Origin of the sequence: Streptomyces olivochromogenes (assembly GCF_001514115.1) — a bacterium.
Taxonomy (GTDB): domain Bacteria; phylum Actinomycetota; class Actinomycetes; order Streptomycetales; family Streptomycetaceae; genus Streptomyces; species Streptomyces olivochromogenes.
Genome location: NZ_KQ948486.1, coordinates 1 through 54,937, shown reverse-complemented (window position 1 = coordinate 54,937; position 54,937 = coordinate 1). Strand labels below are relative to the sequence as shown.

Sequence of the window (54,937 nt, the reverse complement as noted above, 5' to 3'; positions counted from 1 at the left end):
GGTCGGCCATCCAGGACTCCGGGGCCTGGACGACATCTTACGGTCGGATGCCCTGGAGCACCTTCGCCAGGCGGCGGGCCTGTACGGCTGGGGGGACGGCTCGGCTGCGCCACTTCCCGACTTCCCGCTGAAACGCGGCAGCGCGGCAGCGACACGCCCACACGTGTAGGCCACACGGGTGACGCACGTCGCCGATGAAGGCCGACGACACCCACACACCCGCCCGGGGCGACCTCGTCGCAGAAGGCGTGGTGGGCAGCACGGACAGCCTGGACGCGGGCAGACAGGCTCCTTCCACCACGACCCTGAGCGGAGCCGCGCGGTCGGCATGACCGCACCACTCGGCCGCGCGTCACCCGTCGGCCGCCACGGCATCTCCGGCAGACGCCGGTCAGGTTGGCCACGGTGGCTCGCGCGGCCAGCTGCTGTGCAGCCGCGGGCCATAAGCGGCGGTCAGTTAGCCCACCTGGCGGGATGTGGCTGTGCCGATCAGCGGTCCACGAGGTGTCCTGTGCTTCCATCGCGCCAGGAGGCATATGACATGGCTGACAAGAGACAGGCAGGACACCCACTCTCGACTCACCCCGTCCCGGCGCCGTGTGCCGGCCGCGGCCGCCCTTGCGCCCGTACTCACCAGTGTGCCTGCCAGGGCCCGCGCCCTGTCCGCCGGACCGGAGGACCGCTCCCCGGCCCTACCGGTAATGACCAAATCGGCGGACTGGGCGGGCGTGGGCGACGCTCTCGACCCGACCGGTGGCCTGAGGCGGTTCATGTACGACACGAGCTTGCCGCGCCGGGACCTCACGGCCTTCTCTCGCGGCATCCGGATCAACCGCGCGCTCGTTCTGGGCACGCGCGTGTCCTTCGTCCGTCGCCCAGACCACAGCACGCTTTTGATGGGCGACGCCGTGGTCACCGAGCGCGAACTGCAGATTTTCAGATGTCCGCCGCGAGACCGTCGCCGACGGTCCTGCGATCCTGCCCCCGAGACTGGTCGCCACCATCTCCGTCAACTTCCAGCCGCTCCGCGGCGGAACGGCTGCCCTCAGCGGTGACCTGGTCGTGATCGCCAAGGAAGTCCAACCCGTCCTCGTGGCCCTGCCGCGCGGTGGCGTCGAACTCGTCGAGGCGCGCCACCACAACCCCACCGACGAACCACCCCTGTTCTTCGTCCACTACTGGGCCGTCGGCGATGCCGTCAGCCCCGCCAAGGCCATTCGCCGGGCCGTGGACACCACCGACGTCGTACCCATGCCCGGAGGAGCCGCCTGATGACCGCGGACAACGAGAAAAGCATCTGCCCGTTCGACTTCAGCGAAGCCCTGGAGTTCGACCCTGTGCTCGCGGACTTGATGGACCGCGATACCCCTGCGCGCATCCGGCTTCCCTACGGCGATGCGGACGCCTGGCTGATCACCGGATTCGACGCCGTCAAGCAGGTGACCACCGATCACCGGCTCAGTCGGGCCGCCATCATCGGCCACGACTACCCCCGGCTGACCCCGGAGCCCATCGTCTCTCCCGAATCCATCAACGTGATGGACCCGCCGCACAGCAGCCGTGTCCGCCAGCTGGCCTCGCAGGCCTTCACCCAGCAGCAGGTCGACGGGATGCGGAGCCGGATCATCTGGCTCGCGGACGTCCTGCTGGACAGGATGGAGGAGGACGGCTCGCCGGCGGACCTGGTTCAGTACCTCTCCGACCCGCTCCCCCAGCACACCATCCTGGACCTCCTCGGCGTCGAACAGGAGGACTGGCCCCAGATGCAGGAGTCCGTGCGCCAGTTGCTCGTCGTCGGCGCGGGCAACAAGGAGGCCGCGGCGAGCGCCAAGGCCGATCTGACGGCCTACTTCGCCAAACTCGTCGAGCAGCGCCGGAGCTCACCCGGCAAGGACCTCATCAGCGCGATGGCCGCAGCGCGAGACGGTGAGGATCAGCTTGACGACAGGGAACTGGCGGTCATGGCACTGACGCTGACACTCAGCGGCCAGGACACGGCAACATGCCAGATCAGCGACATCGCATACCTGCTCCTGACGCGTCCCGAGCTGATGGAACACGTCAGGCGTCGGCCGGAGTCTCTGACTGACGTCCTGCAGGAAATGCTCCGCCACATCCCGTTCCGCAAGGGGGTCGGTATCCCTCGGGTGGCCCTTGAGGACGTGGAGCTGGACGGCGTACAGATCCGGGCGGGCGACTTCGTCCACGTGTCGTACCTGACGGCAAACCGTGACCCGAAGCGCTTCCCGGACTCGCACGTCCTCGACCCCGACCGGCCGTACCAGCCGCACATGACGTTCGGCTGGGGCGGACACCGATGCATCGCGGTGCCCTTGGCCATGGCGGAGATGGAAGTGGCGATCGGGCGCCTCTTGAAGCGCTTCCCCGGACTGCGGCTTGCGGTGCCGCCGGAGGAAGTGCGGTGGGACACCGAAACGATCCGGCGCTTCCCGCTGGAGCTACCGGTGGCTTGGTAGGCACGCCTGAACGCGCCGGACCTGATGGGCTGGTGCATCGGCTCGCTCGGTCTATGCGAGCCCTTGAGGTGGGGGCACGGTGACGGCGTCCAGACTGGCCGTGCCACTCACACAGGTGTCAGCAGCACGATCCGTCAACGGGGTGGCTACGCTGCCCCGTTGACGTGTACAGCAACGAACTCCGCATAGCTCCAGCACTGTCGCAACAGCCCTTCGCGAGACGCGACCTCAGCCCATCCTGCCGGTCACGCCTTACGGCGTGGCCGGCAGGTACGCGCCGTAGTGGCAGCAGCATCCTCCCCCCCCCCAGCGTTGAACCCGGCGCCGGGCTCAACGCTGGGGGGGACAAGTAGCTGGCCGAGGAGGGCGGGCGACCGCTGGCACTCGTTCAAAGTGCCCCCGTCCGAGTGGGTCGCCCCGTACGGCAATTCGCGGAGCGTACGCGGCCCCTACGATGCCGGATAGTTTCACCGGTTGCCTCTCGATCGCTTCACAAAGTCGCCGGGTACGCTCCTTCAGTCCTTGGTCGAGGGGAGTTGCTGAGTGGCCCGGTTGAGTAGCCCCGTCCTGCGCACCCAGAGGCTTGTGATGGAGCCGATCCGCCGCGGGGACAGCGACGATCTCTTTGAGGCTGTGGTCAGTCAGGACAGCGTCATGCGATGGCTGGCGACCGGCCGGGCGGACAGTCGGTCTGCGGCCAGGGCCATGTGCGACGACCACGTCGCCCACTGGACCAGACACGGCTACGGCGACTTCGCGGTCAGGGATGCTGCAACGCACACGTTTTTGGGACGGGTGGGACTGCGCAATCGGGCCCAGCACGGAGTCGACCTAGGCTTCGCCGTGCAGCCACGGGCCCAAGGCCGTGGGATCGCCGGCGAGGCGGGCCGTGCGTGCCTGGACCTGGCGTTTCGCTGTCTCTCGCTCCCTGCCGTCTTCGCGTTCGTCCTGCCCGACAACACGGCCTCGATCGCGGTACTGCGCCGCCTGGGTGCCCAGGCGGACGGGACTGTCCAGTCCAGCGGCCTGCATTGTCTGCGCTTCCGGTTTGACCCCGCCGGCACGGCCGCCGCGGAGCATGTGGTGGTGGACGACGGTGGTGCGGACCTCCAGTTGATCCATGTGCTGGGCCCCGGTTCTCCGGGGGTTGCAGCCGCACTCCGCGATGGCCTGCCTGACCCTTTCGGGGTGAACGGGCTCGCTCTGGTGTGGGACGACAAGCAGCACACCCTCACCGCTGTCTCCGAAGGCCGGCCGGTGGCTTCCGCGGGGTGGCTGCTGCGGGACATGGCCTTCGACGGATCGCCGCGCCGTACCGCGGGGTTGGGCGGTGTGCTGGTGCATCCCGCCCATCGGGGCCAGGGCATCGCCCGGACGGTGATCAGCGTGGCGGTCGAACACGCACGAGCGGCCGGCGCCGAGACGATGATTCTGCTCTGCCACCCGGACCTGGTCCCGCTCTACACACAGCTGGGATGGAGCCGACTCTCCGTACCCGTCACCTTCCAGCAGCCCGACGGCGCTCGGGCCTCGCCCCTGACCACCATGCTCTACGACCTCGCAGGCCTGCCTCATCCGACCATCAGCGTGGACCTGCAGGGCCTGCCCTTCTGATGCGCTGGGCAAGTTTCACAGTGTCGTCAGGCTGCTCGGCAAAGTGCTTCCGTCCACGAATTCCGGTTCCGGCTCGGCCTCCGTGCAACGGCCACCGCGAGAACGACTGAGCACCTCCAGGCGCCGTCGAAGTCGCCCGAAACCCGATCGGGAACGGCCGGGCCGTCAGCCCCGACGCCCTCATGTACTACCGGCGCGGCAGCCAGGACGGCGACAACGGTTCGATACTACGGGCGTTCATGGAGGTCGACCGGGCCACCATGGGCCCCGAGCACCTCGCCGCCAAACTGCCTGCACACGCCCGCCGCCACCACGACGCGCCCACGACCCCGACCAACAAGTCGACTCGAAAAGCCCGTCCCGGCATTGGTGGACATACCTGCCGGTCGCAACAACCTCGGCACAACGATCTTTCCGCCCTCGCCGCGCGGCCCAAAAATCCCGAAGCCGTCGATGGCGTATCCCACGAGCGGTGAGTGCCGTGAACGGGAACGGGTGTTCGCGGACTCCCTCGTAGGCTTGCCGCCGAAGCAGGTCTGCGAGGGGCCGTGGTAGTGGTACTGCGTGTCGGACGGATAGCCCCAGCAACGGTCCAGCGGAAGGCCCGCATTGGGGTCGACAGGTCGGTCCTGCGCGTCGGTGGCCACGTCCAGGTGGAAGGTGCCGCCCGCCAGAGCCACCCCGGTCGTCAGCTCGCCGGTGCACGTGGGCTGTGCCCGGACAGACGGATCGCGCGGAACGGTGACGTCGAGGTTCCACGGCTTGATGGGGATCGCGGCGGCATTGGGGTACCCGTGCGCGGGAATCTCCGCGTAGTACTTAGAACTCCTAGCAGAATGAGGCTGGGACAAGCTGGTTGAGACTGAAGATCCAGTCCAGCACCATGAGTCCTGGCAGATGCGGGCGGGCAAAGCAAAGGGCACACGGTGGAACTGATCAGTCTCTCGGATGGCGACAACAGCTTCCGGGTGCGCGTGCTGGGGCGTCGGTCGCCGGGTGTGCTGCATCTTCACGACCGGTTCGACGCAGAGGTCCTTGTCACGAGCAGCTTTGTCAGCGGGCGACTGGCCATGTCCCTGTCCCCTTCCGACCTGGAGAACTGGTCGCGTGCCTTGGACCTGCTCGCTGCCGGCGAGGACATCTGCTGGAGGGATGACGACCACAGCCCGGAGATCAGGATCCAGCCGTACAACGAAGAGCATGAGACGGCCGCTGTCCGTGTAGAGGATCTGGGCGGCTCGTGCGTCTCCGTGTTCCTTCCCATGAGTCTTGAGGAAGGTTGGATCGACGAGCAGCGCAGGCTGCTTGTACTGGTGCGGAAGGAGTGGCCGAGCGAAGTCCTGCAGTCATCACCAGGTGTCTATGAGTGGCGACGCTGAACTGCCGCCAAGCGGCGCCAGCAGATGATGGCGCAGCCGAGGGTGAGGAAAGCTTCGTGGAGGTCGTCGCGGATCTCCCAGCGGATCCGCAGGCGGCGGAACCAGTGCAGGAGCGCGAAGGCGGCTTCGACGACCCAGCGGTGGACGCCCAGGCCGGAGCCGTGCTCGGTCCCGCGGCGGGCGATGACCGGGCGGATGCCCAGGCCGCGCACGTCGCGGCGGTAGGTGTCGTAGTCGTAGCCGCGGTCGGCGTACAGCACATCGGGGCGCCGGCGGGGACGCCCGCGCTTGCCCTTGACCGCCGGAACAGCGTGGACCAGGGGCATGAGCTGGGTGACGTCGTGACGGTTCCCGCCGGTCAGCGTGGCGGCGAGCGGGATACCGTGCGCTTCCACGATCACGTGGTGCTTGCTGCCCGTCCTGCCCCGGTCCACTTGAGACGGCCCGGTCTTCACACCGCCCTTCATCGCCCGCAGGTGGGAGCCGTCGACTGCGGCCCGGGTGAAGTCCAGCAGGTCAGCCGCCCGTAACTCGGCGAGCAGCAGCTCGTGCAGGGCCTGCCACACCCCAGTCTGATGCCAGTCCCGCAACCTGCGCCAGCAGGTGCTCCCCGAACCGTAGCCCAGCTCCTGTGGCAGGAACTCCCAGAGGATCCCCGTGTACAGCACGAACAGGATCCCGTTGAGGACCCGCCGGTCCTCCAGCCGTTTGCGCCCCGGGTACCGCTGTCTGCGTTCGACCACCGGCAGCAGCGGAGTGATCCGTTCCCACAGCCCGTCATCGACCTCCCACGGCCTCCGCTGCCCCACACCCCACCCCGATCCATCGAATGCAGGCACAACACCAGCTGACTGCCCGTCATTCCAAGGTGGCATCCACTCTTTTTGCTAGGGGTCCTTATAGGCGGGGGTGCCCTTCAGGACGGGGAAGCGCCCGGTGGACGGTCCGGGAGCCCGTTGCCCTGGAAGCGCCTCTCGGTCGCGGTCGTCGTCACCTTCAGGTACTTCTGCCAGTGCATGGTCCCTGACACGAACGGGCGCTTGAGTACGTCGATCACACCGTGCGCGTCGTTCCACGGGCGGTCGGGCCGAGTGAGGATCCCCCCTTTGCAGGCGACGAGGGTGTCACGCGCAGGTGAGGCGATCGACGTGCCGGTAGGGGGTGCGTGCAGGCGGGTGATGAGGGTGCCGTCTCCCCCGCCTCGTACGTCCTCGGCCGCCCCCGCGGAACAGACGGGCTGCGAGCCGGCGATCCCGGCCCGGTTCCCGCCGCCCGCATCACGTCACCACGCCCGACTGCCGATGCCCCGCCGACACGTACGCACGTTCGGGTGAGGCCGCGTCCGGAGCGGGTCGTGCCGCCGCCCGCCAGCGAGCCCGGTGCCCTCCGGCCGCCTGCCGCCTGCCGCCTGCCGCCTGCCGCCTGCCGCCTGCCGCCTGCCGCCTGCCGCCTGCCGCCTGCCGGAGCGCACGCCCCGGCGCGTGGAGCGGTTGCGGCTCGGTGTAACGAGCGGTCTCGCACCCCGCCCTTTTCCTTGTGCCGTCGGTGCCATGCCCGCTTGCGGCAGCGGGGAGAGCAGTACCGAGCCGAGGAGGGATGTCCCTCCCCCGACCGTCCAACTCGCGCCGCACTCAGGACAGTTCGCCGTCCGGGCGGCCTGGACGTCCTCGGTCTTCGCTCTCATGCGCCGCAGCCGGCGCCGGTGCCACGAGCGGCAGGCCGACGAACAGAACACCGCCGTCGCCTCCACCGACGGCATCAGCCGATCGCCGCACCCACATCACAACCGGGGCCCGGTGTCATGGTCCGCGACCGCAACCAGCCGCAGCCGGAGCACCCCGTCCCTTCCCATGCCGCCACCGTACGAAGCGAGGGACGCCGTCGGGAGCCCTTGTGACGCCCTGCTGGGGAAACGGCGTTAATTACTGTGCCAGGCCCTTCGGACCGCCGAGGATGGTCGAATGACGATCACTTCGCAGGCCCGTTCCTTCGACAAGGCCGCCGCCAGCTACGCAGCGAACCGTCCTTCTTATCCGCCCGCCCTGCTCGATGCGGTCGAGGAACTCGCCGACCGCCCATTAAATGGCGCCCGCGTCGCGGATGTCGGCGCCGGCACGGGACTGGCGACCGCGCTCCTCCACGCCCGCGGTGCCCACGTCATCGCGGTCGAGCCCGGCCCCGCAATGGCCTCCCAGTTCCGCCTCACACTGCCCGACGTGCCCGTCGTGCTCGGTGACGGCAACAACCTGCCACTAGCTTCAGAGTCCATCGACGTCCTCACCTATGCACAGGCCTGGCACTGGACCGACCCGCACAAGTCCGTTCCGGAAGCCCTCCGAGTACTGCGCCCCGGCGGCGCACTCGCCCTCTGGTGGAACGACTCGGACAGCGCTGTCGGCTGGATCGCCGCCCAGGACGCCCGCCTGCGCCGCCTCTTCGGCGCCGACGACAGCGAACCCGACCCCATGGCCCGATTCCGCCACCTGCCGCCCGAACTGAGCTTCGTCACCCGGCAGGTGTTGTGGGCGAGGAGCGTTCCACTCGAAACGCATCTCGCGAATCTCGCCAGCTACTCCGACTTCCTCGTGCTCGGCAAGGATGCCACCGAGACGTTCCTGGCCGCGGAGCGCGCGCTCCTGGCCGAAGCCTTCCCGAACGGGACGGTCGAGGAGTGCTACGTGGTCAGCTTGGCCGTTGCTACCCGTTGACACGGCGGTAGGTCAGCGGGCGGATCTGTCCCTGCGACAGCGCCCTGACTTGTGCTGAAGCCCCGCTCAACTTGTCATGCGGGGCTCAGACGCAGGTTCTCGATGCTGTACGGAGTGGGCCGGTCGGGCGCGTTCTTCGCGGAGCGTGGTGATCTCCTGGCGGGGCGACCTGGCAGGCCCCACCGAGGACGAGAGGCGGCGCTGGCAGATTGAGGTCCGTCGGTGGCGACGTGACGGTCTGCAAGGACGCCATGCGGGATGACGGACCCGTGCTCGCCGAACAGCGGACAACAACACCCCACCTCGCGGACCCAGTACGGGCCCGGTCACCTATGAACGCCTCAAGACCTCAACGGAGAAATCAGGGCTGCTACGGGCTGCCGTGCAGGAGGTCGGCGTGCCTGGCGGGTCTTCTCGGAGCGAGGAGCTCCCCGGGGACGCCGAGCCTGCGCCAAGGCAGGCGCTCGGGGAAGGCTCACTCCGACACGATCGGGGGCAGCGGTTCGCGGGCGGCGTGCCAGGCAGGGGGAAGAGCGGCGACTCCCGTTCGGGCGGCGATCACCCCGCCCGCGATGGCGCAGGTGGTGTCGATGTCGCCGCGTCCGGCAACCGTGAACCACAGGCCCTCGTGCAGATCGTCGAGGTGACTCGCCGCGCACCACAGGGCGTACGGGACGGTGTCGGGCCCGGACATCCGGTAGCCGGAGCCCAGGACCTCCGCGGCGTGCCGGACCGAGGTGCGCTCCGACATCCGGGCCGCGATCCGCAGTCCCGACCGGACGTCGCTGTCGGGGAGGCGTTCGGCGACGGCGTGGAGGAAGTCCGGGCGGGCCGGGGCGGGCTCGTCCCGGCCTCTGGTTGCCAGGGCGGCGGCAAGGGCGACGGCCACCGCCGCGGCCACCGCCTCCGGGTGGTGGTGCGAGACCACGCCCTGGCGGGCGGCCTGCTCGGCGGCCGCGTCGAGGTCGGCGGCGTGCCAGGCGCCCACCGGCGCGGCGCGCATCGCTGCACCGTTGCCCCAGGAGCCCTGGCCGCCGAACTGCCCAGCGACCACCTCCCGCCAGGGCTCGCCCGCGCCGATCCGGCGGAGCACGTCGTGCATCGAGGCTCCGTAGCCGCGATGCGTGTCGCCGGCGTAGGCGGCCGCGAAGCGCCCGGCGAGCCGGTCCTGGTCGACGGCGCCGCCGCCAACTGCAAGTTCCTGGACAAGCACGACCGCCTGGGCGGTGTCGTCACTCCACCGCCACAGCGGTTCCGCGGGCAGAGTCCGCGTCTCCAGGGCCGCCTGGCCGTCCCGGCGCAGGATGGCGAACCACCGGTCGCCGAACGCGTCCCCGAAGGCTAGTCCGTGCAACGAGTCCAGCACAGCGGCAGGCATGGTGATCATCGTGGCAGTTTCGCAGCGTGGCGGCGCCTCCGCACCCCAGTTTCGGTGCGGGCGTGCTTGGTGGCCTGATCTACGGCGCCCGCGGCTCGGCCCTGCCGGCTGACCCATGTCGCCCGGATACATGAACGGCGCGATCGTCTCCCAGGCGGGGCTTCTTGGCTTGACCACGTCCCCGACGGACCGCCCACCACTCGTACTCGATGGCGCCCCGTCTCACGTAGAGCGGCCGGATGACGGGACCGAGGTCAAGCTCGAGGTGTTCCTTCTGGGTGTTTCTGTCAAACACGAAGTCGAGGCGCGGGAAGTTTCACCGCCGACAAGATCCAGGTGCCGGCCGACCTCGGGCTGGAGTGGGCAGTGGCCAGGCGCCGGGCCACCGTCGACCTGACGATGGCCGGCTTCGGGCCGCCGTCCTTCACCGCTACGAGGTGAGCCAGATCAGGAGTCGGTTCACCACTGGCAGTGAACGTGCTTAGCGTGACCCGGGTCTCCGGGACCGAGGACCAGGTTGGCCCCCAGCTTGTGGCACGCGGTCATGAGCGCATGATGGGCGGCACCATTGCCCACATGACGGCCGTTGATCCAGTTCACATCCACCGCACGTCCTTGGTAGTGCTTGGACCCACTGGTGTGACGGCCGCCAACGAACTCGGAGACCTGGAACTTGAAGTGGTACTGCGTGTTGAGTTTGAGGACACCGTTGAGCATCTGCGCGTTCAGGGCGGCCCGCGTTCCCCTCTTGTGACCCCAAGGACTGGTCTTGGCCAGGCGCCCGTTCGCGGTGTCGACCAGGTTCTGCCGCGGGAGAGAGGCGCGGTCGCTGCCGCCGTCATGCGTCCCCGCGTAGGTGATTCCCTTGTCGTTCAGAATGGCACGGGCAAGCCGAGCCGACTCACTGGCCAGCTTCGGAGGGGTGTGGTGCTTGGCTGGCGTTCCATGCTGCCCAGGCCCAGGCTGAGCTGCTGCGACCGTCCCGGTGGTGACGGCAAAGACGGCGGCCGTCACGGCGACTGCAGCACGAAAGCGGTTAAAGCGCACGGATTTTGACTCCTCCTGCGTAGTGGAACTGGCCACAAGAGGAGATCAGAGTGAACGTGCGCTCCTCAAGGATCTCGAAAGCTCTCCACCTGATCGAATGACGTCCTCGTCAACGCGCCATGTGCCGTTACCCCGGCCAGGGCTCTGTAACGGTCTCCCGGGCCCACGTAGTGCGACTGGAGGGCGGGAGGGAGATGAAGCTCTGGGCGTTCCTGTCAAACACGAAGTCGAGGCGCGGCAAGCTCACCGTCGACAGGCTCCGGCAGCTCTCGGAACACCGGTGCGTTGAACTGCGGCCGCATCGACGTGGACGGGCTACGGAGGACGCTGGCCGCGCTGCCGCAGCCCAACCGCCAAGAACGAACTCGCCGTTCTGCGGCAGCGCAAAGAGCACGGGTGGCACGGACATGCGCTTCCTGCTGCTGCCCACGCCGGTAGCAAGTTGCTGCTGACGCCGCGGTGCCGCTCTGGGCGGTACCGCTTTGTTCGCTTTTGGTGACGGGTTTCAGCAGCAGTGGGCAGGTAAGGACATCGCTGATGTTCGCGGGAAATTACGGCACCGCCGTGGGATCAAGAGGCCGAGGACCTGCCATGTCGGATCACGAGCCAAGGGTCGCCTACACGGAACTCGCGGATCAGGAAGTGCGCAGTCTGCGAGTACGTCACTGCCGGTTGCGGACCGCTGGAGGCGAACCGGTCGCGGAGCTGGAGGTGCTCTCCTTCCAACCGCGGTTCGGTGCGGTGGCCGTTGCCGCAGAAGGCATCGGCGGTGTGGAAACCCAGCCTGGGTTCCGGCGTCAGGGACACATGGGTCGTCTCCTCCGCCAGGCGTTGGCCGGCATGGCACAACGGGTGGACGTCGCCTTCGTATCCGACGGTATCGAGGGGGTGTACGAGCAGTTCGGTTTCGTCGGATCCGTCGCCGAAGGGCACCTGGTCATCCCCGTGCGCAACGTCGAACAGGCGGCGGGAGAAGATCTGGGTACGGCCGTCCCGGGCGTCCGCAGCAGCTCTCCGGCCGATCTTCCGGCGATGATCCGTATGTACAACACCGCGCACGCCCAGCGGCCCTGGACCCACGTACGGCACGCAGGCTGGAACCGGCTCATCCCCCAGGCCACGTGGAAGCCTGGGTCGCAAACCCTGGTCCTGCAGACCGACGGTGCCGCCGTCGGCTATGCCGTGCTGGAGGGCCGAGCGTTCGGCGACCCTCTGGGTTCGCTGACCGTGGACGAACTGGTGGCCGAGAATCCCGCCGCGGCACGCCTGCTGCTCATGGCCATCGCCCGACTCTGCTGGAAACGGCGTCTGAGCGAATTCATTGTGCGGGAGCCAGCCGACAGCCTCACCGGCCGAGTGGCTCGCCAAATGGGCTGCACCTACCAGCAGAGATTTCCGCCGAGCGGCGGGATGATGGCCGCCATCTTGAACCGCTCGTCCCTGATGCGGAACCTCGAACCCGAGCTGCGGCGCCGGGCTGCCCTGCAGCAGTCGGACCAGGTCTACGACAAGGCGTTCAACGCGCTGCGACGCGGCGATCTGTTCCCCGATGACAAGGCGCTCATCCGGCTCCTTCTTGGCTACTGGTCGACCGATGACGCATACGTGCACGGCATGTCGGTCCCCGAACGGTACCGGGACCTGTGCACGGCTTGGATCCCCAGAGGCGGCACACAGTCTCTGCCGACCCCGTACGCGCACCGCCTGGACCGGTATTAGAACTTTGAGCCTCCACCCAAACTCATCGCCACGAACCCGACGATGTTGGATAGCGGCATGGTGAGACGCAAGAAGGAGAAGAAGCGGCCTTCCGTCGGCATTCCGAAAGGGATCGTCCTGTTGGCAACGCCGGACGGCTGGCGCCACAGCGTCCTCGCCATGGAAGGCGCAATGTTCTGCGGGCGCCTGGACGTGCCGATCAACACCGACCCACAAGACGCGCGGGCCGCGGCGACGGCAATGGTGACGGGCCTCGCGCGCGACTTCCACGGCACCAACGTCGAGGTGAACTGGGCTCCGCTCCAGGAGCCCTGGTCGTGGACCGCCCAAGTCACCCTCGCCATCGGAAACGAACCCGCCTCGCCGGACGCCGGAGATTGAACGGCGAGCTCAGCGCAGACGGTACGCGTTGATCGCGGCGCATACCGCGCCCGCCTGCGACCACTCCTCTCCGTGAGCTTCGGCAGGCGGCCACCCGGTGCGCACGAGGGAGTCGGCCGCGGCCGCGACCGACTCCGGTGTCGCGTAGACATGCCGGAGTGAGGTGACCGGGCCGCGGGGCATGGAGTATCCGGGGCCGACGTAGGCGTACGCCCAGCCGGATTCTTCTCCTCGGAACAGGCGGATTCCGCCCGGGCCTGCGCAGCGGCTCACATCCCACCGCAGCCGGATGCGCATCCGCTCGTCCGGGCGGGCGCCAGGTCGACGCGGACGATGCCCGGCGGGACACCGCAGTCGACCAGCGCCTGACCCACCGCGGTGGTGTACGGCCAGTGCGGCAAGGTGTGGGGCAACAAGCCTGGAAATCCTGGCGGTTGGAGCAGCACGGGTCTCGCCTCCACGGCGGGGTCGGACGGTCAGGAGACGCGCAGGAGTGTGGTGGCGGGGCGGATCGCGCCGGGCCCGAACTTGGCGCGGATGCGGTCGCTGACCTCTTCGGCGACCAGCCGGGCCTCGCGCGCACCGTCGAAACTGATCTGCTCGGCAACCTCGCCGACGGCGACCAGGTCCTCGCCCTTCAGCGTGATCCCGGTGAGGCGGCCGCGCTGAAGTCCAGCCGCATCGATCAGCCGGTACGCCGGCATACGCAGGTCGTCATCGTGCGCCGAGGCCTCTGGCAGCTGGCGGGTCTTCTCCCACGTGGTGCCTCCGGCGAAGCCCAGGGTCAGGGGCAGGCCGCGGGCCGCCTGGTCACGGCGTCGCAGCTGGAGGGCGAGGGTGACGACCAGGTCGAGCAGAGCCGCGCGGACGGCGGCGCCGTCCAGGGTGTGCCGGGGGAAGGTGCGGCTCACGCTCGCGGAGGCGGACAGGGCGCGCGGGGCCACGGGGCGGGGGTCGATGCCGCGGGCCCGGCCGGCCACCTGGCGTCCGGCCCGGCCACCCAGGACGCGCTGCACGGTGGCGGGCGGCATCGCGGCGAGCAGGCCGACGCAGTGCACCCCGTAGCCGCGCAGAACGTGGGCCTGGCAGGGGCCCTCATGGGGAATCCTCTGGTCAGCCCGCTAATCCAAACGAAACTGCCTAGTTCAACCGGACGGCGTGACCGAGGACCACACGCCGAACCACTGCTCGGCGCCGTAGTCCTCGAACCGCTCCACCTCGGTGAACCCCAGCTTTGCCGCGAGGCGCATCGAGCGCTCGTTGGCGGTCTGGGTGCGCAGCACCACCGGCTTGCCGGGAAGCGCGTCGGCGAACCAGTCGAGTGCCGCCGCGCACGCCTCGGCGCCGTACCCGCGTCCCCATGCCTCTGGCAGGAACAGGTAGCCGAGCTCGGCCTCCCCGACATCCGGACGGACGTGCCCCGGACACTCCGCGTCGTGCCGATCGAGCTTGACCATGCCGATCATCGCTCCGTCGAGATCGATCACGAAAAGGCCAGGCCGCCGTCCCGATATCTCGGGCACCGCGCGCTCGACCTCATCACGCGGCCGAGGGCCACCGAGATAGGTATGCACCTCCGGTGAGGCGAGCAGCTCGATGAACGCCGCACGGTCTCGGGCCTCGGGCTCGCGGAGCACGAGCCGTTCGGTTCTGATCGGGGCAGGCGGCCAGGCGACGGGTCCGAGTCCACTCATGGCGGGCAACCTATCGCACGCCCGTGAGAGTGATCCGAGAGAGAAGGCCTAGCCGCCCTCACCACGAGCCGTCGTCAGATGGATCCTGAACGCCCTGAAAGCCGCACCGAGTTCGAGCAGGTCCAGCTCAAGACCGTTCGAACGCACTGCCCCGGACTCGACGCCGCCATCGTCGGCCTCACCCTGCCTTGGAACTTCGGAGTCGTCGGAGGCCACGTCAACCGGATCAAGATGCTCGAACGTCAGATGTTCGGTCGCGCAGGCTTCGACGTTCTACGCAAACGAGTCCTGCTCGCCCCGTAGTCGTTTTGTCAGTGCCTGCTGCGAGGATCCCGGCGAGGCTATGCAAGGAGATCAGCATGGGCACCTGGGACACCGGCCCTTTCGACAACGACACGGCTGCGGACTTCGCCAACGCTCTCGACGACGCCGAACCCGAGGCGCGCGAAGCCCTGATCCGAGGCGTCCTCATCCGGACGATCGACGCCACTGGTTACCTCGCGGAAGCAGAAGAAGCGGTCGCTGCCGCCGCACTGATCGCGGCGCAATGCCCCGAAGGTGAACCCGTCGATACGCCCTACGGCCCAGAGACACCCATGCCCGTGTTTCCCACTGACCTTCGGGCGCTCGCTGACGAAGCCCTCGCCCGCATTGCCGGCGACGAGGCGGGGCCGGCCTCAAATTGGGTCGCCCAGGAGGACTGGAAGCAATGGCGGGCGATGCTCACCCGTCTTCGCACGGTACTCGCCCCGCCGCCACCTTCCTTCGCTCTCTTCGATGTCCCATCTTGACGGAGCGTCACTCGGCGCAGAAGTCGAGCCAGAACCCGAGTTCTGACAGCGGTTGTTCAGTATCGCGGAAGTGCCCGGCTCGGGGCTGGGGTTGATGTCCGCGAGAACAGACAGCACCCGGCCGTCGGCACCGCTGTCGGGCAGGGGCGAGAGCGGCACTACTCGGTTTGGCACCGTATTGCCGCGAGAGCCTCTGCGAACGCGGAGTCGTAGGTGCCCTTGGTGATCTCCTGAACGAAATTGCCTGCGCGGATGTCAGGGGGGATGCCCTCACCGTCGAAGGTCTTGCCGCCGGATGGGGTGAGGTACTCCTCGTTCGGCAGGCCGAAGGTCCAGCCGTTCGGGAGGATGCGCTCCAGAACGTCCGAGAAGACGCCCTGCGTGTTCTGTCCGATCCGTACGGTCCTCGCCGGGCGCTGTATGAGGGCCTGGGTGAGGGTCTCGCCGGCGCTGTAGGTCTCACCGCCGGTGAGCACTGCCACAGGACCGGTGTACCGGAACCGGTCGGGTGCCGGCTGTACGCGTACCGGCTGCGGGTGGGTGTGGCGACCTGGGTCGGTCGGGTCGTTGCGTGCCCGCTTGGCGTAGGCCACGTACGCGCGGTCGGTGAGGCGTTCGGCGACCTGCAGCGCCAGTGCATCGGAACCGCCCCCGTTGATCCGTGGATCAGACGCTGAGCCAGGTGATCAGGCCAGGGCTCCGTGGTCTGGTGCTGGATCTAAGGTCCTTTCGACAACGACACGGCTGCTGACTTGGCCAACGCTCTCGACGACGCCGAACCCGAGGCGCGCGAAGCCCTGATCCGAGGCGTCCTCATCCGGACGATCGACGCCACTGGTTACCTCGCGGAAGCAGAAGAAGCGGTCGCTGCCGCCGCACTGATCGCGGCGCAATGCCCCGAAGGTGAACCCGTCGATACGCCCTACGGCCCAGAGACACCCATGCCCGTGTTTCCCACTGACCTTCGGGCGCTCGCTGACGAATCGAAGGTCTGCCAGAACACGTCGAAGGTCGCCGGCGCTCCCGTCGGTGCGGCCTCGGCGCATCCGGCAGGCAGTGCCGGAAGGCGCAGCAGCCTGCGGTCGCCGACCGAGCCGTCGAAGTGCAAGGTCGCGGCGGCTCCATCCGCCGCGGGGCGGATCCGGTAGACGGTCGAGTCGTCACCGGTATAGATCACCGAGCCGCTGCCACCCTGGCCGGTGCGCCGTGCCGTGTCGCCTCGCAGACAGCTGACGGCGGTCGCCTGGTATTCCTGCAGCCGCCCATCCTCGATGGACAGCAGGGTGCCGTAGCCGTCCGAGCGCCACACGCCATCGATGCGGTCGGCTGCGTGCGGCGCGGCAGCGACGGGGCCGACGGCCATCTCCATGCCGGCTACCAAGGCGAGTAGGACAACGGCTGCGCCGCCCCTGCTTCTTGCTCGCCACCTGAGCCCTCCGGCTTCTTTGACCGGCAAGTTCCTGCTGAGCACGCTCGCTCCTTCATGTCCGCCTGGTCAGCTCCGGAAACCATGATTCTCGGCAAGGTCTTGACGCGGTATCCGGCTGACTGGCCCACCCACGCGGGGGCAAACCCCACCCCGACGTCGTCAGCAAGCCACACAACTGCGCCCCACCCACCCTCACTCACCTGAACACCGAACCGGAGCTCGGGCATGTGGCATGAACGCCCACTGCTGTCACAAGTCGGCTCTGGATCTGCACAGCGACCTCGAACACCTCCTCGTCCCGGCGCTGGACAGGGGCACAGGTGTCCTCGACCCGTTCACCGACTACGTGCAGCACCACTTCCAGGCTGTCGCGGGGCCTGCCCGACGGCCGCCCGAACGGATCGCGGCGTGGCCCCCCTCGCCCTCGACGACGCCCCCACTTGGACGGCGTCCATCAGCGAACTGAAGACCCGTCAGTCACAACACGCGGGAAGGGCGTCCGCCGGAGCGGACGCTCTCTGGCTGCGCGGTGGCGTCGAGGTTGACTCAGGATGAGCTGACCGGCACCTCACCCGTTTGGTCCGCGACGCCAATTCCCAGGTCGCGATCCCCAGCAGCCACGGGCGCAGACTGTCGTCACCCGGAAACACCCGCTCACGCAGCCGCCACGCCTCCAGGAAAGTCAGCGACACGATGTCATCGGCCATGACCCAGTCGCCGGTCATCCGGACGGCATGCCGGTGGACCACCGAAGCGTGCTCGTCGAAGAGTTGTCTGAACGCATCCGGATCCCCGGCCCGCACGCGGGCCCGCAGTGAAATCTCCACACTCCTCCCTGTCCTCTGCGCGGACCGCGCTGCTGTGATCCGCGTCACATCAGGGTCGGACCAACCTGCACAGCACATCACCGGACCGCTGTAACCATTCCGGCTTCTCGGACCATGCGCCAGTGAACAGGCTGGAACCCTTGCCGCGCAGACTCCGCCACGCCGCTGAGGGCGCGGCCGCCCTCGTTCCCGGGCTGTCGCCGGACGGAGGCCACACCTGGGGGCGTGCGCTCGGAGCATGGACATCCCCTGCACCCCAGGCGGTCGGTGAGCATCTCGCCGAAATCGCGGACATGCCCGGCTGCGGCGTCCAGCTCGGGGCAGCGGGTCAGGACGTCCTGCAAGGCGACGCGGTTCTCCTCGCCCAGGGCCGTGGAATGGCGGGTGAGCCAGCCGGTCATCTGCCGTACCTACGGCAGCGGGGGCGGCGCGTACGGCGGCGCGGCGCGCAGGGTGGCGACGTAGGCGCGGACCACCGCCTCCAGGGTCGGAACGAACGTCACCGCCCATCCAATCGCGGCGCACCCGGGCCACATTGAGCTTGCGGTGTGTTCGCCCTGACGATTTGGTTCCAAGCGTCAGCAGGCCGCCGGTCCGGCCAGGACGAATGCGGACCTGTGCCTACGGAGGATGGCATGTCGACGCACGCCAGATCGTGGTTCGGTCCGGTACCAGGCGCACGTACTCGGTCACACGTCCGACGCTCCCGCAGTACGCCTCTCGGCAGAGCCCACCACGAGTCGGTCGGCTGCTCGGTCGACTCGGCCACATGCTGACGGGAAATACCCGTGAAGACACGCTGCGAAAGAGCCGCGCGGGCGGCGCCAGGCGAGACTAGCGCGACATGCTCGCGCGTACTCTGACAATGCCACGCGCTCAATGCGCTCAGGAGCCGTCGACATGACCCCAGGCGGCCACGCAGGACTGATCGCGAGGCATCAGCCCAGTACGACCTCGCCCGCGTGGACGGCATGCATGGCGCGCGCGACAGTCTCCTGGTTTTCGCCGACCGGAGCCACGTAGCCGATGACGTCGCGCGCGGCGTCCTCTCCGAGCATCCGGGTGATCACCCACGTGGCGAGATACTGGGACGCCAGACAGCCGCCCGCTGTAGCGATGTTCCCCTCGGCGTGGAACGGCGCGTCCAGCACGGTGACGTCGCAGGCCTCGACAAAGGGCCGGCTCCTCATGTCCGTGCAAGCCGGCATGCCACCCAGCAAACCGAGCCGCGCAAGCACCAGCGCGCCGGAGCACTGTGAACCGATCAGCTGGCGTGAGGGGTCGAGCGGCAGCCTGGAGATCAGCCGGTCGTCGGCGACCACGTCTCGCGCCTTCACTCCGCTGCCGATCAGCACGACGTCGGCTTCGGTCACGAACTCCATCGGGCGCTGCCCGGTCACCTCCACGCCGTTCATCGACGTGACCACCGGCGTCGGCGTCGTGATGAAGGCTTCCAAGCCGTCCTTACGGCACCGGTTGATGAGCGCGGAAGCGATGAAGCTGTCGAGCTCGTTGAACCCGTCGAAAGTGACCACGGCTACCTGCATCACAACTCCTTCAAGTAGGGCATCAGATCTCCAGTCTCCCCGCAGCGCCGTTCCGGAGGGAGGGCCAATCAGCGGCCGGTGGCATGCCCAGTGGCGCTCTGCGCTCCGAGCCCGAGGACCGTACTTACTTGTCCCGTCGACCCGCCGACCGGGCTCCCTCACGTCGACGTTTTCCAGAAGTCGACGATTGCCTCCGCGAGGTTCTCGCCCAGTTCTGTCTGATCCAACTCTTCGGCCGGTGCCGGCGCGGCCGAGACCCGGGCCGGTGTGGCCTTCTCCTGATTCAGTTGCTCGGCCGCTGCTGATCTTGGAAGGCCTCGCTCGGTCTCGCCCTCGCGCCACGCGTGGACCCGGACATCGCGAGACGGCCCCCAGGCGCATCTGTCCCAAGCTCATCTACGAGCGCCAAAAAGAATCGGACGGCGATGTCGAGAACCCGTGGCTGGCTCCGTCCCCGTAGTGAACGCGACCACAATGGGTCGGACCAGCACCGAGGAGAAACACGATGGCCAAGTACTTGCTGCTCAAGCACTACCGCGGCGCTCCGGCGGCGGTCAACGACGTGCCGATGGACCAGTGGACGCCGGAGCAGATCTCGGCGCATGTGCAGTACATGAACGACTTCGCGGCCCGGCTCGAGAAGACCGGCGAGTTCGTCGACGGTCAGGCGCTCGCGCCCGAGGGGACGTGGGTCCGGTACGACGGTGAGGGGCGGCCGCCGGTCACCGACGGTCCGTTCGCCGAGACCAAGGACCTCATCGCCGGCTGGATGGTGATCGACGTCGACAGCTACGAGCGCGCCGTCGAGCTGGCCGGGGAGCTGTCGGCCGCCCCCGGGGCGGGCGGGAAGCCGATCCACGAGTGGCTCGAGCTGCGCCCGTTCCTGGGCGTGCGGCCCACCATCACGGAGTGACCGAGTGCCCCCTGAGGTGAACGAGGCCCTGCTCCGGAGCCTCACGCCGAGCGTGCTCGCCGTCCTCGTCCGCCGCGGAGCCGACTTCGCGGCGGCCGAGGACGCCGTACAGGACGCGCTGGTCGAGGCGGTCCGCGTCTGGCCGGCCGACCCGCCGCGGGATGCGAAGGGCTGGCTGGTCACCGTGGCCTGGCGCAAGTTCCTCGACGCGAGCAGGGCGGACACCGCCCGCCGCCGGCGTGAGGACCTCGTCGACGAGGAGCCGGCGCCCGGACCCGCGCCCGCGGTGGACGACACGCTCCAGCTCTACTTCCTGTGCGCCCACCCGTCGCTGACGCCGTCGTCCGCGGTCGCGCTCACGCTGCGCGCCGTCGGCGGGCTGACCACCCGCCAGATCGCCCAGGCCTACCTGGTGCCCGAGGCGACCATGGCGCAGCGCATCAGCCGGGCCAAGCGCACCGTCTCCGGCGTGCGGTTCGACCGGCCCGGCGACGTCGCCACCGTGCTGCGCGTCCTCTACCTGGTCTTCAACGAGGGCTACTCCGGTGACGTCGACCTCGCCGCCGAGGCCATCCGACTCACCCGCCAGCTCGCGGTCGCGATCGACCACCCCGAGGTGGCGGGGCTGCTCGCCCTCATGCTGCTCCACCACGCCCGGCGCGCCGCCCGGACCGCGCCCGACGGCAGCCTGGTGCCGCTCGCCGAACAGGACCGCGGCCGGTGGGACACCGAGTCGATCGCCGAGGGCGTCGAGATCCTGCAGGCGGCCCTCGCCCGCGACCGGCTGGGCGAGTTCCAGGCCCAGGCCGCCATCGCGGCACTCCACGCCGACGCGCCCACCGCCCAGGAGACTGACTGGGTACAGATCGTCGAGTGGTACGACGAGCTCGAGCGCCTGACCGACAGCCCGGTCGTCCGGCTCAACCGCGCGGTGGCCGTCGGCGAGGCCGACGGACCGCGTGCCGGCATGGCAGCGCTCGCGGCACTTGACCAGGCGCTCCCCCGCCACACCGCGGTGGCGGCCTACCTCCACGAGCGCGACGGCGACCTGACCACGGCGGCACAGCTGTACACCGAGGCGGCCCAAAAGGCACCCAACCTCGCCGAACGCGACCACCTGACACGCCAGGCCGCCCGGCTCAACGCCCGCGGGTCTCGCTGACGAGTCGCTCGCGGATTTGCGCGCAGCACTTGGCGCGACCCCGTGGCCAGAGCGGTCGCCCCAAAATACGCAGGCGCACGGAGGTTCCTCTTGGTGACGGGCCGCTCGGTTCATCCAGGCTGCGTGAGCGGCCGAAGGCGGTGACGGCTCCCTCGGGCCGGCCCGCCCGGCCCGTCGATCAGTCGGGTGTCTCGGCCGACTCGGTCGGCTCGGAGTCGTTGGCCGGCGCCGACCGCTCGATGTCCTCGTCGGCCGCGGCCCAACTGGCCAACAGGTTCAGGGCCTCTTGCGAAGGTGACCCGGGCTCGGCGGTGTACGTGAGAAGGCTCTGGCCGACATCGGCCCCCAGCGGGAAGGCCTCGAAGGGCAGGTCGAGGTCCCCGACGACCGGGTGATGGAGGAGCTTCATGCCCGAGGTGTGGATCCGGACGTTGTGGGCGGCCCAGCGGTGGCGGAACTCCTCACTGCGGGTGGACAGCTCCCCGATCAGGTCCGACAGTCGCCGGTCGTAGGGATCGCGGCCCACCTCGGCGCGCAGCATGGCGACCGTGTCGCCCGCGACCTTGTCCCAGTCGCGGAAGAACTCGGTCGCACCTGGGTCGAGGAAGACGAACCTGGCGTTGTTGGGCGGCCGCACCGGGTCGGCGTAGACCGGTGAGAACAGCGCGCGCCCGAGATGGTTGGCGGCCAGGATGTCCAGGCGTCCGCTGAGTACGAACGCGGGCGTGCCGAGCATCGAGTCGAGGACGCGCTGCACCGTGGGGCGGACGCGCTGCTGGGCCGGGCGACGGCGCGGCGGACGGGTCGTGTTGGCGCCACGCAGGAGGTCCAGCAGGTGGGTTCGCTCGGCCTCGTCGAGCTGCAGCACTCGCGCGATGCCGTCGATGACACTCTCGGAGACGCCGGTGGCGTTGCCGCGCTCCAGGCGGGTGTAGTACTCGCTCGAGATGCCCGCGAGGAGGGCGACCTCCTCACGGCGCAGCCCGGTGACCCGTCGGCGGTCTCCGTACACGGGCAGTCCGACCTGCTCCGGGGTGACCCTGGCCCGTCGCGTGCCCAGGAATTCCCGGATCTCCGCGCGGAAATCACCGCGGATATCGCGGTTGGTGTCGTAAGGGACGTTTCTGCCTGCCATGGGCTCCACTCTACGAGCGCTTCCGCATGAGAGGGGGTCCCTCTCAGTACCCCCTCTTGTCAGGGTCTCCCGCCGTCCCGCGACAACCGGTTCTGTAGATGGTGCACCGCCCGTGCTGGAAATCGCCAGGATGCGGGGGCGCATCTGCCGCCCGTCGCCGACCTCTCTGCGGAGCCGTCGGCGCCCCGATTCTCCGCAACAGCAACACGATCCCCCGTCACGGAATCAGAAGGACGAACCATGCGTCGACACACCAAGTCGGCCGTCGTACTCACGACGCCGGCTTCACCAGTGAGTTCCTGCTCACCGGTGACTCGGCACTGGCGAGGAAGTTCATCAGCCCGGGCATCGTCATGCACTTCGGCGGCCGGGCCGGACGCAGCAGGGTCGGGACACGTATCTCGACCTCATCCGCCGCGAACATGAAGGCATTCCCCGACCTCAGGCGGACGGTGGAGGACATGCGCGCCGAGGGCGACAGCGTGGCCATCGCCGCCACGCCCATGCGGTGACCGGCGTTCGCCTCGCCCCTCGGCACGGACGGGACCACCCCCCCCTACCGCCCCCGCACCTCGCACCGCGCATCCAGAGAACCAAAGAACAAGAAGAAGAACAGGACACCCGCATGCCATCGAAACTGACCGGCACCGTCGCGCTCGTCACCGGCGCGAGCAGCGGTATCGGCGCGGCCACCGCCCGCCGGCTCGCCGAGGACGGCGCCTCCGTCGCCCTTGTGGCCCGCCGCAAGGGCCGTCTGGAAGACGTCGCCGCCGAGATCGAGAAGGCGGGCGGCACCGCCCTGGTGGTGGACGCCGACATCACCGACCGCACCCAGGCCGAGGCCGCAGTCCAGCAGACTGTCGAGCACTTCGGACGCCTCGACACCCTGGTCAACAACGCCGGCCTCATGCTCCTGGGCCCCGTCGTCGGCGCGGACGTCGACGAGTGGGAGCGCATGCTCGCCGTCAACGTCCAAGGCCTGCTCCACACCACCCACGCCGCCCTCCCACATCTGCTCAGGGCCGCGGAGGACGGCCCACGCAAGGTCGCCGACATCGTCAACATCAGCTCGATCGCCGGCCGCGTCGCCTGGAACGGCTACGGCGTCTACAACCTCACCAAGTTCGGCGTGAACGGCTTCACCGAATCCCTGCGCCAGGAGGTCACCCAGCGGCACGTCCGCGTCGGCGTCCTGGAGCCGGGCGGCGTGGACACCGAACTGGGCTCGCACAACAAGCCCGAGATCCAGGGCGCGATGATCACCCCCTTCTACGAGACGACCGAGGTCCTCGTCCCCGACGACATCGCCGACGGCGTCGCCTACATGGTCACCCGACCCCGCCACGCCTCCATCGGCGAACTGTGGATCATGCCCACCGACCAAGCCTGACCCGTACAGCCGCGTCGGCCGCCGTCCACTCCCCCATCCACCGGACATCCACCGGCCGCCCATTCCCCTCCCGGCCGGCCGCCGGGACGGACACCACGCGTCATCACCGCACGACACCGGGTGCCGCACCACGGCACCTGAAAGGAACCCCTCATGAGCAAGGTCATTCTCGTCACCGGCGCCGGACGCGGTCTGGGCACGGACATCGTCCGCGAAGCCCTCGCCGCCGGCCACCAGGTCGTCGCCACCGGCCGCCGCCCCGAAGAAGTCGAGAAGAGCTTGGGCGGACCGCAGGACAACCTGCTGGTCACCAAGCTGGACGTCACCAGCCTGGAGGACGCCGAGGCCGCCGCCCAGGCCGCCGTCGACCGCTTCGGCCGCATAGACGTCCTGGTCAACAACGCCGGCAATTTCTTCGCCGGCTACTTCGAGGAGATCACGCCCGCACAGATGCGCCGGCAGATCGAGACCAACCTCTTCGGCCCGATGAACGTCACCCGCGCCGTCCTGCCCGTTCTGCGGAAGCAGCGCGCCGGCCACATCATCACGCTCTCCTCCTCCGCCGGTCTGATCGGCCAGGAGTTCTGCGTCGCGTATGCCGCCTCCAAGTTCGGCGTGGAGGGCTGGATGGAGTCGCTGCGCTACGACGTCGAGCCCTACGGCATCCGCACCACGGTCGTGGAGCCCGGCTTCTTCCGCACCGAGCTGCTCGTGGATGCCTCCACCACCTGGCCCGAACCGACCATCGACGACTACGCCGAGCGCACCATCGCCACCGTCGCGGCCTGGAAGAACATGAACGGCCGGCAGACCGGCGACCCCGCCAAGCTCGCCCGCGCCCTGCTCGCCATCGCCGACCAGGACAAGCCGCTGCTGCGCTTCGTCGCCGGCGCGGACGCCATCGAAGGCGTCGAGGCCAAGGCCAGGGAGCTCCTCGCCCAGGCCCAGGCATCCCGCGAACTGGGCGGCAACCTGGCATACGACGACACCACCGTCTGAAAGTCGACACCACCGGCCTGAAAGGGGACGCGGATGGTGCCACCGACGCCTCGACAGTCCTTGTCCGCCGCCTTCTGCGCCTGCCGGAGCAGAAGGCGCAGATCGGCGGCGATGCGCTCGATGAAGCGTCCCGAGCCCGCGAGGGGACCTTCGGCCGCAAGGCGACGATCGCGTCGGTGCCTTTCATTCGATCGCCGTGCGGATCACTCACGCCGGCGTTGTTGATCAGGAGGACGATCACGCCTCCGTCGCCGCAGCGGCGACGGAGGGGTCGCCTCGTGGACGGTGTTCGAACCGAACAGCGACGGCATTCGCAGCACACCGCCGCTTCGGCGACACGGAACCGGTGCCGACGGCCGAGCCGGTGACACCGCGCTCTGGATCCGTCAGCAAGAGTGGGTCGAAATGCGGCCGCACGCCCGTTCCGCCCTGAAAGCCGAGAACCCCGCGCCCGATCCGACTGCCGACTTCGCCTCGGCCGAGGAGCTGCGCACCGAGAGCTCCGCGAAATTCCGCCAGGACGGCATCCGCGTGGAGTCGGCAGCGCCGGGTTGGCACTCGGCCGTCGTTGGAACGATTCGGGCGGTCGCTTCACACGGTCACTGACTTTCCCCGCAACGTAGCAAGTACATTTCTACGGTGTTTCCGACGGTGTGCCGAACTTGGGATTTGGTCAAGAATGGGATTCAACCCTTGTCGCCCGTCGGATCACCGACACACCATGTGCCGAACATAACGACGCTTATCAGCAGGAGGCCCGGGTGTCCGCTGGTCTGTCCAAAATCGAGGTGGATACCACCACTCTCCCAGCGGAGTCCGAACGGAACAAACTCCGCAAACACTTCGGCCGCTTCGACATCCTGTTCTTCCTGGTCTGCACCCTCGTCGGCCTCGACACCATCGGTACGGTGGCCGCCTCCGGAGCGGAGGCGTTCACCTGGCTGATCGTGCTGGCCGTCATCTTTTTCGTCCCGTCAGCACTGCTCACCGCGGAACTGGGCACGGCCTTCGCCGAGGAGGGCGGCCCGTACATCTGGACCAGCCGGGCCTTCGGGCGACTGGCCGGAGCGGTCAACAACTTCCTTTACTGGGTGACCAATCCGGTCTGGCTCGGTGGCACTCTCTCCGTCTCGGCGGTCGCCGCGTTCACCACCTTCTTCAATGACGGCAAGGATCTGAGCACCCCCGCCTTCTATGTCTTCACCCTGCTATTCATCTGGGTGGGCGTGCTCGCGGCGATCCTCTCCTTCGATGTCGGCAAGTGGATCCCCACCGCCGGAGCGTGGTCCCGTTTCGTGCTGCTCGGCCTGTTCACTCTCACCGTGGTCATCTACGCCTTCAAGCACGGCCTACACGGTTTCGGCTTCGGCGACTTCTCCCCGACGTATGCCGGCTTCGTCGGCCTGGTCCCGGTCCTGATGTTCAACTACGTCGGCTTCGAATTGCCCAACACCGCGGGCGACGAGATGACCGACGCGCAGAAGGACGTCCCGTACGGCATCTTCCGCGCCGCCGGGCTCGGCGTGCTGCTGTACGGCCTGCCGATTCTCGGCATCCTGCTGGTCCTCCCGGTGAAGGCCATCACCGGTCTCGGCGGTTTCCTCGACGCCATCCGCCAGGTTTTCACCGTCTACGGCGGCCACGTCGCCTCCGACGGCACGGTCACCCTCAGCGGGGCCGGGACCGTGCTGGGCGATCTGGCCGCAGTGATGTTCATCCTGACTGTGCTCTCCTCGGGCGTCACCTGGATCATGGGCTCCGACCGAGCGCTTGCGGTTTCCGGGTACGACGGCGCCGCGCCCCGCGGCCTGGGTGTGATCTCCGAGCGGTTCGGCACGCCGGTCCGGGTCAACCTGCTCAGCGGAGTGCTCTCCACCGGCGTGCTGATCCTGGCCCATCAGCTCACCGGTGGTGACGCCGGCAAGCTCTTCGGCGCCGTGCTCGGCCTCGCCGTCTCCACGACGCTCATCAGCTACCTCGGCATCTTCCCGGCGCTGCCGGTGCTCCGCCGCAAGTACCCGCAGGTGGAGCGTGCCTACCGGGCTCCCGCTGCCTGGCCGATCGCGATCGTGCTCACGCTGCTGATCCTGTTCGCCTCGGTGCAGTTGCTGGTCCCGGGCGCGCCCTTCGACTGGTTCAGCTCGGACTTCCGACCGGACGGCTGGAGCTACAGCGAGCGCTGGACCTATCTGCTGACGGAGGCGGTGCCGCTGGCCGTCTTCATTGTCACGGGCGTGATCTTCTGGGCACTCGGCGCACCGACCCGCGCCAAGACCAAGAAGACGGCCGCCACAGGAGTCACCCAGGGTTGAGCGCCCGCTCACCCTCCCCCCATCGACCCCGGTCACGACCGGCACCATCTCCGGCCGCGGATCCGACGCGGGCAACCGTCATGGAGCTGCTCCGGCAGATCTCGCCGATCTGCTGGGAACACAAGAGGTGAGCGGAAACGCGGCGCACCTGGCGGCCGAGTGCGTCGCGGCACTCAAGGCTCTTGTCGGCGTAGGAGCCGCGTGGATAGTTGGGGTGACACCCGGCCGTGGGGCGGAAGGCGGGTGCCGGGGGGAGAGAGTCGTGTACAGGTACGTCCACCATGAGTTGATGACAGTCGTCGAGGCGCTGTGCGCCCTGGGTACGGGCGTCTCAGCGCCGGTTATGTGAAGGTGAACTGACGGCTGTTGACCTGCTCGGCAAGATGTCGGAAGCCCCGGCGTACCAGAGGCCTCCGGTGGTTGCAGTCGGCCAGGGCTGTTGAGGGGCCGGGGTGCACCGGCTCGCCGCCCCTTGACACACCGTTGACCGCCTCCCGGTGATCCCGCCCCGGTCGGGCGTACCCAATTTCCGTGGTAGGCACAAGGGACCACTTCCCCATGGTGCCCTGGCCGGCCGAACCGCCGGTGGAGCGGGGCAGACACCTCCCGCCAGCGGCTCTGCTCGTACAGTTGACAAGCAATGAACCGCAACGCCCTATGTGACGACGCAAGGCCGCAGTGCCCCTGTCAGGACCTACCCTGGGCGCATGATCAATGGTCGGCACATCATCGTCTACAGCAGTGATGCGGAAGCGGCAGCCCGTCACCGACGCGCGCTGGGGGCGGCTGGCCAGGTTCCGTCTGCCGGGTGGCGGCGAGGTGGGCCTGTACGAACCCCGCCATGAGCGGGCGACCGATCTGTGAGGCGTCCCGGCACTCGGGATTCGTTCCCGACCTCCCCCACGAGCAGTGGGCGCGGACCGACGCGGCCGCCGTCGCACTCCTCGGTCGAGGGAGCCACCTGAGGGGGTCTGCGAGTCTCTCGTCGGCAGGGAGTCGGTCAGTGCTCTGCGCGAGGTCTTCATTCCGGTGAGCGGCGAAGTCACCAGCAGGAGCGAGCCCCTGGAACGCGAACCCCTGCCTGGTGGGCAACGATCCTTACGGGGACGGGTGGTCGGCTGTGATGACCATGTCCGACACCAAGGAAATCAACGACCTGCTCACCGCCCGGCAGGACCGCGGGTTCGTTGCCGCCGAAGACTCCTGGTACTCCGGCTTCGCGCTTCGCGCCGATCGTCACTGCGGCTGGCGCAGTCCGGCGATGAGGAGGCCGACCAGTCGGCGCGCGTCGTAGCGCGGGTCACTGTCCGCACCCACGCACAGGTTGCCCACGCCTCGCATCAGCTCAAGGCCCTCAAGGCCGGAGCGGATTTCGCCGCGACCGGCCGCGGCGTCGAGCAGTTGGTCGCACACGGGCACGAGCCGGTCGAGGAAGTAGGCGTGCAGCGTGTCGAAACCGGCGTTGTCGGGCTGCAGCACGGCAGCGAGTCCGTGCTTGGTGACCAGGAAGTCGACGAAGAGGTCGATCCACTGCCCCAGCGCGGCATATGGAGTGGCGCAGCTCTCCAGTAGGGCCGGACCGGCCTCGGCGCAGGCGTCGACCTGGTGACGGTAGACCGCGATGATGAGGTCCGCCCGTGTCGGGAAGTGCCGGTAGATCGTGCCCATCCCGACGCCGGCCTTGGCCGCAATGTCGCGTACCGGCGCCTCGACGCCCGAGGTGACGAAGACTGCGGCGGCCGCATCCAGCAAGGTCTGTCGATTACGCCGGGCATCCTTGCGCTGGGATCCCGCTGCACTTCCCGCGCCCTGACCGCTGTCGTTCACCGCGGCGATCCTTCCATGAGACTCGCGAAACGGAACAGTGCCTCGTATCACCCACGGAGCGAGGTTCCGTTTTCGTGCATTGTGGCAGACCCGGGACCGGCGCCCAAACGGCTTCGTGGTCCCGCAGCTCACCCACCTCGACTCCGACGGTGTTCCCGGCAAGGACATGTGCGACCCCCGCGCCCCGACGGGTGTCCTGCTCGCCCTGGCCGGCCTGTGCGCCGACCTGACCCTGTTCGCCGTTCAGCCAGTCTCTCCGCCGGCACGCTGCGACACGAGCGAGGCGGGCTGCCGGTGAGCCCAGCGCGAAGATCACGGCACGTACCCTTATGCACATGGTTGAGCATCGAATGGTGGACGTGAACGGCGTTCGGCTGCACATCGCCGAGCAAGGCGACGGCCCCCTGGTCGTCCTCCTGCACGGCTTCCCAGAGTCATGGCACTCCTGGCACCACCAGTTCGGCCCTCTGGCCGATGCGGGCTTCCGAGTGGTCGCCCCCGACCAGCGTGGATACGGACGCAGCGACCATCCCGACGACGTCGACGCGTACACCATCCTCCACCTGGTCGGCGACGTCGTCGGACTGATCCACGCCCTGGGCGAGGAGAAGGCGTACGTCGTCGGGCACGACTGGGGCGCGCCGGTCGCCTGGCACACCGCGCTGCTGCGTCCGGACATGGTGCTCGGGGTGGCGGGCCTGAGCGTGCCGCCTCCGTTCCGGGGGACGGAGCCTCCGCTGGCCGCCATGGAGAAGAGGTTCGACGGCCGCTTCTACTGGAACTACTTCAACCGCCCCGGTGTCGCCGACGCCGAGTTCGCCAAGGACACACGTACCGCGTTGCGGAAGTTCTTCTATTCGGCCTCCGGTGATGCTCCGGGCGCCCGCGGTGGCATGCAGCCGCTGGTCGACCCCGAGCGGGGCTGGCTCGCGGCCATGCCGGACCCCGAGGTGCTGCCGGACTGGTTCACCGAGGACGATCTCGACGCGCTCACCGAGAGTTTTTCCAAGGGCTTCACCGGGGCCCTCAACTGGTACCGCAACCTCGACCGCAACTGGGAACTGACCGCTCCCTGGCACGGCGCCGTCGTCACCCGGCCCGCCCTGTACATCTACGGCGACCGCGACTTGGTCCCCGCGTTTCCCGGCACTCCTGAACTCATCGAGCGCCTCCCCGACCTCATGCCCAACCTCTGGCGCGAGCCCATCAAACTGGCCGGCTGTGGACACTGGACTCAGCAGGAACGCCCGGACGAGGTGAGCGCGGCGCTCATCGAATTCCTCAGGGCCTGTGCCTGAGCCCGGCCTGAGGTGGCTCTTGAGGTCCATTGTGCTGATGGAATCCGTGATGGCGAACGGTGGCGCTACGTAGTTCTCTCGCGGGGCGTCGCGCCCGCCGTGGTGAGGAGATCGGCAGTTTCGGGATGAGGGCCCTTGAGTGCCCACTCCAGCGGGGACCAGCCTGTGCCGTGATCTTCTCGGAGATTCGGATCGGCGCCGTGCGCCAGCAGTTCGCGCACTGTCTCGGTGTGCCCCCAGCATGCGGCCGCGCACAGGGGTGTGCCGTCCGCGCCAAGTCCGCTGCTCTCGGTGTCAGGGGAGGCCCCGGCCGCCAGGAGCAGGCGGGCGATCTCGGCTTCCCCGTTCACGGATGCCTCATAGAGAGGGGTGGTGCCCTCGCTGTTCGCTCGTTCTGGGTCGGCCCCAGCCCTCAGAACCGCGCTCACGCGGGCGTTGTCACCCACCAGAATCGCTTCGAAGAGACGATGGGAGAGCTTCTTCTGCTGCCGCTGGTTCATGACGGCCGAGGTTAGCGACCGAGCGCGTGGTGAGGCCAGTTATATCCACTGTTGTCGGCCGCGACCAGCACGGTTGCCGCCCAGCGGACCGCAAGCTTGATATTTCCCTTGGGAACGTGGCACGGGCCACGGCAGGATGGTCGCGTCACCAGCCACACGAGGGGAACGGTGGATGAGGCGAAACCGGCTTGGCAAGAGCAAGGTGCGGGTCACGGAACTGGGCTTCGGTGGCGGACCACTCGGGGGACTCTTCGCACCGCTGGACGACGAGACCGCCGCGGGAGCCCTTGAAGCAGCCTGGGACAGCGGGATCCGCTACTTCGACACCTCTCCGCACTACGGCATCGGACACTCCGAGCGCCGTACCGGTGGTCTGTTGCGCGGCAAGCCGCGTGAGGAGGTGACGCTGTCGACGAAGGTCGGCCGGCTGCTGGTCCCGCAGGACCCGGCGGGCCGCATGGACGAGAGCTTCATGGTGCCCGCCACACATCGTCGCGTGTGGGACTTCACGCGGGACGGCATTCTGCGCAGCGTGGAGGACTCGCTGGAGCGGATCGGCGTCGACCGTATCGACGTGCTGTTCCTGCACGACGCGGAGCAGCATTTCGAGGAGGCGTTGCGCGAGGGCTACCCGGCGCTCGCCGAACTGCGCGGCCAGGGAGTGGTGGGCGCGATCGGTGCGGGCATGTACCACCCCGGCAAACTGACCACGCTGGTCAAGGAGTCGGACGTCGATGTAGTCATGCTCTCGGGCCGCTACACGCTTCTGGACCAGAGCGCCCTCGACGAACTGCTGCCCGCCTGCACGGACCGGGAGGTCTCGGTACTCGCGGCATCGGTCTTCAACTCCGGGCTGCTCGCCACGGCCCGACCTGCCGAGGGTGCCACCTTCGACTACGCGCCCGCCGCGCCGGGGACGCTGGAGCGGGCGCATCGCATCGCCGACGTCTGCGAAACACACGGTGTGACGGTCCCGGAGCTGGCCATGGCCTTTCCGCTCCGCCACCCGGCCGTCTCGGGCATCGTGGTCGGCATGCGTACCGCCGACGAAGTACGCGGCAACATGGCGGCGTTCGGCGCGGAGATACCGGCTCAGGTCTGGGACGATCTGCGAAGCGAAGGTCTCTTGGACGAGCGGGCACCAGTGCACGTCTGACGATCGTCGGAACCACGACGCGCCGGTCAACCCTCAGGCCCTGTCCGGCGTGCTTCCTGGCCCGGCAGTTCGCGGCCGAACGGCGTGACTTGGCGCAGGGCCTCATCAACCAGAACGTGTCGCAGGCCGACCTCGCACGACAACTTGGCGTGACGTGTCAGGCCAATCACGTGACGCGTCAGGCCATTCAGAAGATGCCGGCCTGCCGAGGGCGCCATGCGGCCGATCACACCTGGTGCAAGAGCCAGATCGGGCTGCGCGGGAATACGAAGATCATCACCTGGGTTGCCGCTCGCGTACGGCCCACACCGGAAGGGCCGTGACGATGAGGGGAGCGTCGTATGCGGGCGGTCGGGTTCCGCGTCAACGGAGGCGTCGAGGTACTGGAGGAGCTGGATGTGCCCGAGCCCGTGCCGGCCGCCGGCCAGGTCACGGTGCGGGTCGCCTTCGCGGGCGTCAATTTCGCGGAAATCCAGCACCGCCGGGGCGAGTTCGGCACCCCGGACGGGCCTGGTGGAGTGGACGTTCCCGGCCTGGAGGTGGCTGGGGCCGTTGTCGCGCTGGGTGCGGGGGTGAGCGGCCTTGAGGTCGGCGAGCCGATTGCGGCGTACCTACCGGCTTTCGGCGGCTACGCCGAGGTGGTGACCGCGGACACACGGTTCGTCAGGTCACTGCGCACCGGGGCGGGAGAGGCCGACCTGGCCGAGGCAGCGGGGCTGCCGTGCGTCTATCCGACGGCCTTTGGCGTGCTCAAGGACGCCGGTCGGCTGAGGGAGGGGGAAGACGTGCTGATCCACTCCGCGGCGGGGGGTGTGGGCTCTGCGGCTGCGCAGTTGGCCCGGGAGCTGGGGGCCGGCCGGGTGTACGGCACGGTCGGCTCGGTGGAGAAGATCCCGTATGCCGCCGAGTTGGGCTACGACGGAGTGTTTCTGCGTGAAGGCTTCGCGGAGCGGTTGGCCGCGGAGACTGGTGGCCGGGGCGTGGACCTGGTCCTCGATCCCGTCGGCGGGCCGATCCGGGAGCAGAGCCTGACCGTACTGGCGCCGTTCGGCCGCCTGGTGGCCTACGGAGACCTCGGTCGACACGAGCAGTGGACGACCTCGGTGTGGGACTTGTGGAAGAGCAACCGGAGCATCGCCGGGTTCAACATCGGCGACCTCGCTCGTCGGGCTCCCGAGCGGATAGGCGAGTACCTCGGCGAAGCACTCCGGCTGCTCGCGGCGGGGCGGATCCGACCTGGGGTGACGCAGACCCTGCCCCTGGCCGAGGCGGCGAAGGCACACCAACTCCTGGAGACGGGCGCAGGCCGAGGCAAAATCCTTCTCTCGCTCACCTGACCTACGTCAACCTGCCGGCCGGGCTCCTCACTTCCAGGAACGATCGACCGGTTCCCAGCGTGATGGTGAGCCCGGCAGGAGGGTGGAGTCCACGCTCACCATTTCAGCATCGGCACCCACCCTGCGGACACCTCAGCCGACTTCCCGCTCGCGGCCCTCCCAATACGGCTCCCGCAACTTGTACTTCTGGAGCTTGCCGGTCGTCGTACGCGCCAACTCCTCCCGGAACTCCACCGAAGTAGGCGCCTTGAAACCGGCAAGACGCTCCTTGCAGAACCGGATCAGCTCGTCCTGCGTCACCCGCACGCCGGGAGCAAGAACCACCAGCGCCTTCACGGTCTCGCCCCACTTCTCGTCAGGCACCCCGATCACCGCGACCTCGGCAACCGCCGGATGGCTGAAGAGCACGTCCTCCACCTCGATCGACGACACGTTCTCCCCGCCCGTGATGATCACGTCCTTCTTGCGGTCACTGATCGTCAGATGGCCGTACTCGCCGATCGACCCCCCGTCCCCCGTGTGGAACCACCCCCCGGACAACGCCCGCGCACTCTCCTCCGGCTGCTCCCAATACCCCTCCAGAACCACGTTCGAGCGCGCGAGAACCTCACCCTCGGCGTCCGTCCTGAGCGTCACGCCCAGCGCGGGAGCACCGGCCCGCACCAGCTTCTCCGCCCGCTCCGCAGTGCCGAGGCCGTCCCACTCGGCGCGGGCACGGTTGACGGTCAGCAGCGGCGAGGTCTCGGTCAGGCCGTAGATCTGGATGAACTCCCACCCCAGCTCCGACTCCACCCGCGCGACCGTCTGGGTCGGCGGCGGAGCGCCGGCGACGATGATCCGCACCCGATCACGGCCGGGGATCTCCCCCTCCCAGGACTCGGCGGCCGCCAGCACCGCCCCCACGACCGCGGGCGCCGCGCACATCACCGTCACACCGTGCTCGGCCACCCGGCGCAGGATCTCGGCCCCGTCCACCTTGCGCAGCACGATCTGTGGCACGCCCAGGGCCGACATCGCGAACGGCATGCCCCAGCCGTTGGCATGGAACATCGGCAACGTGTGCAGATACACGTCCCGGTCCGTCACCCCGGCGTGCAGCGCGAAGGTGACCGCGTTCACCCAGATGTTGCGATGGGTGATCTGCACCCCCTTGGGCCGGGCCGTCGTACCACTGGTGTAGTTGATGGTCGCGGTGGCGTTCTCGTCCGGCTCCCAGGCCTGCGGGGCGGTGCCGAAGCGGTACAGCTCGGCGTCGGCGGCGGCGCCGAGCGTGAAACGGTGCCTGCAGCTGACATCGGCCAGACGGTCCGTCAACTCCGGATCGACAAGAAGCACATCGGCCCCCGAGTGACCGACGATGTAGCTCACCTCGTCCGCCGTCAGGCGGAAGTTGACCGGCACCAGCACCCGCCCGTGACCGCTGACACCGAAGAACGACGTCAGAAGCCGCGCGCTGTTCGGCGAGACCACCGCCACCCGAGCGCCCAGCGGCACACCCAGCGCATCCAGCCCGGCAGCCTGAGCCCGCGCCAACTCCCCCACCCGCCCGTACGTCAGCCCCTCCCAGGCCTCAGCCGGTTGGTCCGGCTCGTCCACCACACCCACCCGGTCGGCATACACAGTGACGGCACGGTCCAGAAAATCACGGACTCCGAACGGGACGATCATCACAGCCTCCGAAGCTTGAACGACACAGAGCCTCTATCCCGCCACGCCCTCGCGTATCCCCACAAGCCATCCGACACCCTGCGAACAACTCAGCGATACCCGACTTCGCCGAAGTTCCCTCGACCGCGCGTCGCCCTGACCCCGGCCGAGGGCCACGACCAGGTCCACCCGCCGCCGGTCCTTCTACGGCCGCACGGTCGCCGTGGCAGTGAAGCCGCAGCACTTGAAGGGCCGTACCGGCGCCCCGGATGTCCCGAAGCAGGAGCTCCGCGTGATGCGGTTGTTCCCGATACGGTCCGGTACGCCGACGGCGTAGATCCCGATGTGGCGCCTACGAGCCCGTTGTCCCGCACGAAACGAGTGCGCCGTCGCTGCACGTCCCGGATCCCGGTCCGCTGACGGCGAGCTGCGACAGCGCGGTGGACGCGCCGTTGCCGATCTCGACGATCGAGGTACCGCCGTCCGCACCGGCGACCAGCGTCCGCGGAGCCAGGATCGTCGTCTTCCGAGCCCCCGAGCCGGTGATCCACACATTCTTGTCGGCCAGACGGTCGCGACGACGGCACACGGGCCCACGCGTGCGGCTGTTCTGATACGCGGGAGTGCCATTCCGTTTCCGCTCTCGTGCGGTTCTCCATGGGGCCGCGGCATGACCGTGGCCCGCCTGCCGACTGCGCACGCAACGTATCCACGGTTCGGAGTGCGAGAACTCAGGGACACCTGATCCCGAGCCTGCTTCCCTCTGACGGACGACCGGCAGGCCCGGTCCCCGTTGTGATCCGCCGCTATCGTGCCGGCGTGACTGGCTCTCCGCAGCGTCCGCTGCTGTTTCTCGATGTCGACGGACCGCTCATCCCGTTCGGCGCGGCGCCCGAGCAGTATCCGGCCCATGCCACCTGCCTCGAACCGCTCGACGCCGATACGAACCCGCTCTTGGTCCGACTCGATCCCGAGCACGGGCCTCGGCTGGCGGCACTCCCCTGCGAGTTGGTCTGGGCCACGACATGGATGGCTGACGCGAACGAGTGCATCGCCCCGCGCATCGGTCTGCCGCAGCTGCCTGTGGTGGCCTGGCCGGAACCGTCCGACATCGATGATCAGGACGAGCGGAACGGACTGCACTGGAAGACCCGCACCCTTGTCGAATGGGCGGCGGGACGCCCGTTCGTCTGGGTCGACGACGAGATCACCGACACCGATCGGGCCTGGGTCGCCGCCCACCACCCGGCGAACGCCCTGCTCCACCGGGTCGACCCCCGCCGTGGTCTGACCGATCACGACTATGCGGCGATCGACTCCTGGCTGAGACGGTTGTTCTGACTCCCCCGTGGAGCAGGTGAGACAGCCGTCGGTCCAGAGCCGGGCCCCAACTACGCGTCCCGCTCCGCCCCGTCGGCTCCGCACGCGAACCGAGCGATGGGCAACCGCGCGGTATCCCCGCCCTGTTGACCGGATCACCGGGAAACCGGGGCGGCCCGCCCCGCGGCCTCCTCGCCGGACGTGACCCGCATCACGCGCCGGAAGTGCATAGCGAGGTGCTCACCAACGTCTTTCTCCAGGTGTACGAAGCTGGCAAGTGCGGGGACGGTGCGGATGGAACAGGCTCAGGCCGAGAGCTACGACGGGTTCGTTGCGGCCCGTTGGTCGGCGTTGTTCCACCTCGCCCGTCTGCTCTGCGGAGGTGACCGACACCGTGCCGAGGATCTGCTCCAGGAAGCCCTGGTCAAGCTGTGGTTCGTCTGGCCGAAGATCGCGGACGAGGCGCCCGAGGCGTACGTGCGCAAGGTCCTGGCACGCGCGGCCGCCCGTTCCGCCCGCCGGCGGTGGTGGGGCGAGCGGCCCGTGGAGCAACTGCCCGACCTGGCACAGACCGGGGACGAGTCCGCCGCCGTGGTGGAGCGGACGCGGCTGGAAGCGGCCCTCGCCCAGCTGCCGCCCCGGCAGCGGGCCGCCGTGGTGCTGCGTTACTACCAGGACCTGCCCGAGAAACAGGTCGCGGAGGTTCTGGGATGCCCGCTGGGCACCGCCCGGTCCCACGCGTCACGCGGTGTGGCCCGACTGCGTCAGATCCTGGCCGATGTCATCGAGCCGGTGGGGTGAAGGGAAGCATGGATCACTTCGAGCGGGAGTTGGCGCGGATGATGCGCGACGCCCAGGAGTACACCCCTTTTGAGCCCGCACAGCAGAACCGGCTCAGGACGGGAGTGCTCGTCCGCCGCCGTGTCCGCGCGGCGCAGAAGGCCGTGGGCTCCGTACTGGTGGCCGCCGGACTCGGCGTAGGCCTGGTCCTGCTGCCACACGCGCCGGACCGCGACCAACCCCAGGCCCCCGTGCCGCGGCCCACGACCGGCTTCTCCTCCCCGACCACCACGCCGTCCCCGACCCAGCCCCCCAGCACCAGCCCTACCGGGTCGGCCCCCACCACGCCCACGGCACCGATCACGACAGAGAGTGCGCCAGAGAGTTCGAGCTCGGTCGGCACCGGTCCCTCGGGGACCGCGCCTGCCGGTCCGCCGGCCACCATCCCGGCCACGCCGAGCGGAAGCATCACGCCGTCGTCCCCGCCGACGACGACAGGCGAGCCCTCGTCGTTCGTCAGCGCGACCGGCGCCGGGTAGCCGCCGAGCGCACGGCCGTCCCGGCCGCTCCCCCACCGAAGTTCCGCACCGCCCCTTGTCCCTGCTCCACTCCTGGCCGTACTCCCCTGGCCGTACTCCCCTGATCGCAGCTGCGCCGTGAGCACCTTTGGCATGCCCTGCGACAGCACAGAAACCTGGATGAACCATGACCAAGACCGCACGGTCCGCCCCGATGAACCTCGCGACGGGACTGCCCATGGACCGACTGCCGCTCCGCCTGCCGCTGCCTGCGGACCACCCGGAACCCGTACTGGACGTGGTCGTCCCCGTGTTCAACGAGGAGACGGATCTGGAGCCGAGCGTGCGGCGGCTGCACGCTCACCTGCGTGAGACGTTCCCGTACCCGTTCCGCATCACCGTCGCCGACAACGCCAGCACCGACGAGACCCCGCGGATCGCGGCCCGGCTGGCCGCCGAACTGCCGGAGGCCGAGTGGATACGACTGGCCGAGAAAGGGCGGGGCCGTGCCCTGCGCGTCGCCTGGTCGCGCTCGCGGGCCCCGGTGCTGGCCTACCTGGACGTGGACCTGTCCACCGAACTCAACGCGCTGCTCCCGCTGGTCGCCCCGCTGATCTCCGGCCACTCCGACATAGCCATCGGCACCCGCCTGGCCCGTGGCTCCCGGGTGATACGCGGGCCCAAACGGGAGATCATCTCCCGTTGCTACAACGTGCTGCTGCGTTCCACGCTCGCCGTCGGCTTCTCCGACGCGCAGTGCGGCTTCAAAGCGGTCCGGCGCGACGTCGCCGAGCGGCTGCTGCCCCTGGTGGAGGACTCGGAGTGGTTCTTCGACACCGAACTGCTGGTGATCGCCGAGCGGGCCGGGCTACGCATCCACGAGGTACCCGTCGACTGGGTGGACGACCCCGACAGTCGCGTCGATCTGGTCCCGACGGCCATGGCCGACCTTCGCGGCATCGTCAGGATCGGCAGGGCGCTCGCCCGTGGCACGCTCCCGACGGCGGGGCTGCGGCGCGCCACCGGAGGTGATCCGCCGGGCCGACTGGCCGCCCAGTTGCTGCGCTTCGGCGCCGTCGGCGTGGTCAGCACGGTCGGGTACGTCCTCCTCTACTCGGCCCTGCGCCCGGTGACGGGGCCGCAGGGCGCCAACGCGTGGGCGCTGCTGGTCTGCGCCGTCGCGAACACCGCCGCGAACCGGCGGCTCACGTTCGGGCTGCGCGGGCGGGGCGGGGCGCTGCGGCAGCAGGCCAAGGGCCTGGTGGTCTTCGGCCTCGGTCTGGCGCTCACCAGCGGCTCGCTCGCCGCGCTGCACCGCTGGGCGCCGGGGCCCGCGCGGCCCATGGAAGTCGTGGTGCTCGTCATCGCCAACCTGGTCGCGACACTGCTGCGCTTCCTGCTCCTGAGGGCCTGGGTGTTCACCACCGCCCCCCGCGGCAACGGAACAGGAGCCGAGCCCCGATGAACGAGCCGAGCCTCGCGAACGCTCCGTCGTGCGAGGGCAACGGGCCCCACGCCGAAGGCCGTTCGCCCGCCACGGAGCCGACGTACCCCACCGGCCCGCCCCCCGCCCCGTCTCCCTCCCCCTCCTCCCTCACCTCCGCCGCCCGCCGGCGGTGGGCGCGACTGTGCCGGGCGGCCGAGCACCACGGTCCGGTGCTCGCGCTGTACGGTGCGCTGAAGCTCATCGGCTTCTGCGTCTTCATGTACCTGCTGGACTCCTCCGGGGACTTCCGCAAGAAGGACCCCCGCTTCGGCGGCGGCGCCCACGCCTGGGACGTCCTGGCCACCTGGGACGGCTGGTGGTACCAGCAGATCGCCGCGCACGGCTACCACCCCGCGCTCGTCCCGGTGCCGGGGGCGGGCGGCCTGATCACCATCGAGGGCAACTCCGCGGCGTTCTTCCCGCTGTACCCCGCCCTGATGCGGCTGGTCTCCTCCTGCACCGGCCTGGGTCTGTTCGGCGCCGGTCTGCTGGTCTCGGTCGCCGCCTCGTTCGTCGCCGCCCTGGCGATCCACGCCGTCACCGCACGGATCGGCGGACGGCGGGCCGGGCTCGCCGCAGCCGGCCTCTGGGCCGTGTGGCCCGGATCCGGCATGGAGTGGTCGGCCTACTCGGAGTCCCTCTACGTCGCCCTCGCGGCCTGGGCCTGCTACGCCGTCATGCGCCACCACTGGATCACCGCCGGCATCCTGACCTGCGCCACGGGTCTCACTCGTCCGACGGCCACCGCTCTGATCGCGTCGCTCGCCGTCGCGGCGCTGCTGGCCGTACACCGGCAACGGCGGGAGGTCCGCCGCTGGGGAGACGCCCCCGGCCCGGACGGGAAGAGGCGTCGGGTCGAATTTCTGCGCCCGCTGATCGCCGTGGCGATCGCCCCCCTCGGCCTGTTCGGCTACCTCGGCTGGGTGGGATACCGGATGGACGACTACAGCGGGTACTTCAAGCTCCAGGAAGGTGCCTGGGCCCACACGTTCGACTACGGCAAGCACACCCTCGACGTGTTCACGTCCCTCCCGGTGGGCCACTTCGACTACCTCTTCGCCTACCCCTACGAAGACCTCATCGGCGTAGGCACGGTCCTGCTGGCCCTGATCGTCCTGCCTCTGCTGCTCCGACTCCGCCCGCCCGCGGTCCTCGTCGTCCACACCTTCCTGACGATCGCGCTCGTCCTGGGAAGCCAGCAGATCTTCGGCAACATCTCCCGCTACCTTCTCCCGGCCTTCCCTCTGTTCATCCCGTGCGCCGTCGCCATGCGCCGACTCAGCACGCCGGTGCTGTGCACCGTCCTCGGAATCGCCGCGCTCGCCTCCGGCTCATACGCGGGGTACGCCCTGTTCGAACTCGGCGTTCCCTAACCGCCAGAGCATCGTCCCTGGACCTGTTGGACCTGCTGTCGCCGCACATACGGCCCCCGGCGGAGCTCCGGACCAGGCCCGTTGAAGCAAGGCGCGCACCGAAGCGGCCGACACCGGCGCAGGGTGGTGGCATCGAGGCACCTGCCGCACCGCCAGGCACCGTGGAGCACGGTGGCGGTCGCCTCCGGGTCCTGTTGCGAGAGGCCGGGCAGGGCGGTGGCGAGGGCCCGGACGCCCTCGACCGCGAGAAGGTCGGTGACCGGTGTGCGGTCGGGGGCGTAGAGGGCCTCCGCCGCGTGCGCGAGGGCGTCGAACGGGCCCGGTACCGCGGTGGCCGCCGAGTCTGCGGCCGCCCTGGAAGCAGGCCGGGGCCCGGGATCGCCGCCCCGACCGGACGATTGCCGCGCGTGCTCCCAACAGCGGCGGGTGCCGTGGAGTGGCTCGCCGGGGCCGGGCGGCGGGCGTTCGCCTCCCGCCGCCGGCCCACGGCGGTGCGCCGCGCGCCGGACAGTCACGCGAGCGACGGCCACCGATCGGCGGCCCATTCCAGCCGACCCAACCACCCCGGAGGCTGATCGCCGACCTCATCCCCATCGAGTTCCGCGGCGTCGGGTTCCTCGAACAGCGTCCCCCAGCGCCTGAGGTCCGCCTCACTCATCGGGAAGGTCTGATCCGGGGTGGTTGACGTTCTCTGCCGAGATGGCCGGAGCCACGTCGTGGGGCGCGGCCGCCTTCACTCACTGACAACTGCGCGCCTCGAAGCCGGGCGATCCGGACTCTTCGGGGGCCGGGTTCATGGAGGGCATGCATGTCTGCAAGGGAATGGCGCTGGCGTTCGACCACCGGCTGTCGGCCGTCAAGCGGTGCTGCGAGAGGGGCGAGGTTGAGCGGGTGAGCCCAAGGCGAGCGTCGCACGGCGAGCGGCTGCCACCGAGGTGTCGGGCGGCATGACACCTCGGGACGTCGTGTTCAGAGCTCTTCGTACGGCTCCCCGCCGCCCTGGCGTCCCTACCCGCCGTTCACATCCGGCTCGGCAGTCGGTCCTCGCGATCCCCGTCCACCGCCTTCGACGTACTCATTCGGCGGTCGACACGAGCGCCCACACCACGCAGCCGGGACCGCCGTCCCGTTCCCGCACCCCCCACTCCCGCGAGAGTGCCGCCACGAGGTGCAGACCTCGCCCGTGCACGTCATCGGCGGCAGCCTGGAACAGTGCGATGGGGGTGCCGCCCTCGCCCTGGTCCTCCACCGCGACAAGGACCTTGCCCGCCTCCAGCCGGACGGAGCACTTCACCAGGGGAGTTCGTGTGTGCCGCACCGCGTTGGTCACCAGTTCGCTGACCAGTAAGACCGCGGTCTCGCAGATGTCGTCTCCGCACCCCTGACGTCCGAGGTGGGCACGGACGCGGCGGCGAGCCTCACCGACGGAGGCTCCGTGCGCCGCAAGCTCGAAGGTCAAGTCCGCGGGGGAGGGAGCTCGCCGACAGGTCATGTCAGTGATGGCCACGTGTTTCCTCATCATGGGGGGTGAGTGCCGCGCGCGCCCCGTCCAGGGGCTGAACCCCACAAGCGTGGACGCGTCCCGGACCGAGGCCGTGCAGCAGCGGCACACGTCTGCACCGCACATGGGACGTCCGAAGCGACACTTCGCGAAGAGACCTGACTTCCAGGTCTGCGCGACTGCCGCCGGCCGACTGCCACGCTTGAGTGAACACGGTCACGACGCCACTATGCTCGCCGACATGGTCACGAAGCAAGTTGCTCCGTGATAATTTCACGGAGCACATAGCCAGGGAGCTGATATCACCAAGGGGTGACACACTGCCTCTATGGATGCTGCACAAGGAGGCGGGACGTGACTCCAGCTCAGTCCACGGCCGGCGCTTCGACCGTCCGACTGATGGTCCTGGGCAGGCGGTTGCGTGACCTGCGGACAAGCGCCGGGATGTCGTTCGACGACGCCGCGGTCGTGCTCGATGTCACTCCCCTGACGATCCGGCGGATGGAACTCGCCAAGGGCAAGTGGAAGCTCCCTTACATCCAGACCCTGCTGGGGGCATACGGAGTCCCCGCAGACGAGGCCAGGACCTTCCTCGCCCTGGCGAAGGAGGCCAACCAGCCGGGATGGTGGCATCGCCACCGGGACGCCATGCCCACCTGGTTCAGCGCTTACGTGAGCCTGGAGGAAGAGGCGAGCCTCATCCGGGTCTACGAACCGCACTACGTCCCCGGACTGCTCCAGACCGAGGACTACGCACGGACCATCCTGCGCGCCGGCCTGCACGGTGCGAAAGAGGAAGCCGAGCGAAGAGTCGTCGTCCGCATGGAGCGTCAGAAACTACTCAGCAGGCCCCAACCGCCCGAGCTGTGGGTGGTCATGGACGAAACGGTGCTGCGCCGCCCCATGGTTCCACCCGATGTGATGCGGATGCAGATCGACCGCCTCATCGAGGCGACGGATCTGCCGCACATCAAACTCCAGATCATGCCGTTCGGGCTCTGCGCACACGAGGGCATGTACGGACCGTTCCATATCTTCCGATTCCCCCATGAGGAGATATCGGACATCGCGTACATCGAGAATCTCGTGGGCGCGGTATATCTCGACGAGTACGACGATGTGACGAATTATCAGGCGGCCCTGGACCGGATGTGCGCGCAAGCCCTACCAGTACAACGTACCGGGGAATTCCTCGGTAATATTCGCAAGGAGCTGTAGTCCCGTGAATCGCATACACAATGCTGTTCAGGAACTGGGGACGGAAGGCTGGCACATGCCGTGGAGCGGAAGCAATGGCGGGGCCTGCGTCGAAGTCAGGAAACTGCCCGACGGTCGTTTCGCCGTCCGCCAGTCCACCGACCCGGAAGGGCCGGCGCTGATCTTCACACAGGTCGAACTCGATGTCTTCACTCAGGGCTGGGAGGCGGGGCAGGCCAGCCTGCTGGCCTCCTGACCGCGCTCGACACTCGGCACAAGATCGTTGGCGAAGCGCCCTGGAGCGACTTCGTCCGCACCATACGCAACGTTTTGGCGCAGGTAATCAAGAGGAGTACGCGAGTGCCCGACGACACGACCTGGACTAATCGCCCTCTGGGATATGAACCCCCTCAGATCGATACGAGCGTTCCGCACTCGGCGCGGGTGTACGACTACATACTCGGAGGAAAGGACAACTATCCCCCGGACCGTGCAGCGGCGGAGCAGATGCTCGCCTCCTGGCCCGGCCTGCAGATATCCATGCGTGAAAACCGCAAGTTCATGCACAGGGCCGTGCGCTATCTGGCCGAGCAGGGAATCGACCAGTTCCTGGACATCGGCACCGGAATCCCCACCTCTCCGAACCTTCATGAGATTGCTCAGGGGATCATCCCGGACGCCCGAGTCGTCTACGTCGACAACGATCCCATCGTCCTCGCGCACGCCGGCGCCCGGCTCACCGGCACCCCTGCCGGCCGCATCGCCTACATCCACGCCGACATGCACGACCCGGAGGCGATCCTGCGCGCACCGGAGTTGACCGACACCCTCGACCTCGACCGACCGGTCGCCCTGTCGATCATCGCGGTACTGCAGTTCGTCCTCGACGACCAGAAGGCATACGACCTGGTCAAGCAATACCTGCAACTGTTGGCGCCCGGCAGCTTCCTGGCGATGTCCACAGTCACCATCGATTCCAGCCCGAAGCCGATCGGCAGCGTGGTCGCCGAGTACACCAAACGTGGCATGCCTGCCCGAAACCGCACCAGGGCCGAAGTCCAGCCCTTCTTCGACGGCCTGCAACTGGTCGAGCCGGGAGTGACCCTCGTGCACCAGTGGCAGCCCCTCCCCGGCACCGAGGGAGACGTCAAGGACTCAGACGTCGCCATGTACGGGGGCGTGGCGCTGAAGGCATGACGTCGGTGCCTTACGTCACCAACCCCCTCGACAAACAGGTACACCGATGAATTCGAGCGGCGGCCGAGTGTGCCTTTGATCGGTTCCCCTGACCAGGGTCGCGAGCGGGTCCAGGCCGGATGCCACAGCACCAGGTCCGCGAGCCAGCCGGGCTGGACGGTGCCCACCTCGTGGACCAGTCCGTGGGCGATGACCGGGTTCAGGATGATCTTGGCGAGTTGGCGCAACGCCCCTTTACTGAAGGGCTGTTCGACTCCCCCGCCGCCGTTCGCGAGAGCCTGGACATGCGCGAGCTGCCAGGTCCCTGCACACGGTCTCCGCCATCCGGCTCATGTCCATGGAGCGGGAGATCTCGAAGTCGCTCTCGACGTAGCTCATTCATCAAGTCGGTGTGCAGGGCGACGGGCAGGTCGGCTTGCTCGGCCGACTCCAGACAGGTGTCGATGATGCGCGGGGTAACCTCGAGATCCTCGTGGATCTTGACGCCGCCTGCCCCCGCCGGCACGGACTCGTCCAGGAGCGCGGGAACTGGACGAACCGCGGGCGAGGAAGGCGATGTTGAGCGCTATGCCACGCCAGGAGCTCATCAGGGTGCGCAGGTTGTACGCCGGATTGCAGCCGATCCCCCACACGCCGCCGACCCCATCCCGACGAGCCTGGTCACGCGGGCAGACACAGCGGCGGGCGCCACCTCAGGCGAGGAGAGGTGTACGTGGCGGTCAACCACACCGGACGTGGCGATCAGCCCCTCCTGCGGCGCCCATCGACCTCACGGCCGACATGCCGACGACCCGCACCGCCGTCCTGGACCTCGCGATCGACGCCGCCCCACTCTTCTTCAGCCATGTCAACAGCGCCTCGGCTTCCGAGCGAAGCGAATAGGTGAGTTGTCAACAATTTCGTTAGACTGTGTCCATGCAGGAGACACCGCGCTGGCTCGACCCCGAGCAGAAGACTGCCTGGGACAGTTTCATCCGCATGCAGGAGAAGCTGATCGGCCGACTGTCCCGCCGGGTGCAGACCGACTCCAAGATGTCCGCCGCCGACTACATCGTGCTCGTCAAGCTCACCGAAGCCGGCGGACGGTTGCGCTTCCTGGAACTGGCCAATCTGGTGGAGTGGGAGAAGAGCCGGATGTCCCACCAGGTCACACGGATGACCAAGCGCGGCCTGGTGGCCAAGGAGGAATGCCTCGACGACGGACGCGGAGCGTTCATCATCGCCACCCCGGCCGGTTACGCGGCGATCGAAGCCGCCGCTCCCCTCCATGTCGAACACGTTCGCCGACTCTTCATCGATGCCTTGACCCCAGAAGAGCTCAGCACGCTCGCCCAGATCTCGCAGCGCGTCCTGGACCATATGGAGAAGCAACCGGACTGACCGACATCTCCGAATCCGTGTGCTGCCTGCGCGTACCGGTCAGCGCTCTCACGCCGCTAGATGTACTGGCACGTCATCCTGCCCGTCCTGCGCCCGGCCACCGCGACCCTCGTCATCACCCTCACCCTGGCCATCTGGAACGACCTGATCATTCCCTTGGTCCTGCTGACCTCCGACAGCAAGCAGACGATGAAGCTGGACGCGTACTCCACGATCGGCACCCACGCCTACAGCACCTCCCAGCTCCTGCCCACGGTCGTCCTGGGAACCGCCCCTTTGCTCGTCGTCTTCCTCGTGCTGCAACGGCACACAGCCGCCGGTACCGCCGCCGGGGTCAGCTAGCGCCTGTCTTCAAAGTCCCGTCTGCCCTTCGGGCGACGACGCGACTTTGCGGACACGGCCTAGAGCTGCGACGCCCCTCCGTCGACAGGGAACTCCGTTCCCGTCGAGAAGGACGCGCCGAACGCCAAGTACGCCACCGCGGCGGCCACTTCCTCGGACGTCCCCAGCCGCTGCATCGGGTTGGTGCTCCGGTAGGTGTCCTTTATCGTCTCGGCGACATCGGCGGGGACGGAGCGGTCCAGGACGCCCGTGTCGGTCGGGCCGGGGCTCACGGCATTGACACGCACCTTGCGCGGCAGCAGCTCACGGGCCAGGGTGCGCGTCATCGACCGCAGGGCTGCCTTGCTCGCCGAGTAGACACTGAGCGCGTCGAGGCCCAGGACGTTCACCACCGACGTGGTGAGGACCACGCCGCTTCCCTCGCGCAACAGCGGCGCCAACGCCTGCACCGTGAAGTATGGGCCCTTGGTGTTGATGTCGAACAGCGCGTCGTACATCTCCTCCGTCGTCGAGTCGAACGGCGCGGACGCGGTGACGCCGGCGTTGACGAACAGCGCGTCCACTGCGCCGAACCGCTCCTGAACCGTGTCGGCCAGCGCCTTGATGTCCTTCAGGGACGCGGCGTCGCTGCGGACGCCGACCGCCTTGTCCCCCAGCTGCTCCAGCGCGGCGTCCAGGGTGGATCGGGTGCGGCCGGTGATCAGTACGTGCGCCCCACCGTCCGCGAACAACCGGGCGGTAGCCAGGCCGATACCGCTGCTTCCGCCCGTGATCACGATCTTCTTGCCGTCATAAGTGGTCATGCCCTCAAGCCAAATAGCCACCAGCACACCTTGTCCAAGACCTGTTCCGTATGCCGTCATGTGCCAGGCGCATGACAGCGCGCGACGTACGCTTGACGGATGGACGTCGATCTGCGGCTCGTGCGCTATTTCACGGTCGTGGCGGAGTACGGCAACTTCGGCCGGGCCGCCACCAGGCTGCACCTGGCGCAGCCGTCGCTGAGCCGCCAGATCCAGCGATTGGAGGCTCAGCTCGGTGTCCGGCTTTTCGACCGTTCGCCGCAGGGCAGCAGCCTCACCGACGCCGGTCGGGCATTCCTTCCCCGGGCCCGGATACTGCTCCAGGAGGCCGAGCAAGCCGCTCGCACGGCCAGAGCCGCCGTGCAGCCTCGTACCGTCACCGTCGGCTGCGCCGAAGGCCTGGTCATCACCGCCTGTATGCAGGAACTGCGCCGCCGGCACCCTGAAGGCCAGGTCCGCACCCGGCACCTCGACTGGCGGGACACGCGCGCTCTTGCCGAGGGGCGGGTCGACGCCCTCGTCGCGTACAAACCCCTGCCCTTCCCCACGGACGGCTTCCGGGTGACCACGCTCCATGAGGAACCGCGGGTGCTCGTCACATCGGCGAGTCATCCTCTGGCGAACGAGGAAGCAGTCAGCCTGCGGGCTCTGTCGGATGAGGAACTGGTGGCTTGCGTCAGCACTCCGGTTGTCTGGAGCACGCCCAAGCCGGTCGGCGACCGCCCGGCGCCACCTCAGCCCGCGATCGACGACAGCTACGAGGACAAGCTGGAGCTCGTCGCCACCGGCCACTGTGTCGCGATCTTCCCTGCCAGTGATCGACGCGCCGCTGTGCGCGAGGACATCGCCCTGGTACCCGTCATCGACACCGACCCCTGCGAGGTTGTGCTCGTCACGCGCGCCGACGACCCGAACCCGCTGCTCGGATCACTGGAAGACGTCGCACGTACATTGCTCGGCACAGTCTCCCGGCGGGAGAACAGCGCGCTGCCGGTCAGCTGACCCCTCGCGGCGGTGTCTTCAAATGATCTTGCGTGGTGGATCATGGTCGGGTGATACGTCGCCATGAACTGTCCGATGCCGAGTGGGAGTCCGTCCGTCCTCTGTTGCCTCGGTCGGAGCGAGGACGGAAGCGGTTGGATGACCGGACGGTCCTCAATGGGATCGTCTGGAAGTTTCGGACGGGCACGGCCTGGCGGGACAATGCCGGAGCGGTACGGATCCTGGGCCACGCCGCACACTCGCTTCCGCCGATGGGCCAGGGACGGCACCTTCGACCGGATGCTGCGGGAAGCCCAGGCGCGGGCGGATGCGGCCGGTGAGGTCGATTGGCTGGTATCGGTCGACTCCACTATCGTCCGGGCCCACCAGCACGCGGCCGGGACCCGAAAAGGGGGCTCCGGCACCCGTTGGCCGCGTCCCGGTCGGCCCTGCCCGACGACTCGATGTTGATGTCGCCGGCGTGCTCGATCAGCTTCAGCTGGGTCCACGCGTCGTCCCCACGGCATTGAAGGATCTGGGGCGTGAGCGACTCCCCCTCGCCCCAGACCTCCGCGAGCACGGATATCTGCGCCGTGACCGTCTCACTGATCGGGAGCTGGTGGGCGATGAGCCCGGAGACAAGCAGGCCAAGCCCCGCTTCCTGCTCACCGATGTCCCAGCAGTCCTTCATCTCCTGGGCCTCGGCTTCGGGGAGCAAGGCAGCGAGCCGGTTCCAGACAACAACGTCATCGGTCACCGGGCAGACGCTACCGGCCGGCGCTGACACCCAGACGTCGCAGGCAGATGAGCATCACTGCGATCGCCGTGAAGCCCATGAAGTGCTCGGCCTTCCGCTCGTAGCGTCGATGCAGCCGACGGCACCCCGACAGCCATGACATCGTTCGCTCGACCACCCAGCGGTGACGGCCGAGGCGAGCCGGACTCTCGACTCCGCGGCGCGCGATTCGCGGGATGATACCACATGCCCGTAGCCATTTTCGCAGGTGGTCGTAGTCGTAGCCCTTGTCCCCATGGAGCTTGCTGGGCCGTCGGCGGCGAGGTCCGCGTCGGGACCTGATGGGCGGGATACCCAAGACCAAGGGCTCCAAAGCCTGGTTGTCGTGCACGTTGGCGCTGGACACGGCGACCGAGACCGGCAGGCCGCTGCGATCGCAGATCAGATGAATCTTCGATCCGTTCTTGCCGCGGTCGGTCGGATTCGGTCCCGTCAGTGGCCCCCCTTGAGGGCGCGGATGCTCACTGAGTCGATGGCGCACCGAGACCAGTCCAGCTCGCCGTGGGCGCCGAGCTCATCCAGGACGACCCGGTACAACCGGGCCCACACCCTATCCCTGCTCCACTACGCAAACCTGCGGTAGACCGTCTGCCAGCGGGCGGCGAAGACCGGTGGGAGCTGGCGCCAGGTACAGCCGGAGGTAGCAACGAAGACGATCGCCGCCAGCACGTCCCGGTCGCCGACACGTCGGCGGCCACCACCCTGCGGCCGTTGCACGACCGTCGGCGGTACCACCCGCCGGAACAGCTCCCACAACTCATCCGGAGCCAGATGTTCGACAAGCCTCTCCACACACACTCAACGCCTCAGGACGCCAAAAGAAACGGCGTCTTAACCGCTTGAAGCAATGGCGCGGCATCGGTGAGGTCGACTCGGGGCGCCCTGCTGGTGTTTCCACCAGCGGGTTTCCCCGAGCCGCCTCCCGAACCCGGCGTGCCCGTCTCCGGGCACCGGGCTCTCCACAAATCCCGTTTCGGGGTGTTCGGTTCCTCATGCCGTAGTGGGCCACGGGGTCGGGATGAGTGTTCCCCGGTATCGGTATCTGGTCGTGCTTACCTTTGCCGGGTTGAACAGTTCCGCTTCCTCCGTGGCAGGCCACCAGCCACCGCCGTAATAGCGTCGACGGAGTTGCTTCCAAGTGATCCCGGGATGCTTGCCCCGGATCCATCGTGTCACCCTCATCCACGTGTAGTGGCTGAGGTAGCAGAAAGCGACGTTCGACACTCCGGGACGGAAGTACGCGCACCATCCTCGCAACACCAAGTTCAGTCGGTGGAGCAAGGACTCCAGCGACAATCCGACGTTCTGCCGTCCGGTCAGTTCCTTCACCTTACCCATCGCGGAACGCACTGATTTCCGCGCCGGATAGGTGTAGATGTACTGCCGGTCAGTGCCCAGTTTCCGGTGACGCTGGATGCGCCATCCGAGGAAATCAAGGCCCTCGTCAATGTGCGTGATCTTTGTCTTCTCCACCGACAGGCGAAGGCTCATCGACTTCAACGCCTCCGCGACCTCGTCACGTAATTCCTCGGCGTGCTCACGGCGCCCGAAGACAACCACGAGGAAGTCATCCGCATACCGGACCAGCCGGTAGTTGGGCAATCCCCGGCGCCGTCTCCTGCGCCGATCCTCGGAGGTGCTATCTGGTCCTCCGGGGGCCTGGGCGATGTACTCGTCCAGGACCGAGAGCGCGATGTTGGCCAGCAGCGGCGACAGGATCCCGCCCTGCGGGGTTCCAGTGCGTGTGTCCGTGAAGGCTCCGTCCCGGGACAGGATCCCAGACTTCAAGAACGCCTTCACCAAGGACAGCACCCGCTTGTCCCCGATTCGATTCCTCACCCGTTCCATAAGAGCCGGGTGCGAGATCTCATCGAAGCACGCCGTGATGTCGCCCTCCACCACCCACTCATATCCGTGGCTGGCGAGATAGCGAGTCTCGGCGATCGCGTCATGAGCCCGGCGGTTCGGGCGGAACCCATAGGAATACGGGAGGAACTCCGCTTCGAACACCGGCTCCAGCACCAGTTTCAAGGACGCCTGGACCACCCGGTCCTCCACGGTCGGAATCCCAAGACGACGAAGCTTGCCGTTCGCCTTTGGAATCATCCGCTCACGGACGGGAACCGGTCGGAAGCTGCGGTCTCTAATCTGATTCCGTAGCCTGCCACATCTCGACTCCCTGCCCGGCTTCGATGGAGCGTGCGGTCTTCCCGTCCACTCCGGCCGTGCGGGCACCCTTGTTTCCCCGGACACGGTCCCACGCCACCAACAGGAAGGCGGGATCGGCCACGAAGTTGAACAGATCGTCGAACCTGCGATGAGGATCATCAGCAGCCCAACGGTGCAGCTTGGTCTGGATCTCCAGTACCCGGCGTTCGGCCTTCATCAAGGCCCATTCCAGCTCGTCAGTATTCACCGGCGACAACCTCCTGGCATTCCAGTGTCCTTACTGCTGACTTGCTGGCCCCCTTCCCCATGCGGCCGGCTCTCCCGGCCTCGGAGTACTACGGAGCCTCCGTCCTGCCCGACGGCCATCAGCCGGCGATGGGCCTGCCCTCCACCGGACTGGATGTCCAGCCTGGGACGACCGCGAGCAGTTCCCACGTTCACCACGGAATCGATCGACGGGTGAGGTGCCCAGCTCTACCCCGGCAGCATCGCCACGCTTACGCCGCAGGCTTTCGGCGTGGCCTCCCCACCGGTAGGTAGATCCGGCTTCGGAGTCGATCGCCAACTGTCAGCGATCGTGCACTGCGTCCGGCCCGCATCCGCCAGGTTCGAGCCGGTGTCGTAATTACGGGGCGTCAAGCACTGATTTCTCGCGTGCACCTTCCCGTCTCGCTAGCCGGACCCGGGCTGTCTGGCAGTGCCATCCCGTCCCGACGTTGTCGGGGCTGCTTACCGCCCGGCTCGGCATCCCCCGAGCCGAACTGCCCCCAGCTTCAGCCGGATTGCTGCGACAACCCGGCGGTGAAGGTCTCTCACCTCACTCGATTCCATGGCGCCTCGTGGCGCACCCACCCGCTACGACAAAACCGCCGAGTCGTACCAGGCAGCCGTAACCCTCGCCTCGCTGCTGATGTGGGCGTGACACTTTGACGACAACTCCTAGGGGTGAGGCATGCCCGGAGCTGCCGGGGAACGCCGTCGTGCGGCGCTACCCCCGTCGGGGTGCGCGCCGCACGCGTGGTGGGGGCGTCGATGCTCAGCTGAGGACGAGACGTCGGCGTAGACAGTACTTCGGCCGTACGAGCCGTGGACGTAGTCGGTGACGGCTCGGCTGCTGCCGGTGGCAAAGGTGACCGGCAGTTGGTTCCAGCTCGTGTGGCCCGACCAGGCACTGGTGCTGGCGCCGTCGCTGACTCCAAGGTCGGCGTACGGACCCGTTGACGCTCCACTGCACGGCTGATCCCGGTTGACCGACAACGCCAGCCGTCCGGCACCGTTCTGAGCAGCATGGGTCTACGGCGGCTACCGCCAGCACTTGGTCGAGCATGCCGCCGCCCTCGGCATCGACATGGAAATCACCCGTACTCCTGGGGCCAGGGGATTCACCCCGATACCGAAGCGGTGGACGGCCGAGCGGAAATACGGCTGGCTGATGCTCCACCGACGCCTGGCCCGCAAATACGAGACGCTGCCGGTCAGCTCCGAAGCCATGACCCACATGGCCATGACCGACCTGACGACCGCCGCCTCACCGGCGCGAGCACCATCTCCTGGCGCGACCCGACATCAGCGGAGGGGCGGGAAGGGAGCGGCTCCCGCGGCGCCGGACGACCTCGATTCGAGGCCCTCCGCAATCTAGTTTCGTTTTGAAACCAGTAACGTTGCGCTACTAGGGTGCGTATCGAGTCGTGATCAATCTGCGGGATTCACCCTCGTAACAAACGCTGATCACGCAGCGAACGGGCAGTCGCACTGGATGCGCATGCCGGTCAGCCTGTGGGCAGGCCGAGCTGGTCGCGTTCGAGCACGGAGCGCAGCTCCGAGAGGATCTGTACGGCGGCCAGTCCTGAGGGACCACCGAGGACGTCTGCGGTCAGCTCGGCCAGTGTTTTGGTGAAGGTCGCCTCCGCCGCCTCGACGAGTTGCAGGCCTCCGGCGGTCAGGTCCAGCAGTGATGAGCGGCGATCCGATGGATTGGTTCGCCGTATGACCCATGCCTGCTTCTCCAGGCGGTCGATGCCCTTGCTGGTCGCGCCGATCCCGATGGCGAATTCGGTGGCGAGGTCCGCCACCCGGGACCCGGGGTAGTCGCGCAGGAAGCGCAGGAACTCGAACTGCGAGGTGACGATCCCGTGCCGCTCGCGAAGGCGGTCGTTCAGCGCGTTGTAGAGGCGTGTCTCGCAGCGGACGAGATCGGCGAAGAAGCCCGGGAGGTCGATCGGGCCACGGCTTGACTTAGATGCCATGGCATATATTCTAGTCTATATGCCAAGGCATATAGTTCTTTGGCATGCACTTGTGATGGAGGCGACAATGAGCAGGCAACAGCGCGCGGAGATCGACGCGATGGTCCGACGGCCTCAGTCGGAGAACCCTCGGTCGGTGGAGGAGCTCCGCGCCGGGTTCAGGGCGATGATGGGGGAAATGATCGTCCCGGCTGGGATCCGCACCCGGACTGCGACGCTCGGCGATCGGCCCGCGGTGCTCGTCGAGCCGGCCGGCACTCCGAAGGCAGGGACGATCCTCTACTTTCACGGCGGCTCTTACGTGGTCGGTTCACCGGAGACGGCGATGTCGCTGACGGGGAACCTGGTGACCAGAACCGGGTTCAGGGCGTTCTCGCTGGATTACCGGCTTGCCCCTGAGCACCCGTTCCCGGCCGCGATCGAGGACGGGCTGAGCGCCTACCGCGCACTTCTCGACAGCGGCGAAGACCCTTCGGCGACCGTGTTCGCCGGCGACTCCGCCGGTGGCGGCCTCACTGTCACCACCTGCCTCGCCGCCCGTGACGCGGGCCTGCCCATGCCCGCCGCGATCGTGGCGTTCTCCCCCGGACTCGACGGGACCCGGACAGGCGAGAGCATAGACACCAAGGCGAGCATCGATCCGTTCTTCACGCGTGAGGGCCTGGAACACACCGGAGCCATGTATCGCGCGGGACAGGACCCCCACCAGCCCATGCTCAGCCCCGCCACCCTCGCCGACCTGACCGGCTTCCCCCCGATGCTTCTGCAGGCGGGCACCAACGAAATGCTCCTGGACGACTCCACACGCATGGCCACGCGCGCGAGGGACGCCGGAGTGGACGTCATCCTGGACATCACCGCTGACGTTCCACATGTCTTCCAGGCGTTCACCGGCGTCCTGGACGAAGCCGACGAGGCACTGGACCGCGCCGCTCTCTTTCTCAGCCAGCACATCCGCACCAGGGACAAGGCACGCACGTCGGCAGGCTGAAGCCCGCAGACGGTCTCATGCGGACCACGGTCCGCACCCCGGGCCCTGGCTCGCCGTTCCTATTCCTGGCGGCCGGCGCCCCACCTCGCTCCGAGGGCCGTTCAAGACCCCGGGGGTGCGTTCTCCGTGGGCGGTGGCTCACGCGGGGATGCTAGATCTTCTTGCGTGACGCGAGTGCAACTGACCGACAGCGAATGGGAGTTCGTCGATCCGTACCTGCCGATCGGTGCGTATGGCCTGTACCCCGAGCGGCTACGACAGCAGTTCGAGGGCGTGATCTGGCGGTTCAAGACGGGCGGGCAGTGGCGGGAGATGCCGGCCGAGTTCGGCGCCTGGTCGACCGTCCACAACCGCTTCCGGCAGTGGCGTGACGCAGGCGTCTTCGAAGCCCTGCTGGACGGACTGATCGCAGAGGCCGCGAAGCGGGGTGAGGTGGACCTGTCCCTGGTCAGCGTCGACTCCACCACCGCACGCGCTCACCATGATGCTGCCGGGATACATCTGGGCCAGGACGTCATCACCGCAATGGAGAATGCCGCCGAGGAGGAGAAGGCCAGGCAAAAGGGGGCGACTCCGAAGGATAAAATGGGCAGGATGCCGGGACCGGACCCGAGCGTGAAGAGCGGCGACGCGTCCGACGGCGGCGGAAACTCCGCCTGAAGGCCGCGCTCCTCGGACGCTCGTGGGGCGGGCAGACCAGCAAGGTCCACCTCGCCGCCGACCGGAAATGCCGCCCGCTGGTGTTCGTCCTGACCGCGGGCCAGGCCGCGGACAGCCCGCAGTTCATCCCCGTGCTCAAGAAGATACGGGTCCGCGGACCCGTCGGCCGCCCCCACACCCGGCCGGGCGCCGTCGCCGGGGATAAGGCCTACTCGTCCCGCGGTAACCAGGCCCACCTGCGCAAACGCCACATCAAGGCCGTCATCCCGGAGAAGAAGGACCAGACCGCCAACCGGAAGAAGAAGGGCGCCCGGGGTGGTCGGCCCGTCAGCCTCGACGCCGACCTGTACAAGGAGCGGAACACTGTCGCGCGTCTGATCAACAAGCTCAAGGCCTGGCGAGGCGTCGCCACTCGGTATGACAAGACCCCGGACAGCTACCTCGCCGGCCTTCACCTGCGCGCCTCGATGATCTGGATCAAAGACCTCACCCGGACCACCCGTTGATCACGACTCAATACACGCCCTAGT

General features: G+C 68.2%; 58 protein-coding genes and 5 pseudogenes. 40 read left to right on the top strand and 23 right to left on the bottom strand.

Going from position 1 to position 54,937, the window contains the following annotated elements:
• The first annotated feature begins 536 nt into the window (after nucleotides 1-536).
• The 5 genes from AQJ27_RS60630 to AQJ27_RS59750 all read left to right on the top strand — a co-directional run bounded on the left by AQJ27_RS60630 (nucleotide 537) and on the right by AQJ27_RS59750 (nucleotide 4,567).
• On the top strand, nucleotides 537-1,055 hold the full coding sequence (locus AQJ27_RS60630; RefSeq protein ID WP_341866166.1) for a DUF1259 domain-containing protein: 519 nt from the start codon (nucleotides 537-539) through the stop codon (nucleotides 1,053-1,055).
• A 7-nt stretch (nucleotides 1,056-1,062) separates the two neighbouring features.
• A complete protein-coding gene (locus tag AQJ27_RS59755; protein ID WP_425275289.1) occupies nucleotides 1,063-1,272 on the top strand; it encodes a DUF1259 domain-containing protein in 210 nt (69 codons plus the stop codon).
• On the top strand, nucleotides 1,272-2,477 hold the full coding sequence (locus AQJ27_RS47625) for a cytochrome P450 (RefSeq protein WP_067384379.1): 1,206 nt from the start codon (nucleotides 1,272-1,274) through the stop codon (nucleotides 2,475-2,477). The genes AQJ27_RS59755 and AQJ27_RS47625 overlap by 1 nt, the downstream gene beginning before the upstream one ends.
• Nucleotides 2,478-3,065: 588 nt before the next feature.
• Nucleotides 3,066-4,091, top strand: a complete 1,026-nt coding sequence (locus tag AQJ27_RS47620; protein ID WP_235614056.1) for a GNAT family N-acetyltransferase — start codon at nucleotides 3,066-3,068, stop codon at nucleotides 4,089-4,091.
• A gap of 182 nt (nucleotides 4,092-4,273) precedes the next feature.
• Nucleotides 4,274-4,567, top strand: a complete 294-nt coding sequence (locus AQJ27_RS59750; RefSeq protein WP_079065849.1) for a hypothetical protein — start codon at nucleotides 4,274-4,276, stop codon at nucleotides 4,565-4,567.
• A 6-nt stretch (nucleotides 4,568-4,573) separates the two neighbouring features.
• Here AQJ27_RS59750 and AQJ27_RS61110 read toward each other — a convergent pair.
• Nucleotides 4,574-5,098: pseudogene (locus AQJ27_RS61110) on the bottom strand (hypothetical protein); the annotation flags it as partial.
• Between AQJ27_RS61110 and AQJ27_RS47615 the strand changes: the two are divergent.
• Complete coding sequence (locus AQJ27_RS47615) at nucleotides 5,018-5,470, top strand: DUF5959 family protein (protein ID WP_235614052.1); 453 nt, start codon at nucleotides 5,018-5,020, stop codon at nucleotides 5,468-5,470. The pseudogene AQJ27_RS61110 and the gene AQJ27_RS47615 overlap by 81 nt on opposite strands.
• Here AQJ27_RS47615 and AQJ27_RS47610 read toward each other — a convergent pair.
• On the bottom strand, nucleotides 5,452-6,279 hold the full coding sequence (locus AQJ27_RS47610) for an IS5 family transposase (RefSeq protein ID WP_067384370.1): 828 nt from the start codon (nucleotides 6,277-6,279) through the stop codon (nucleotides 5,452-5,454). The genes AQJ27_RS47615 and AQJ27_RS47610 overlap by 19 nt on opposite strands.
• A 1,152-nt stretch (nucleotides 6,280-7,431) precedes the next feature.
• Between AQJ27_RS47610 and AQJ27_RS47605 the strand changes: the two genes are divergently transcribed.
• Entirely contained in the window at nucleotides 7,432-8,178 is a 747-nt protein-coding gene (locus tag AQJ27_RS47605; protein ID WP_067384367.1) for a class I SAM-dependent methyltransferase, read from the top strand.
• 475 nt (nucleotides 8,179-8,653) lie between these two features.
• On the opposite strand, the gene AQJ27_RS47600 is transcribed toward AQJ27_RS47605, so the two are convergent.
• Nucleotides 8,654-9,565 carry an ADP-ribosylglycohydrolase family protein gene (locus tag AQJ27_RS47600; protein WP_067384364.1) on the bottom strand — a complete coding sequence of 304 codons (912 nt, stop codon included), beginning with the start codon at nucleotides 9,563-9,565 and terminating at the stop codon, nucleotides 8,654-8,656.
• A 450-nt stretch (nucleotides 9,566-10,015) separates the two neighbouring features.
• Nucleotides 10,016-10,603 (bottom strand): hypothetical protein, encoded by a 588-nt coding sequence (locus AQJ27_RS57075; RefSeq protein ID WP_159064631.1) that lies wholly within the window; start codon nucleotides 10,601-10,603, stop codon nucleotides 10,016-10,018.
• A 459-nt stretch (nucleotides 10,604-11,062) separates the two neighbouring features.
• On the opposite strand from AQJ27_RS57075, the gene AQJ27_RS47590 reads away from it, so the two are divergent.
• Together AQJ27_RS47590 and AQJ27_RS47585 are read left to right on the top strand one after the other, a co-directional pair.
• On the top strand, nucleotides 11,063-12,322 hold the full coding sequence (locus tag AQJ27_RS47590) for a GNAT family N-acetyltransferase (RefSeq protein WP_235614053.1): 1,260 nt from the start codon (nucleotides 11,063-11,065) through the stop codon (nucleotides 12,320-12,322).
• A 57-nt stretch (nucleotides 12,323-12,379) separates the two neighbouring features.
• Nucleotides 12,380-12,703 (top strand): hypothetical protein, encoded by a 324-nt coding sequence (locus AQJ27_RS47585; protein WP_067384355.1) that lies wholly within the window; start codon nucleotides 12,380-12,382, stop codon nucleotides 12,701-12,703.
• Between the two features lie 9 nt (nucleotides 12,704-12,712).
• On the opposite strand, the gene AQJ27_RS47580 is transcribed toward AQJ27_RS47585, so the two are convergent.
• From AQJ27_RS47580 to AQJ27_RS47570, 3 genes are all read right to left on the bottom strand, one after another.
• A complete protein-coding gene (locus AQJ27_RS47580) occupies nucleotides 12,713-13,000 on the bottom strand; it encodes a hypothetical protein (RefSeq protein WP_067384352.1) in 288 nt (95 codons plus the stop codon).
• Nucleotides 13,001-13,179: 179 nt separating this feature from the next.
• Nucleotides 13,180-13,734, bottom strand: a complete 555-nt coding sequence (locus AQJ27_RS47575) for a DinB/UmuC family translesion DNA polymerase (RefSeq protein ID WP_079065852.1) — start codon at nucleotides 13,732-13,734, stop codon at nucleotides 13,180-13,182.
• Nucleotides 13,735-13,848: 114 nt separating this feature from the next.
• Complete coding sequence (locus AQJ27_RS47570; protein ID WP_067384349.1) at nucleotides 13,849-14,397, bottom strand: GNAT family N-acetyltransferase; 549 nt, start codon at nucleotides 14,395-14,397, stop codon at nucleotides 13,849-13,851.
• 78 nt (nucleotides 14,398-14,475) lie between these two features.
• Between AQJ27_RS47570 and AQJ27_RS59745 the strand changes: the two genes are divergently transcribed.
• Both AQJ27_RS59745 and AQJ27_RS47560 read left to right on the top strand, forming a co-directional pair.
• A complete protein-coding gene (locus tag AQJ27_RS59745) occupies nucleotides 14,476-14,700 on the top strand; it encodes a transposase (RefSeq protein WP_067384346.1) in 225 nt (74 codons plus the stop codon).
• Nucleotides 14,701-14,756: 56 nt separating this feature from the next.
• Nucleotides 14,757-15,188, top strand: coding sequence for a DUF4259 domain-containing protein (locus AQJ27_RS47560; RefSeq protein ID WP_067384343.1), 432 nt, complete (start codon nucleotides 14,757-14,759; stop codon nucleotides 15,186-15,188).
• Between the two features lie 158 nt (nucleotides 15,189-15,346).
• On the opposite strand, the pseudogene AQJ27_RS47555 reads toward AQJ27_RS47560, so the two are convergent.
• Nucleotides 15,347-15,868: pseudogene (locus tag AQJ27_RS47555) on the bottom strand (S41 family peptidase); the annotation flags it as partial.
• A gap of 72 nt (nucleotides 15,869-15,940) precedes the next feature.
• Between AQJ27_RS47555 and AQJ27_RS61105 the strand changes: the two are divergent.
• Entirely contained in the window at nucleotides 15,941-16,336 is a 396-nt protein-coding gene (locus tag AQJ27_RS61105) for a DUF4259 domain-containing protein (protein WP_425275288.1), read from the top strand.
• 754 nt (nucleotides 16,337-17,090) lie between these two features.
• Here the strand turns inward: AQJ27_RS61105 and AQJ27_RS61100 are convergent.
• On the bottom strand, nucleotides 17,091-17,444 hold the full coding sequence (locus tag AQJ27_RS61100) for an RNA polymerase sigma factor (protein WP_425275287.1): 354 nt from the start codon (nucleotides 17,442-17,444) through the stop codon (nucleotides 17,091-17,093).
• 938 nt (nucleotides 17,445-18,382) lie between these two features.
• On the bottom strand, nucleotides 18,383-18,991 hold the full coding sequence (locus AQJ27_RS47535) for a type 1 glutamine amidotransferase family protein (protein WP_067384336.1): 609 nt from the start codon (nucleotides 18,989-18,991) through the stop codon (nucleotides 18,383-18,385).
• Nucleotides 18,992-19,496: 505 nt separating this feature from the next.
• On the opposite strand from AQJ27_RS47535, the gene AQJ27_RS47530 reads away from it, so the two are divergent.
• On the top strand, nucleotides 19,497-19,904 hold the full coding sequence (locus tag AQJ27_RS47530; RefSeq protein ID WP_067384333.1) for a YciI family protein: 408 nt from the start codon (nucleotides 19,497-19,499) through the stop codon (nucleotides 19,902-19,904).
• Between the two features lie 16 nt (nucleotides 19,905-19,920).
• Nucleotides 19,921-21,066 (top strand): RNA polymerase sigma factor, encoded by a 1,146-nt coding sequence (locus AQJ27_RS47525; protein WP_067384329.1) that lies wholly within the window; start codon nucleotides 19,921-19,923, stop codon nucleotides 21,064-21,066.
• Between the two features lie 178 nt (nucleotides 21,067-21,244).
• Here AQJ27_RS47525 and AQJ27_RS47520 read toward each other — a convergent pair whose 3' ends face one another.
• Nucleotides 21,245-22,201 (bottom strand): helix-turn-helix domain-containing protein, encoded by a 957-nt coding sequence (locus AQJ27_RS47520; protein WP_067384326.1) that lies wholly within the window; start codon nucleotides 22,199-22,201, stop codon nucleotides 21,245-21,247.
• Nucleotides 22,202-22,299: 98 nt separating this feature from the next.
• Here AQJ27_RS47520 and AQJ27_RS56110 point away from each other — a divergent pair, with 98 nt between their 5' ends.
• From AQJ27_RS56110 to AQJ27_RS61095, 6 genes are all read left to right on the top strand, one after another.
• Entirely contained in the window at nucleotides 22,300-22,713 is a 414-nt protein-coding gene (locus AQJ27_RS56110) for an ester cyclase (protein ID WP_107120743.1), read from the top strand.
• Between the two features lie 113 nt (nucleotides 22,714-22,826).
• On the top strand, nucleotides 22,827-23,591 hold the full coding sequence (locus tag AQJ27_RS47515; RefSeq protein ID WP_067384323.1) for an SDR family NAD(P)-dependent oxidoreductase: 765 nt from the start codon (nucleotides 22,827-22,829) through the stop codon (nucleotides 23,589-23,591).
• Between the two features lie 153 nt (nucleotides 23,592-23,744).
• A complete protein-coding gene (locus AQJ27_RS47510) occupies nucleotides 23,745-24,590 on the top strand; it encodes an SDR family oxidoreductase (protein WP_067384320.1) in 846 nt (281 codons plus the stop codon).
• Between the two features lie 285 nt (nucleotides 24,591-24,875).
• Nucleotides 24,876-25,196 (top strand): L-histidine N(alpha)-methyltransferase, encoded by a 321-nt coding sequence (locus AQJ27_RS59740; protein ID WP_067384316.1) that lies wholly within the window; start codon nucleotides 24,876-24,878, stop codon nucleotides 25,194-25,196.
• 47 nt (nucleotides 25,197-25,243) lie between these two features.
• Nucleotides 25,244-26,902, top strand: coding sequence for an APC family permease (locus AQJ27_RS47500; protein ID WP_235614018.1), 1,659 nt, complete (start codon nucleotides 25,244-25,246; stop codon nucleotides 26,900-26,902).
• Between the two features lie 1,081 nt (nucleotides 26,903-27,983).
• A complete protein-coding gene (locus tag AQJ27_RS61095; RefSeq protein WP_107120742.1) occupies nucleotides 27,984-28,196 on the top strand; it encodes a glycine cleavage system protein H in 213 nt (70 codons plus the stop codon).
• On the opposite strand, the gene AQJ27_RS47495 is transcribed toward AQJ27_RS61095, so the two are convergent.
• Nucleotides 28,139-28,729, bottom strand: coding sequence for a TetR/AcrR family transcriptional regulator (locus AQJ27_RS47495; RefSeq protein ID WP_067384313.1), 591 nt, complete (start codon nucleotides 28,727-28,729; stop codon nucleotides 28,139-28,141). The genes AQJ27_RS61095 and AQJ27_RS47495 overlap by 58 nt on opposite strands.
• 115 nt (nucleotides 28,730-28,844) lie before the next feature.
• Here AQJ27_RS47495 and AQJ27_RS60625 point away from each other — a divergent pair, with 115 nt between their 5' ends.
• Nucleotides 28,845-29,027, top strand: a complete 183-nt coding sequence (locus AQJ27_RS60625) for a hypothetical protein (protein ID WP_159064629.1) — start codon at nucleotides 28,845-28,847, stop codon at nucleotides 29,025-29,027.
• A 37-nt stretch (nucleotides 29,028-29,064) separates the two neighbouring features.
• On the top strand, nucleotides 29,065-30,027 hold the full coding sequence (locus tag AQJ27_RS47485) for an alpha/beta fold hydrolase (protein WP_067384423.1): 963 nt from the start codon (nucleotides 29,065-29,067) through the stop codon (nucleotides 30,025-30,027).
• Nucleotides 30,028-30,092: 65 nt separating this feature from the next.
• On the opposite strand, the gene AQJ27_RS53970 is transcribed toward AQJ27_RS47485, so the two are convergent.
• Complete coding sequence (locus tag AQJ27_RS53970; protein ID WP_079065848.1) at nucleotides 30,093-30,527, bottom strand: ankyrin repeat domain-containing protein; 435 nt, start codon at nucleotides 30,525-30,527, stop codon at nucleotides 30,093-30,095.
• A gap of 172 nt (nucleotides 30,528-30,699) precedes the next feature.
• Between AQJ27_RS53970 and AQJ27_RS47480 the strand changes: the two genes are divergently transcribed.
• The 3 genes from AQJ27_RS47480 to AQJ27_RS47475 all read left to right on the top strand — a co-directional run bounded on the left by AQJ27_RS47480 (nucleotide 30,700) and on the right by AQJ27_RS47475 (nucleotide 33,020).
• The gene (locus tag AQJ27_RS47480) at nucleotides 30,700-31,683 is read left to right on the top strand and encodes an aldo/keto reductase (protein WP_067384308.1); all 984 of its coding nucleotides are present in this window, start codon (nucleotides 30,700-30,702) and stop codon (nucleotides 31,681-31,683) included.
• Nucleotides 31,684-31,772: 89 nt separating this feature from the next.
• Nucleotides 31,773-32,006, top strand: a complete 234-nt coding sequence (locus AQJ27_RS57070; protein ID WP_159064628.1) for a hypothetical protein — start codon at nucleotides 31,773-31,775, stop codon at nucleotides 32,004-32,006.
• Nucleotides 32,007-32,024: 18 nt separating this feature from the next.
• Complete coding sequence (locus tag AQJ27_RS47475; RefSeq protein WP_067384305.1) at nucleotides 32,025-33,020, top strand: quinone oxidoreductase family protein; 996 nt, start codon at nucleotides 32,025-32,027, stop codon at nucleotides 33,018-33,020.
• 132 nt (nucleotides 33,021-33,152) lie between these two features.
• On the opposite strand, the gene AQJ27_RS47470 is transcribed toward AQJ27_RS47475, so the two are convergent.
• Together AQJ27_RS47470 and AQJ27_RS47465 are read right to left on the bottom strand one after the other, a co-directional pair.
• On the bottom strand, nucleotides 33,153-34,688 hold the full coding sequence (locus tag AQJ27_RS47470) for an AMP-binding protein (protein WP_067384303.1): 1,536 nt from the start codon (nucleotides 34,686-34,688) through the stop codon (nucleotides 33,153-33,155).
• 331 nt (nucleotides 34,689-35,019) lie between these two features.
• Complete coding sequence (locus tag AQJ27_RS47465; RefSeq protein WP_159064627.1) at nucleotides 35,020-35,256, bottom strand: hypothetical protein; 237 nt, start codon at nucleotides 35,254-35,256, stop codon at nucleotides 35,020-35,022.
• A 230-nt stretch (nucleotides 35,257-35,486) separates the two neighbouring features.
• Here AQJ27_RS47465 and AQJ27_RS47460 point away from each other — a divergent pair, with 230 nt between their 5' ends.
• The 5 genes from AQJ27_RS47460 to AQJ27_RS47440 all read left to right on the top strand — a co-directional run bounded on the left by AQJ27_RS47460 (nucleotide 35,487) and on the right by AQJ27_RS47440 (nucleotide 40,144).
• On the top strand, nucleotides 35,487-36,008 hold the full coding sequence (locus AQJ27_RS47460) for an HAD domain-containing protein (RefSeq protein ID WP_067384421.1): 522 nt from the start codon (nucleotides 35,487-35,489) through the stop codon (nucleotides 36,006-36,008).
• Between the two features lie 273 nt (nucleotides 36,009-36,281).
• The gene (locus AQJ27_RS47455) at nucleotides 36,282-36,788 is read left to right on the top strand and encodes a SigE family RNA polymerase sigma factor (RefSeq protein ID WP_067384298.1); all 507 of its coding nucleotides are present in this window, start codon (nucleotides 36,282-36,284) and stop codon (nucleotides 36,786-36,788) included.
• 8 nt (nucleotides 36,789-36,796) lie between these two features.
• Nucleotides 36,797-37,306: a hypothetical protein gene (locus AQJ27_RS57065; RefSeq protein WP_067384295.1), complete on the top strand. Its 510-nt coding sequence runs from the start codon at nucleotides 36,797-36,799 to the stop codon at nucleotides 37,304-37,306.
• Nucleotides 37,307-37,523: 217 nt separating this feature from the next.
• The gene (locus tag AQJ27_RS47445) at nucleotides 37,524-38,750 is read left to right on the top strand and encodes a bifunctional glycosyltransferase family 2/GtrA family protein (protein WP_067384418.1); all 1,227 of its coding nucleotides are present in this window, start codon (nucleotides 37,524-37,526) and stop codon (nucleotides 38,748-38,750) included.
• On the top strand, nucleotides 38,747-40,144 hold the full coding sequence (locus tag AQJ27_RS47440; protein WP_235614019.1) for a hypothetical protein: 1,398 nt from the start codon (nucleotides 38,747-38,749) through the stop codon (nucleotides 40,142-40,144). The genes AQJ27_RS47445 and AQJ27_RS47440 overlap by 4 nt, the downstream gene beginning before the upstream one ends.
• Here AQJ27_RS47440 and AQJ27_RS61215 read toward each other — a convergent pair.
• Together AQJ27_RS61215 and AQJ27_RS47430 are read right to left on the bottom strand one after the other, a co-directional pair.
• The gene (locus tag AQJ27_RS61215; protein WP_107120740.1) at nucleotides 40,141-40,689 is read right to left on the bottom strand and encodes an iron-containing alcohol dehydrogenase; all 549 of its coding nucleotides are present in this window, start codon (nucleotides 40,687-40,689) and stop codon (nucleotides 40,141-40,143) included. The genes AQJ27_RS47440 and AQJ27_RS61215 overlap by 4 nt on opposite strands.
• Nucleotides 40,690-41,219: 530 nt before the next feature.
• On the bottom strand, nucleotides 41,220-41,603 hold the full coding sequence (locus AQJ27_RS47430) for an ATP-binding protein (RefSeq protein ID WP_067384292.1): 384 nt from the start codon (nucleotides 41,601-41,603) through the stop codon (nucleotides 41,220-41,222).
• A 396-nt stretch (nucleotides 41,604-41,999) separates the two neighbouring features.
• On the opposite strand from AQJ27_RS47430, the gene AQJ27_RS47420 reads away from it, so the two are divergent.
• The 5 genes from AQJ27_RS47420 (at nucleotide 42,000) to AQJ27_RS47400 (ending at nucleotide 45,761) form a co-directional block, all read left to right on the top strand.
• Complete coding sequence (locus AQJ27_RS47420) at nucleotides 42,000-42,863, top strand: helix-turn-helix domain-containing protein (protein ID WP_162489387.1); 864 nt, start codon at nucleotides 42,000-42,002, stop codon at nucleotides 42,861-42,863.
• Nucleotides 42,864-42,867: 4 nt separating this feature from the next.
• Entirely contained in the window at nucleotides 42,868-43,098 is a 231-nt protein-coding gene (locus AQJ27_RS47415; RefSeq protein WP_067384284.1) for a DUF397 domain-containing protein, read from the top strand.
• Nucleotides 43,099-43,202: 104 nt separating this feature from the next.
• Nucleotides 43,203-44,039, top strand: coding sequence for an SAM-dependent methyltransferase (locus tag AQJ27_RS47410; protein WP_235614020.1), 837 nt, complete (start codon nucleotides 43,203-43,205; stop codon nucleotides 44,037-44,039).
• 915 nt (nucleotides 44,040-44,954) lie between these two features.
• Nucleotides 44,955-45,419 carry a MarR family winged helix-turn-helix transcriptional regulator gene (locus AQJ27_RS47405; protein WP_067384281.1) on the top strand — a complete coding sequence of 155 codons (465 nt, stop codon included), beginning with the start codon at nucleotides 44,955-44,957 and terminating at the stop codon, nucleotides 45,417-45,419.
• A gap of 60 nt (nucleotides 45,420-45,479) precedes the next feature.
• A complete protein-coding gene (locus AQJ27_RS47400) occupies nucleotides 45,480-45,761 on the top strand; it encodes an ABC transporter permease family protein (RefSeq protein WP_067384279.1) in 282 nt (93 codons plus the stop codon).
• 59 nt (nucleotides 45,762-45,820) lie between these two features.
• Here AQJ27_RS47400 and AQJ27_RS47395 read toward each other — a convergent pair whose 3' ends face one another.
• Nucleotides 45,821-46,564 (bottom strand): SDR family oxidoreductase, encoded by a 744-nt coding sequence (locus AQJ27_RS47395; protein WP_067384277.1) that lies wholly within the window; start codon nucleotides 46,562-46,564, stop codon nucleotides 45,821-45,823.
• Nucleotides 46,565-46,663: 99 nt separating this feature from the next.
• Here AQJ27_RS47395 and AQJ27_RS47390 point away from each other — a divergent pair, with 99 nt between their 5' ends.
• A complete protein-coding gene (locus AQJ27_RS47390) occupies nucleotides 46,664-47,566 on the top strand; it encodes a LysR family transcriptional regulator (RefSeq protein WP_067384274.1) in 903 nt (300 codons plus the stop codon).
• Nucleotides 47,567-47,598: 32 nt separating this feature from the next.
• A complete protein-coding gene (locus AQJ27_RS61090) occupies nucleotides 47,599-47,886 on the top strand; it encodes a transposase (protein ID WP_096240591.1) in 288 nt (95 codons plus the stop codon).
• Nucleotides 47,887-47,915: 29 nt separating this feature from the next.
• On the opposite strand, the gene AQJ27_RS47385 is transcribed toward AQJ27_RS61090, so the two are convergent.
• The 4 genes and pseudogenes from AQJ27_RS47385 to AQJ27_RS59730 form a co-directional block, all read right to left on the bottom strand.
• Complete coding sequence (locus AQJ27_RS47385; RefSeq protein ID WP_067384273.1) at nucleotides 47,916-48,302, bottom strand: hypothetical protein; 387 nt, start codon at nucleotides 48,300-48,302, stop codon at nucleotides 47,916-47,918.
• Nucleotides 48,303-48,312: 10 nt separating this feature from the next.
• Nucleotides 48,313-49,133: pseudogene (locus tag AQJ27_RS55275) on the bottom strand (IS5 family transposase).
• Nucleotides 49,134-49,331: 198 nt separating this feature from the next.
• Complete coding sequence (gene ltrA / locus AQJ27_RS47370) at nucleotides 49,332-50,576, bottom strand: group II intron reverse transcriptase/maturase (protein ID WP_244313888.1); 1,245 nt, start codon at nucleotides 50,574-50,576, stop codon at nucleotides 49,332-49,334.
• Nucleotides 50,485-50,757, bottom strand: a complete 273-nt coding sequence (locus AQJ27_RS59730) for a hypothetical protein (protein ID WP_235614022.1) — start codon at nucleotides 50,755-50,757, stop codon at nucleotides 50,485-50,487. Before AQJ27_RS59730 ends, ltrA begins: the two co-directional genes overlap by 92 nt.
• Before the next feature lie 1,041 nt (nucleotides 50,758-51,798).
• Between AQJ27_RS59730 and AQJ27_RS53950 the strand changes: the two are divergent.
• Nucleotides 51,799-52,160 (top strand): annotated as a pseudogene (locus AQJ27_RS53950) (hypothetical protein); the annotation flags it as partial.
• A 119-nt stretch (nucleotides 52,161-52,279) separates the two neighbouring features.
• Here the strand turns inward: AQJ27_RS53950 and AQJ27_RS47365 are convergent.
• Nucleotides 52,280-52,756 (bottom strand): MarR family winged helix-turn-helix transcriptional regulator, encoded by a 477-nt coding sequence (locus AQJ27_RS47365; RefSeq protein WP_067384271.1) that lies wholly within the window; start codon nucleotides 52,754-52,756, stop codon nucleotides 52,280-52,282.
• Between the two features lie 67 nt (nucleotides 52,757-52,823).
• Between AQJ27_RS47365 and AQJ27_RS47360 the strand changes: the two genes are divergently transcribed.
• Nucleotides 52,824-53,747, top strand: a complete 924-nt coding sequence (locus tag AQJ27_RS47360; protein WP_067384268.1) for an alpha/beta hydrolase — start codon at nucleotides 52,824-52,826, stop codon at nucleotides 53,745-53,747.
• A 165-nt stretch (nucleotides 53,748-53,912) separates the two neighbouring features.
• A pseudogene (locus AQJ27_RS53945) lies at nucleotides 53,913-54,913 on the top strand (IS5 family transposase).
• Nucleotides 54,914-54,937 lie beyond the last annotated feature (24 nt).

Bases quoted from the DNA above. Each gene is read 5' to 3' on its own strand.
- AQJ27_RS47405 (WP_067384281.1), top strand. From the start codon at position 44,955: ATGCAGGAGACACCGCGCTGGCTCGACCCCGAGCAGAAGACTGCCTGG.
- AQJ27_RS47515 (WP_067384323.1), top strand. From the start codon at position 22,827: ATGCCATCGAAACTGACCGGCACCGTCGCGCTCGTCACCGGCGCGAGC.
- AQJ27_RS47400 (WP_067384279.1), top strand. From the start codon at position 45,480: ATGTACTGGCACGTCATCCTGCCCGTCCTGCGCCCGGCCACCGCGACC.
- AQJ27_RS59750 (WP_079065849.1), top strand. From the start codon at position 4,274: ATGTACTACCGGCGCGGCAGCCAGGACGGCGACAACGGTTCGATACTA.
- AQJ27_RS47390 (WP_067384274.1), top strand. From the start codon at position 46,664: ATGGACGTCGATCTGCGGCTCGTGCGCTATTTCACGGTCGTGGCGGAG.
- AQJ27_RS53970 (WP_079065848.1), bottom strand. From the start codon at position 30,527: ATGAACCAGCGGCAGCAGAAGAAGCTCTCCCATCGTCTCTTCGAAGCG.
- AQJ27_RS47535 (WP_067384336.1), bottom strand. From the start codon at position 18,991: ATGCAGGTAGCCGTGGTCACTTTCGACGGGTTCAACGAGCTCGACAGC.
- AQJ27_RS47475 (WP_067384305.1), top strand. From the start codon at position 32,025: ATGCGGGCGGTCGGGTTCCGCGTCAACGGAGGCGTCGAGGTACTGGAG.
- AQJ27_RS47605 (WP_067384367.1), top strand. From the start codon at position 7,432: ATGACGATCACTTCGCAGGCCCGTTCCTTCGACAAGGCCGCCGCCAGC.
- AQJ27_RS47620 (WP_235614056.1), top strand. From the start codon at position 3,066: ATGGAGCCGATCCGCCGCGGGGACAGCGACGATCTCTTTGAGGCTGTG.
- AQJ27_RS47585 (WP_067384355.1), top strand. From the start codon at position 12,380: ATGGTGAGACGCAAGAAGGAGAAGAAGCGGCCTTCCGTCGGCATTCCG.
- AQJ27_RS47570 (WP_067384349.1), bottom strand. From the start codon at position 14,397: ATGAGTGGACTCGGACCCGTCGCCTGGCCGCCTGCCCCGATCAGAACC.
- AQJ27_RS47445 (WP_067384418.1), top strand. From the start codon at position 37,524: ATGGACCGACTGCCGCTCCGCCTGCCGCTGCCTGCGGACCACCCGGAA.
- AQJ27_RS47580 (WP_067384352.1), bottom strand. From the start codon at position 13,000: ATGCGCATCCGGCTGCGGTGGGATGTGAGCCGCTGCGCAGGCCCGGGC.
- AQJ27_RS47530 (WP_067384333.1), top strand. From the start codon at position 19,497: ATGGCCAAGTACTTGCTGCTCAAGCACTACCGCGGCGCTCCGGCGGCG.
- AQJ27_RS60630 (WP_341866166.1), top strand. From the start codon at position 537: ATGACATGGCTGACAAGAGACAGGCAGGACACCCACTCTCGACTCACC.
- AQJ27_RS47520 (WP_067384326.1), bottom strand. From the start codon at position 22,201: ATGGCAGGCAGAAACGTCCCTTACGACACCAACCGCGATATCCGCGGT.
- AQJ27_RS47365 (WP_067384271.1), bottom strand. From the start codon at position 52,756: ATGGCATCTAAGTCAAGCCGTGGCCCGATCGACCTCCCGGGCTTCTTC.
- AQJ27_RS61215 (WP_107120740.1), bottom strand. From the start codon at position 40,689: ATGGGCCGCCGATCGGTGGCCGTCGCTCGCGTGACTGTCCGGCGCGCG.
- AQJ27_RS47600 (WP_067384364.1), bottom strand. From the start codon at position 9,565: ATGATCACCATGCCTGCCGCTGTGCTGGACTCGTTGCACGGACTAGCC.
- AQJ27_RS47480 (WP_067384308.1), top strand. From the start codon at position 30,700: ATGAGGCGAAACCGGCTTGGCAAGAGCAAGGTGCGGGTCACGGAACTG.
- AQJ27_RS47625 (WP_067384379.1), top strand. From the start codon at position 1,272: ATGACCGCGGACAACGAGAAAAGCATCTGCCCGTTCGACTTCAGCGAA.
- AQJ27_RS47455 (WP_067384298.1), top strand. From the start codon at position 36,282: ATGGAACAGGCTCAGGCCGAGAGCTACGACGGGTTCGTTGCGGCCCGT.
- AQJ27_RS47360 (WP_067384268.1), top strand. From the start codon at position 52,824: ATGAGCAGGCAACAGCGCGCGGAGATCGACGCGATGGTCCGACGGCCT.
- AQJ27_RS47440 (WP_235614019.1), top strand. From the start codon at position 38,747: ATGAACGAGCCGAGCCTCGCGAACGCTCCGTCGTGCGAGGGCAACGGG.
- AQJ27_RS47560 (WP_067384343.1), top strand. From the start codon at position 14,757: ATGGGCACCTGGGACACCGGCCCTTTCGACAACGACACGGCTGCGGAC.
- AQJ27_RS47470 (WP_067384303.1), bottom strand. From the start codon at position 34,688: ATGATCGTCCCGTTCGGAGTCCGTGATTTTCTGGACCGTGCCGTCACT.
- AQJ27_RS47510 (WP_067384320.1), top strand. From the start codon at position 23,745: ATGAGCAAGGTCATTCTCGTCACCGGCGCCGGACGCGGTCTGGGCACG.
- AQJ27_RS47395 (WP_067384277.1), bottom strand. From the start codon at position 46,564: ATGACCACTTATGACGGCAAGAAGATCGTGATCACGGGCGGAAGCAGC.
- AQJ27_RS59745 (WP_067384346.1), top strand. From the start codon at position 14,476: ATGGATCCTGAACGCCCTGAAAGCCGCACCGAGTTCGAGCAGGTCCAG.
- AQJ27_RS47575 (WP_079065852.1), bottom strand. From the start codon at position 13,734: ATGCCGCCCGCCACCGTGCAGCGCGTCCTGGGTGGCCGGGCCGGACGC.
- AQJ27_RS57065 (WP_067384295.1), top strand. From the start codon at position 36,797: ATGGATCACTTCGAGCGGGAGTTGGCGCGGATGATGCGCGACGCCCAG.
- AQJ27_RS47485 (WP_067384423.1), top strand. From the start codon at position 29,065: ATGGTTGAGCATCGAATGGTGGACGTGAACGGCGTTCGGCTGCACATC.
- AQJ27_RS56110 (WP_107120743.1), top strand. From the start codon at position 22,300: ATGGTGCACCGCCCGTGCTGGAAATCGCCAGGATGCGGGGGCGCATCT.